Origin of the sequence: Chitinophaga sp. (assembly GCF_035538455.1) — a bacterium.
Classification (GTDB): Bacteria; Bacteroidota; Bacteroidia; order Chitinophagales; family Chitinophagaceae; genus Chitinophaga.
The window spans coordinates 1-43806 of the sequence record NZ_DATLKJ010000103.1; the positions used below are offsets into that span (position 1 = coordinate 1).

General features: G+C 49.3%; 35 protein-coding genes and 1 riboswitch. Of the genes, 19 read left to right on the top strand and 16 right to left on the bottom strand.

The annotated features are described in order from the left end of the window. Positions 1-362 precede the first annotated feature (362 nt). The 4 genes from VM802_RS12820 to VM802_RS12835 form a co-directional block, all read right to left on the bottom strand. Complete coding sequence (locus VM802_RS12820; protein ID WP_325531017.1) at positions 363-1694, bottom strand: vanadium-dependent haloperoxidase; 1332 nt, start codon at positions 1692-1694, stop codon at positions 363-365. Positions 1695-1827: 133 nt separating this feature from the next. After that, positions 1828-2946, bottom strand: a complete 1119-nt coding sequence (locus VM802_RS12825) for an efflux RND transporter periplasmic adaptor subunit (protein WP_325531019.1) — start codon at positions 2944-2946, stop codon at positions 1828-1830. Next, on the bottom strand, positions 2933-6070 hold the full coding sequence (locus tag VM802_RS12830; protein WP_325531021.1) for an efflux RND transporter permease subunit: 3138 nt from the start codon (positions 6068-6070) through the stop codon (positions 2933-2935). Before VM802_RS12830 ends, VM802_RS12825 begins: the two co-directional genes overlap by 14 nt. Before the next feature lie 11 nt (positions 6071-6081). Further along, positions 6082-7461 (bottom strand): TolC family protein, encoded by a 1380-nt coding sequence (locus VM802_RS12835; protein ID WP_325531023.1) that lies wholly within the window; start codon positions 7459-7461, stop codon positions 6082-6084. A 514-nt stretch (positions 7462-7975) separates the two neighbouring features. Here VM802_RS12835 and VM802_RS12840 point away from each other — a divergent pair. The 5 genes from VM802_RS12840 to VM802_RS12860 are packed head-to-tail and all read left to right on the top strand — an operon-like array spanning position 7976 to position 15777. After that, on the top strand, positions 7976-8356 hold the full coding sequence (locus tag VM802_RS12840; RefSeq protein ID WP_325531025.1) for a response regulator transcription factor: 381 nt from the start codon (positions 7976-7978) through the stop codon (positions 8354-8356). Positions 8357-8394: 38 nt separating this feature from the next. Continuing rightward, positions 8395-9540 carry a HEAT repeat domain-containing protein gene (locus VM802_RS12845; RefSeq protein ID WP_325531027.1) on the top strand — a complete coding sequence of 382 codons (1146 nt, stop codon included), beginning with the start codon at positions 8395-8397 and terminating at the stop codon, positions 9538-9540. Continuing rightward, entirely contained in the window at positions 9540-10976 is a 1437-nt protein-coding gene (locus VM802_RS12850; protein ID WP_325531029.1) for a glycosyltransferase family 2 protein, read from the top strand. The genes VM802_RS12845 and VM802_RS12850 overlap by 1 nt, the downstream gene beginning before the upstream one ends. Positions 10977-10998: 22 nt before the next feature. Beyond that, positions 10999-13554, top strand: coding sequence for a YaiO family outer membrane beta-barrel protein (locus VM802_RS12855; RefSeq protein ID WP_325531031.1), 2556 nt, complete (start codon positions 10999-11001; stop codon positions 13552-13554). Positions 13555-13557: 3 nt separating this feature from the next. Continuing rightward, positions 13558-15777 (top strand): glycoside hydrolase family 20 protein, encoded by a 2220-nt coding sequence (locus tag VM802_RS12860; protein WP_325531033.1) that lies wholly within the window; start codon positions 13558-13560, stop codon positions 15775-15777. Positions 15778-15869: 92 nt separating this feature from the next. Here the strand turns inward: VM802_RS12860 and VM802_RS12865 are convergent, their stop codons facing one another. Continuing rightward, positions 15870-16685 carry a siderophore-interacting protein gene (locus tag VM802_RS12865; RefSeq protein WP_325531035.1) on the bottom strand — a complete coding sequence of 272 codons (816 nt, stop codon included), beginning with the start codon at positions 16683-16685 and terminating at the stop codon, positions 15870-15872. 224 nt (positions 16686-16909) lie between these two features. Here VM802_RS12865 and VM802_RS12870 point away from each other — a divergent pair, with 224 nt between their 5' ends. Then, entirely contained in the window at positions 16910-17413 is a 504-nt protein-coding gene (locus tag VM802_RS12870; RefSeq protein WP_325531037.1) for a DinB family protein, read from the top strand. Positions 17414-17495: 82 nt separating this feature from the next. Here VM802_RS12870 and VM802_RS12875 read toward each other — a convergent pair whose 3' ends face one another. Then, a complete protein-coding gene (locus VM802_RS12875; RefSeq protein ID WP_325531039.1) occupies positions 17496-17882 on the bottom strand; it encodes a winged helix-turn-helix transcriptional regulator in 387 nt (128 codons plus the stop codon). 137 nt (positions 17883-18019) lie between these two features. Here VM802_RS12875 and VM802_RS12880 point away from each other — a divergent pair, with 137 nt between their 5' ends. Then, positions 18020-18889: an NAD(P)-dependent oxidoreductase gene (locus tag VM802_RS12880; RefSeq protein WP_325531041.1), complete on the top strand. Its 870-nt coding sequence runs from the start codon at positions 18020-18022 to the stop codon at positions 18887-18889. Positions 18890-18968: 79 nt separating this feature from the next. Further along, a riboswitch (TPP riboswitch) is annotated at positions 18969-19065 on the bottom strand. 36 nt (positions 19066-19101) lie between these two features. On the opposite strand, the gene VM802_RS12885 is transcribed toward VM802_RS12880, so the two are convergent. Next, entirely contained in the window at positions 19102-19269 is a 168-nt protein-coding gene (locus VM802_RS12885) for a hypothetical protein (RefSeq protein WP_325531043.1), read from the bottom strand. 334 nt (positions 19270-19603) lie between these two features. On the opposite strand from VM802_RS12885, the gene VM802_RS12890 reads away from it, so the two are divergent. Then, positions 19604-19810 carry a dodecin family protein gene (locus VM802_RS12890; RefSeq protein WP_325531045.1) on the top strand — a complete coding sequence of 69 codons (207 nt, stop codon included), beginning with the start codon at positions 19604-19606 and terminating at the stop codon, positions 19808-19810. Positions 19811-19986: 176 nt separating this feature from the next. Here VM802_RS12890 and VM802_RS12895 read toward each other — a convergent pair whose 3' ends face one another. The 3 genes from VM802_RS12895 to VM802_RS12905 form a co-directional block, all read right to left on the bottom strand. Further along, positions 19987-21069, bottom strand: a complete 1083-nt coding sequence (locus tag VM802_RS12895) for a metallophosphoesterase (protein WP_325531047.1) — start codon at positions 21067-21069, stop codon at positions 19987-19989. A gap of 23 nt (positions 21070-21092) precedes the next feature. Next, positions 21093-22010 (bottom strand): alpha/beta fold hydrolase, encoded by a 918-nt coding sequence (locus VM802_RS12900; protein WP_325531049.1) that lies wholly within the window; start codon positions 22008-22010, stop codon positions 21093-21095. Between the two features lie 201 nt (positions 22011-22211). Further along, positions 22212-22571, bottom strand: coding sequence for a SnoaL-like domain-containing protein (locus tag VM802_RS12905; protein WP_325531051.1), 360 nt, complete (start codon positions 22569-22571; stop codon positions 22212-22214). 148 nt (positions 22572-22719) lie between these two features. Between VM802_RS12905 and VM802_RS12910 the strand changes: the two genes are divergently transcribed. The 7 genes from VM802_RS12910 (at position 22720) to VM802_RS12940 (ending at position 28026) form a co-directional block, all read left to right on the top strand. Next, positions 22720-23799, top strand: a complete 1080-nt coding sequence (locus VM802_RS12910; protein ID WP_325531053.1) for a 3-oxoacyl-ACP synthase III family protein — start codon at positions 22720-22722, stop codon at positions 23797-23799. Between the two features lie 137 nt (positions 23800-23936). Continuing rightward, on the top strand, positions 23937-24719 hold the full coding sequence (locus VM802_RS12915; RefSeq protein WP_325531055.1) for a PhzF family protein: 783 nt from the start codon (positions 23937-23939) through the stop codon (positions 24717-24719). Between the two features lie 24 nt (positions 24720-24743). Then, complete coding sequence (locus VM802_RS12920; protein ID WP_325531057.1) at positions 24744-25514, top strand: isocitrate lyase/PEP mutase family protein; 771 nt, start codon at positions 24744-24746, stop codon at positions 25512-25514. A gap of 164 nt (positions 25515-25678) precedes the next feature. Continuing rightward, positions 25679-26002, top strand: a complete 324-nt coding sequence (locus VM802_RS12925; RefSeq protein WP_325531059.1) for an ArsR/SmtB family transcription factor — start codon at positions 25679-25681, stop codon at positions 26000-26002. Between the two features lie 5 nt (positions 26003-26007). Beyond that, a complete protein-coding gene (locus VM802_RS12930) occupies positions 26008-26478 on the top strand; it encodes an SRPBCC domain-containing protein (protein ID WP_325531061.1) in 471 nt (156 codons plus the stop codon). A 22-nt stretch (positions 26479-26500) separates the two neighbouring features. After that, complete coding sequence (locus tag VM802_RS12935) at positions 26501-26914, top strand: DoxX family protein (protein WP_325531063.1); 414 nt, start codon at positions 26501-26503, stop codon at positions 26912-26914. A 128-nt stretch (positions 26915-27042) separates the two neighbouring features. Beyond that, positions 27043-28026, top strand: coding sequence for a hypothetical protein (locus VM802_RS12940; protein ID WP_325531065.1), 984 nt, complete (start codon positions 27043-27045; stop codon positions 28024-28026). A 36-nt stretch (positions 28027-28062) separates the two neighbouring features. On the opposite strand, the gene VM802_RS12945 is transcribed toward VM802_RS12940, so the two are convergent. Beyond that, positions 28063-30426, bottom strand: a complete 2364-nt coding sequence (locus VM802_RS12945) for an alpha-L-rhamnosidase-related protein (protein ID WP_325531067.1) — start codon at positions 30424-30426, stop codon at positions 28063-28065. 168 nt (positions 30427-30594) lie between these two features. On the opposite strand from VM802_RS12945, the gene VM802_RS12950 reads away from it, so the two are divergent. After that, a complete protein-coding gene (locus VM802_RS12950) occupies positions 30595-31587 on the top strand; it encodes a sensor histidine kinase (protein WP_325531069.1) in 993 nt (330 codons plus the stop codon). Between the two features lie 161 nt (positions 31588-31748). After that, the gene (locus VM802_RS12955; RefSeq protein WP_325531071.1) at positions 31749-33620 is read left to right on the top strand and encodes a TonB-dependent receptor plug domain-containing protein; all 1872 of its coding nucleotides are present in this window, start codon (positions 31749-31751) and stop codon (positions 33618-33620) included. A 9-nt stretch (positions 33621-33629) separates the two neighbouring features. Here the strand turns inward: VM802_RS12955 and VM802_RS12960 are convergent, their stop codons facing one another. The 5 genes from VM802_RS12960 to VM802_RS12980 form a co-directional block, all read right to left on the bottom strand. Beyond that, positions 33630-34397 (bottom strand): DUF4397 domain-containing protein, encoded by a 768-nt coding sequence (locus VM802_RS12960; RefSeq protein WP_325531073.1) that lies wholly within the window; start codon positions 34395-34397, stop codon positions 33630-33632. Positions 34398-34421: 24 nt separating this feature from the next. Then, positions 34422-36974 (bottom strand): TonB-dependent receptor plug domain-containing protein, encoded by a 2553-nt coding sequence (locus VM802_RS12965; protein WP_325531075.1) that lies wholly within the window; start codon positions 36972-36974, stop codon positions 34422-34424. Continuing rightward, positions 36971-37939 (bottom strand): cytochrome-c peroxidase, encoded by a 969-nt coding sequence (locus VM802_RS12970; protein WP_325531077.1) that lies wholly within the window; start codon positions 37937-37939, stop codon positions 36971-36973. The genes VM802_RS12965 and VM802_RS12970 overlap by 4 nt, the downstream gene beginning before the upstream one ends. A 208-nt stretch (positions 37940-38147) precedes the next feature. Beyond that, complete coding sequence (locus tag VM802_RS12975) at positions 38148-38792, bottom strand: YceI family protein (protein WP_325531079.1); 645 nt, start codon at positions 38790-38792, stop codon at positions 38148-38150. Positions 38793-38871: 79 nt separating this feature from the next. Then, positions 38872-40128 carry a peroxiredoxin family protein gene (locus VM802_RS12980; protein ID WP_325531081.1) on the bottom strand — a complete coding sequence of 419 codons (1257 nt, stop codon included), beginning with the start codon at positions 40126-40128 and terminating at the stop codon, positions 38872-38874. 453 nt (positions 40129-40581) lie between these two features. Between VM802_RS12980 and VM802_RS12985 the strand changes: the two genes are divergently transcribed. Both VM802_RS12985 and VM802_RS12990 read left to right on the top strand, forming a co-directional pair. Next, entirely contained in the window at positions 40582-42783 is a 2202-nt protein-coding gene (locus VM802_RS12985; RefSeq protein ID WP_325531083.1) for a B12-binding domain-containing radical SAM protein, read from the top strand. 186 nt (positions 42784-42969) lie between these two features. Then, positions 42970-43806 (top strand): DUF1565 domain-containing protein (locus VM802_RS12990; RefSeq protein WP_325531085.1); only part of this gene is annotated, 837 nt, incomplete at its 3' end.

A 43806-nucleotide genomic window follows, 5' to 3' on the forward strand; every position in this document is an offset into this window, starting at 1 on the left:
AGCGTATTCGCAAAGGCCAATAACGGAAACCACCCATGATAACTGTACACACCTGTCGGGCTGGCCACATCAGGGCCAGCCCTGATATTGTGTATGCTTTCGCTTGTCATTTGATTATCAAAGGATGCAAAATTTGCGTACTAAGGACGAGACAAAGGCATACCAACGGTATACCAAAGCCCAGTCAACCCCCAGGTAACGCCCTGTTAAAAGCGCACTTGCTATAAATGATCTTATCTAGTAGTGCCAGAACTAAGCTAGACACGCAGCAACAGGAATCCGCCTATACTACGTTTGACCACCATCTAAAAAGGGACGCACAGGCGTCCCTTTTTAGATGGTTCACTGTCATAACATCATGCCTAATATCTCAACGACAGCACATGATCCGCCAGTTCCTTACCGGTCTGCTTACCGTTTTCGCTGTCGAAATCATAGTGGATACCGCCATACACACGGGAGATAGCCGCTTCATCAATCATAGCGTTGAAGTTATCAAAATACCGTGGGGTAAAACCGTCCGGTATTTTCTGCTTGTCGGTGAAAGCAAAGCTATGACCAAAGTAGTCTTCCAGTATGTGACCGACAGCACTCGAGAAAGTAGCATGACCAGATGTATAGGCAGGGAAGGGCGGCGTACCGATCAGACTGTTCCAGCCTGTGTCAATACGGTTACGGATATACGTAACCGGACGTAACACGTTGTACTTGTATTTGTACTTCCAGCAGATGATACCCGCATCGTTCAGGCCTATGCCTACTTTGGCAAGGAGTGATGCCGCCTGCCCGAGACTGAGATGCTGCTCGCTGACCAGTTGTACTGCAATGCCTATCAGGTGGCCCGGAGGGGTGAAAGTGTTGCTGCCATCCGCCCAGTATTTGGCAATCGTATTTTGCTCAGGCGTCAGTGTTTTGGAGATCTTGTACACCCCGTTAGCAGATTGGTAGAAGGCGGAGGTGGTGTCTGTTGAATAGGGTGGCGGCAGAATCCTGGTGAGATCAGGCTGATCCGGTTTTACCAGCAAGCGGTTGTTGCCCCAGTAGGGTAACATGGCGCGCTGAAATCCCGGCGGAGTAGGCACCCATAGCCCCGGACCAACGGGTGGCGTGTAGTCCGTAGGGAAGTTGTTCAGGTAGCCATCTTTACCGCCATCCGCAGCAGACCACTGATAAATAGCTGCTGCTATCTGTTTGCCAAAGGCAGTGGACCGGTCAATATCTGCCTGTGTGTAGCCGTCGCTCAGTGAGGTAAGATCATTGCTTTCCTGCTGATCGATCAACTGTAAATTGGCTGGCGAGGCATTGGGAAACAGGTACCTGATGATGTCCGCCATGGCGCTGTTGGCCGCTATTGCCCAGATATACCTTTTCCCGCTTTCCGGTGTGGGCAGCGTGGTAAGGCCGTCCAGCTGGCCCTTCAGTGTAGGCACGCCGTATATGCCCCATACAACGGCTTCATGCAGCGCAATGCCCGTATAGGCAATTGCCCTGGCGGCAACAGGTGGTGCAAAGCCTGGGCTCTCCTTGATCAGTTTCTGTTCCAGCTTAAACCAGGATACAGGTACCGCGCAGCTGTTGCTGAATGATTCCGTGGTTACTTCAGGTGGAGGAGGCGCAACCTCTTTTTTACAGGCGATCATTCCGGTGATCAGTAATAGATAAACGCAACAGCGTTTAAGTGTGGTGGTTTCCATAATGAAGGGGTTTATCAATTAAAAAATAGGGGTGTATCCTTTGAATTGCATCCAAATGCTAAAATACTTAGTATTTAATGAAAACAGATCGCAGTGTCAGGAGACAAACCGGCAGTTCCCTGACACCCGGTGATCAACTCCTGGCTTTCAGTTTCCAGAAGCCTGTGCTGCCTGGTTTCCGCTCATCCGTTGCCTTCACCAGCAGGGTATCGCCGGCTTTCAGGTTACCGAATACCTCCACCGCACTATCCGTGGTGATGCCTTGCCTTACGTCTGTCCAGGCGGCTTTGCCGTCTTTCACCTGTATCACAAATTTTCTTTCCTGTGTGGTGGCAATGCTGCTGAATGGCACCGTGAAAGAAGGAGCACCTCTTTCGAGCTTCAGTTTTACGTAGGCGAACGCGCCGGCTTTCAGCTGATGTCCGCTGTTGTCTACCCTGAACTCCCACAGCTCTGTACGCGTAGCAGGATCTATCGTCTCTGATTTACGTGCAAGCATTGCTTTGAAATATTGCGTAGGATAGGCATCCACCCGGAAGTCAATTTCTTTGGATACAGCCGCTGCCACATATACTTCGGGAACGGCTACACGCAGACGGAGCACATGGTTGTTCTGTACGGTGAGCAGCTGCGCGCCGGGCCCTGTAATAGCGCCGGGATCTGCTTTACGTGCTGTGATCACTCCATCGAAAGGAGAGATGATATACAGGTAGCCGGATATGGCCTTATAGGATTGCGCTTGTTTCCCTGCAGCTGCATATGCGGCGCTGTCGGCCAGCATCTGGTTGCGGTTCCGCTCCAGGTCTGCCGGCGCAACGATGCCGGGAGTAGGCGCCTGTGAAGCGCGGTATAGCCTTTCGTACTGGTCTTTGCTGGACATCCACTTCGCCCTGGCCGACTGTACGCTCGCTTCTGATTCGGCAAAGCGGCTGTTCACTTCAGGGGCCTCAATAACCGCCAGCACCTGTCCTTTCTTTACGCGGTCACCCAGGTCCACTTTCATCTCCCGGATGAAGCCCTGCACCTTTGCAAAAAGTTCCGCACTCTCATATGGGATCAGCTCCGCCGGCAGCTCTATCGTTTTCTTTACCGTGTCCCCGCGAAGGATAAATACTGGTATCGTATCCGGAACATTGCCGTTGGCGGTGTTGTTCTGTTCCTGCCCGTTTCCGCCGCAGGCGCACAATACAGGCAATAACAGGTATATAGCAATATGACGCATGTGAGGTAGACGACTTTTAATGTTTGTCATAATTTTTACTGTTTGTATCATCAGGATCGAGAGAAACCGGTTGATAGGATTTCCTTCCAGTTGTTTGCTGATAGATATGAGGAAGAATGAATAGTACGGTGACAGCGGACAATAACAGTCCCCCGATAACGGCAATGGCCAGTGGCGCTGTCTGGTCGCTGCCTTCGGCCAAACCGAGCGACATTGGTATCATCCCGGTGATCATAGCAATGCTTGTCATCAGTATGGGACGTAGTCTGCCTTCAGCTGCCTGCATATAGGCATTACCGTTACCCTGTCTGCGCAGCTGCTCTGCATGCGTTATGAAGAGCACCGCATTGGCAATGGCCACACCCACCGCCATGATCGTACCCATGTATGACTGTATGTTCAGTGAGTTCCCCGTCATCAGTAGGAATAACAGGGAACCTGCCACCACGGCAGGTACTACGGATAATATGATAAGCGCAATACGGAATGATTGAAAATATACTGCCATCAGCAGAAAGATAACCACTATGGCAATAAGGAGTCCTGACTGAAGGCTGCTAAGCGTTTGTTGCAGTAGTTCAGGCTGACCGCGTAATAATATTTTGGCGCCGTTAGGTAGCTTGCCCATGCGTTTGATCAGCTGATCCACTTTGCGGAATACACCGCCGGCATCCTCCTCTTCAATATTGGCGGTGATGGTAATATAACGCTGCTGGTTCAACCGGTCATATTCTCCTGCGGTACTGGTCCGTTTCCACGTAGCCACTTCGTTGAGGTAGTGCTCATTGCCCACAGGTATGGCTTCCAGCTGACTGGTACTGTTCATGCGGTATTCCGGGTATTGCACCTGCACCTGGTAAGCGGTGCCGGTGGCCTTATCCAGCCAGTAGCCCGGCGTGGTAAAGCGGCTGGAAGACGTGGCCGCCACAGTTGATCGCGCAATCTGTTCGCTGCTAAGTCCGGCTTGGCCTGCCTTCACGCGATCTATGTCCAGCCGGATAGCCGGGTAATCCAACGGTGTGGCTATCTGTAAGTCGCGCAGCGTGGGGATCTGTGATAGCTGCTGCATCAGCTGTGTAGCTGTTTTGCGGCCTTCTGCGAGGTTCCTGTTAACTACCGCTATTTCTACGGGATTGGTACTGCCCAGGTTAAGTACCTGTTCAACTATATCGCCTGGCTCAAAAGAGATCTTCACTGCAGGTATCTCCTGTCTGACAGCCGCTCTCAGCTTTTCCTGAAAGCGCCTCACTGGAATAGCGCCCTTTTTCAGCCGGATACGGGCCACAGATTCATAAGGTCCGCCTGTCCACAGATGGATATAGTTCACCGGGTAGCTGGATGGCTGTGTGCCTACAAACGCGGAAGTGATGATCGTATTACCATGTCCTGCGATACTGTCTGCCAGCTGCAACAGTTTACGCGTGGCGTCTTCAGTGCGCTCAAAGCGGGTGCCTACGGGCATGCGTAAACGAACCTGTGTTTGTCCGCTGTCTGTATGCGGAAACAGCGCTGTGCCGGCAAACCGGAACAATAACCACAATATTCCTGCTGATACCGCGAGGAAGAGCGCTGTGAACCAGCCGGAGGCTACACGCATGCGGTATCCTGCTGTTGCATAACGTTGCCGGATACGTTGAAAGAAACTTGCTGCACGGCTTTCTCCGGCAGTATTATTGATACGCGCTTTCAGCAGCAGGCTGGCTGCTACCGGTACAAAGGTTTGTGATAACAGAAAGGACGCGATCATAGCGAAGCCTACTGCCAATGATAATGGCATGAACATGGCTCTGGGTATGCCGTTCATGAACAAGGCAGGTACAAACACTGACAGTATGCTCAGTAATATGAGCAGTTTAGGCGCCGCAATCTCCTTGCTGGCATCCGCTACAGCCCTGGATTTGCTTTTACCTGTCTCCATGTGCCGGTGAATATTTTCGATGGTCACCGTCGCTTCATCTACCAGTATCCCAACAGACAACGCGAGCCCGCCCAATGTCATGATGTTGATGGTCTGGCCTGTGAGGTAAAGCAGGATGGAAGAAGTGAGTAATGCCAGCGGAATGGTGAGCACCACAATCAATGCGCTGCGGGAGTCGGCCAGGAACAGCCATACGATCAGGCCCGTAAGAAGGGCGCCCAGCCCACCTTCGAAGAGAAGGCTGCGCAGCGAATTGATCACGTACCCTGACTGATCAAAGGCATAGCTGACCTTAATATCCGGAGGGATAGCGGCCTGCATGTCAGGCAATGCGGCCTTTACACGTTGGACTACATCCCAGGTGGAGGCATCCGCTCTTTTCGTAACAGGAATATAGACGGAACGCTTACCATTGATCAGTGCGTAGCTGGTGGTAACGTCGGCGCCGAGGCTCACAGTGGCTATATCCTTCACATAGACGGAAGGCCCTGTACCCTGTTGCAGTGGCGTATTCTGGAGGTCCTGCAATGTTTCGATCGTGCTGTTCTGCGGCGTGATATAGGTAGTATCACCGATACGGATATTACCTGCCGGTGAGATCGTATTGAACCGGGCAATCGTCTGTACCACCTGGTCTGGTGAAAAATGGTAAGCGCGCAGTTTTTCAGGGTCCAGGGTGATAAGCACCGTTTTCTGGTTGCCACCGAAAGGGGGAGGTGCTGATACGCCCGGGAGCGTAGCAAACATTGGGCGTACACGAAACAAGGCCAGGTCCGATATCTCACTGAGGGATCTGCTCTCTGAACTAAATACCAGTTGTCCTACAGGGACGCTGCCCGCATCAAAACGCGTTACAAAAGGAGGGACTGTACCTGGTGGCATAAAGGCCCTGGCGCGCGTTACATAGCCTGCAACCTCGGCCATTGCCTGGCTCATGTCTGTACCTTCATTGAATACAATCTTGATGATAGCCGCACCCTGTATGCTTCTAGACTCCACATACTTTACGCCGGTGATATACAGGAAATGATATTCATAGTAAGAGGTAACAAAGCCTTCCACCTGCTCGGGCGACAACCCACCGTAGGGCTGCGCCACGTATACCGCCGGCAGCCCCATCTTCGGGAAAATATCTATGCGGGCATTGCGTATGGACAGAAATGAGAAAAGCAATATTGCTATAACGGCAACGAATACACTAACGGGATGCCGCAATGCCTGGATAATCAGTTTCATAAAATATATTGTTATTTCATGTTGTCGGTGAATATTTCTAATCGTCCCTGTGCTACGGCTACTTCCAGCAGCGCGCGCCACAATTGGAGGCTGGCGCGGTAACCGCTTGCTTCTGCTTTCTGCAGATCGTATTGCCCCTGTGTCAGCCTCGTGAAATCGGTAAGGCCGTTTGCGTAGCCCAGCTTCAGCCCATCAAATGCAAAACTTGCTGCCTTCGTCTGTATGGCTGACTGCCGCACAATCTCCAGGTTCTGATGATAATTGAACCATGCCGTTCGTTGTTGCTGCCGGAGGTCCAGCGTTGTCTGTTCGAGCTGTGCTTCATCGGCTTTCAGCAGGAAACGGTATTGCTTCTTTTGTAGGTTGGTACGTGCGAAGCCGAGGATAGGAAAGCTCACCTGGAGGCCCGCGCCATAGTTATTGCGCTGCAGTGACCAGCCGGCTGGCTTGTCTATGCTGCCATCTGCCGCAATGCCTGAACCACGTGCATAGGCATTGGCCCAGAGATCAAGCCGGGGAAGCCAGCTGTGTTGGATCTCTTTCAGGGCAGCAGCACTCACGTCCTTCCTGGCGGTGTAATACCGGAAATGCGGATGGTTGTTAAGCGTATTTGTAGTATCCGGAGATGATGGCAGGCGGCCTAACAGGAGCGTGTCTGAAAGTACCAGCTGGTCCGGGCTGATAGATAGGTTCCCCAACCGTGAAAGCTCCGTGAGCTGCGCATAATACTGTTGTTGCAATACCAACAATTCAGTACGTGCCTGTGCCAGCGCCGCCTGAAATTGTGTGGTGTCGATGCCTGGGCGGAGACCCTGCCGCGCCAGTACAAGCGACTGTTCCTGGCCAGCCTCTGTACGGGAGATATTAGCACGGCTGCTCTGCATCAGTTGCTGCAGATAAAGGGCGTCAAGGTAGGTGGTGATGGTAAGGTATTGCTGCCGGAACAAAGCATCGCTGTAGTAACTCGCTGCCATCTTGTACTGCGCTGCCGCCCTGCGGGCCGCAGCTTCGCGCTGACCAAAGGTAAGCGGGTTCCATCTGATCATCGCCATCAGGGCAGTACCTGGAACCGGATCATAGATATTGCCACTGGATGGCGGCCCGCTGATAGGTAACAACAGTCCGGGATAGCTCATGCCCGTAATGTTGTTATAGGTGGCATAGCCAGCCTGATAGCCTGCCGTCACCTCCGGAACAAGCGTGTTCCGCTCAAGTTGTTCACTGTATTGGGCTGCCTGCGTTTGTAAAGCATACGCTTTCAGTTGCGGCTGACTGGTCTCTACCAACTTCAGGGCTTCCGCAAGACTAAGCGTTTGCTGCTGTGCGCCCGCTGCGACAGCCAATAACAGGAGGCCGCAGCCGACAGATGCCCATTTCCAGTATGTGTTCATTAAATTGTTATGTTTTCCTAATATATGAAAAGGTAACCAATTAAGGATGTATATAATTTAAACTTTACAATATGTTATCCCACTGTTAACCTGGCGCATAATTTTTTCCATCCGGATAATTCGTTGCAAATTCGCACCAACAAACTGCAACAGATAGAAAGTAACCAAAGGTTTTGTATTTATTTTACCTAAAACCCAATTTTTTTTACGCGTCTTCATGTTTTAGCAGTGTCAGTAAAGTGTCGTGCTGACAATTAATCTCCAAATCAAATAAGACCCTTATAATTAATTGGTATCAAAGGAATTGGATAGCTTGATATTTTTGGCATGGTATATGCAAATGTGCGTGTGCTTAGCCAACGAGCTCCATAGTTTTGACCATGTTTCTGTGAGGCACCAGTAATCAGCTGATGTCTTTTTATCCTACCATCTTTATCATCCTGAACTCCCTCCTTTGTCATTCCTGACAGAGAGCGGATTTCTATTAATTAACTGTTCGCAAAAACAACAGATTATGAAGCGTATATTGATTATTGAAGACGACACATTTATGGCACGCGCGGTGAATCTTATTTTAGGTAAACAGGGCTACAATATAACAATCGCCCAGAATGGTAAGGAAGCAATCGGTCACATGGAAGGAGGCGATTTTGATCTGATCATAACAGACCTCATGCTGCCTTTTGCAAGTGGTCTTGAACTTTTAAGCAGGCTTAAACGTAATCAGCTAAAGAAGGGTACACCTGTAATGATACTTTCCGCTATCACCAACGAAAAAACAGTATTGGATGGTTTTGATCTTGGAGCAGATGACTATCTGAAAAAACCATTTGCCCCAAGTGAACTGGTGTCCAGGGTAAACCGTCTGGTACAGCAGGTCCAGAACGTGTATTAATCGTATTTCTATAGTGTCTATTTTTAGTTAAGAGAGTCATGTTTTCATTCTTTAATGGGATAGAGTCGTGGTTTGTGGAAGTGAAGGAAAATTTTTTCTGGCTGCCCACATTCATCAAAGGAGCTATCATCGTTTCCTTACTCGCTATTGCCGGCATCTTTTTAGCTTACCTGAACATGTTGCTGCTGAGGGCTGTGAAGTATTTCCAGGACCGCAGGAATGAACCAGTAGCTGAACAGATAGATGTGCTCATGTTGGAGCATATGGTTCAGCAGGACATCTTTGATGAAAAGCAGCCGCCTGCCCTGAACGAATTCCGTAAGCTTCCCCTGCATCATAAATGGGGCAGGGAATTACTGGTGCAGAAAATACTGCACTACAGGAGGAACTTCAGCGGGCATGTGGCAGATCTGTCGAGGAGCCTTTACATAGACCTGGGGCTGCATCAATATGCACAGCAGAAACTCAGCAGCCCCAATCCTAAAAGGATTGTAGAAGGATTGAGTGAATTGTTCAATATGGAAATTACAGTGGAAGAAAAGGTAGTACTGCCATTGATCAATCACCATAACCGCTATGTGCGCGAAATGGCACGCTGCTATTTCGCCAAATGTTCAGCTGAGCACCCGATGGATTTTCTACAGGAGATCAGCAAACCCTTGCTGGCATGGGAACAGTTTGAACTGTTCCGCCTGGTCACCCAACGTACAGATATACCGGTACCGTCTTTTGCAAGATGGATAGATCCTGCTTATCATCCTTCTGTAATATCCTTCTGTCTTAAACTGGCCGCTCATTTCCAGCAGTTCGATGCCATCCCTGCGGTGATGTCTATGCTGAAATCAGAGAACCTGGAATTACGTGCACTGTCCATCAACAGCCTGGGAAAACTGATGGCACTGGAAGCAGAGCTGGAGCTCGTCAGCATGTATGAAGAGCAACCGTTATCCTGCAGGGAGGAGATACTTAAGGCGCTTGGCCGTATCGGAAGCGGCAGGCAGCTGGACTTCCTGCGTAGCCAGTTCCTCAGCTCAGAAGACTTTGAGATCAAAAAACAAGCGGCAAAATCAATTGTTAATCATAAGGCACTGGCTCAGCTGATGTTGCAGCAACTGCAGGCGCAGAGCGTAGGGCAGCATCATACCATATTGCAGCATTGCCTTAACCCTCTAATAAAATATTGATGCAACATACTATCTGGACAAATATTACTAAGTTTTACGAACATGCTGTCTTCTTTTATTGTGTGTTGTTGTTTGCGTTCTACACCTTCCTGGCGTTCCTGTCTTACTTTGCCATCAGGCGGTACAGCTGGAAAAACAGGATCAGGGAAACGCTGACATTGGTGGAGTCTCCACTTACACCGGGCATTTCTGTTATTGCCCCGGCATATAATGAAGCAGTGACCATCATCCCAAACGTACGCTCATTGCTCACCCTGAACTATCCCCGGTTTGAGGTGATCATTGTGAATGACGGCAGTACGGATGAAACGCTGGAGAAACTGATCAATGAATTTGAACTGTCGGAGATAGATTTTGCTTATAATCAGCAGCTGACCTGTCAGCCTGTAAAACGTTTCTTTAAGTCAGACAATCCTGCTTACGCCAAACTCCTGGTGGTCGACAAAGTGAATGGTAAAAGCAAGGCGGATGCAGTGAATGCCGGTATCAACGCTGCGTCTTTCGCTTACTTCCTCAATACGGACGTAGATTGTATCCTCGACCGGAACACCCTGCTGAAACTGATCCGTCCATTTATGGATGAAGAGACCAGGGTGATCGCTACGGGCGCCACTTTGCGTATGGCTAATTCCTGCGAAGCAGATGCCGGTATGCTTACTTCAATCAAACCTCCGGAAGAGTGGCTGCCCCGTTTCCAGGAAATGGAATACATCCGCTCTTTTGTGCTGGGCAAAATGGGGTGGACTTCCATTAATGCGGTGCCTAACGTTTCCGGCGGACTCGGTCTCTTCGATAAAGAGATTGTCGTCAAAGCCGGCGGCTATGATCCCAAATCGCTGGGAGAAGATATGGATATGATTATCCGTATGTGCAAATACATGTGCGAACAGAAGCTGGAATACGCGGTACGTTACATCCCCGAAACACTTTGCTGGACGGAAAGCCCGTCTACGTTCAAAGTATTTGGCAGGCAGCGTACCCGTTGGGCAAGAGGATTGTTACAGATCTTCAGTACGCACCGGAGCGTGTTGTTCAATCCAAAATACAAGCGCCTGGGCCTGATCGTATTCCCCTACAATTTCATTTTCGAACTGCTGGCGCCACTCATTGAGTTTGTGGGCCTGCTGTATTACATCTATATCGTGGTGTTCAACATCATCAACTGGGATTTCGCCGTCATCCTGCTGTTGTTCATTTATACCTTCTCGGTGTTCATCTCTTCGCTGGCTATCCTCTGGGATCAGCTGACCTTCCGTTATTACCAGAGCTGGAAGGATGTTGCCAAACTGTGCATGATGACATTCCTGGAGCCATTTTTATATCACCCGTTGGTACTGTTCTTTGCCATGAGAGGCTACTTGTATCAGCTTACCGGTAAGAAGCACGGCTGGGGCAATATGCAGCGTAAAGGTTTCAAACAACAGCCTGCGGTATAATTATTCATCAGATCAATTAAGAATGGTTTACTGGAAAAATATAATACAGGTCTTCTTTTTATTCGCATGCCTTTTCTATGCATCAGGCGTAGCGGCACAGCGCAAGGGACTGGTGTCGTCAGACGTCCTCCTGCAAAGAGCGCTGGAAGAGACCAATCAGCGTCACGACTACGAAAAGGCCAAAGCTCTCTGTCTGAAAGCATTGAAGCAGAGCCCTGGTTACACAGATGTTATGCTCTTACTGGGACGCTTATATGTACTTACCGGCGATACGCATGCTGGCAGGATACAATGGCAGCTGGTCCTGAGAAAAGAGCCGAAGAACATGGATGCCCTGCAATATCTCATCAACCTGGAATACAACCAGGGCCGCAGCGGTGAGGCTGTATGCTATGTTGATATGGCATTGGCCGCCGATCCCGACAACAAGGATCTGCTCATGAAGAAGTATGGCATCCTACAGGAAAACAGGCTGAAAACGGAACAGGAAAAAGTACTCGCAAAGCTAAGCACCTTATTTCCCAACGATGAAAAAGTAAAAGGAATTAAGGCAGAATATCTGGCCGCAGGGAAGAAAGAAGAGGCGAACAACACACCGCAGCCGGAAGAAACGCCGGTGCGCAAACCAGACAGCAGGACCATCGAAAAAGACCGCCTGACGAACGCTTATCTCGCTGCCAGGAAACGCGGCGATAAAGCGCAGCAGATAACCCTGAGCCGTCAGCTGCTGGAACTTGAACCGGGTAATAAGTCCGCGTTGAATGCCGTCATCAATACGTACTACAGTATGCAGCATTATAATGATGCGCTGCAGTGGTGCAATGCCGCCCTGATGCAATATCCTTCTGATGCGGATTTTGTGCTGAAGAAAACAGGCATCCTGCAGGATATGCGCCAGTATGATGCTGCCGCGGTATCTGCGGCCTGCCTGCTGAAGGTGCAGCCCAATCAGCGCAACCGCCAGATCTACTATGATATACAACGTCAACGGATAAACGATTTTTCAAAAGCCGGTAACGGCGACAGCGCCCTTTCCGTCATCAACGTATTGTTGCAACAGGCGCCCGGCGATACCACCCTGCTGTTCAAAAAATCAGCTCTGCTGGAAGCCGCAGGTCAATACACGGAAGCGGCCACATTGAGTCGTGCACTGATGACGCAGTATCCCGCCATCACAAAGTATAAACAGGCATACACTGATCAGCTGATGACGGCTGCCCGCCGCGAACTGAGCGGCGCCACACCTGCAAAGGCACAACCGTTGCTACAGGAAGTGGTGCATACGGACCCGCATAACCAGGATGCATGGCTCAGCCTCATCAATCTGCAGAACCGCAACGGCGCTACTACAGCGGCCACTCAGTACTGCGACAGCGCATTGTCGGCGCTCGGTAATAACACGATCATCTTACAAAAGAAATCAGCACTGCTTCAGCAGTCTCATAATTATCCGGCAGCGTATGCTATCTCCGGTCAGCTGCTGCAGCAACATCCGGCAGATACCACCCTGCGCAGCATGTATACAGACCAGTTGATGAGCCATGGCAAACAACTCCGTGACGCCAACGCATGGGATAGTGCACTGACCGTATACCGGATGGCCTATGCATATAATCCTGCTGATACGCTGCTGCTGCAAAGCCTTGCCAATATGCACCTGGCGCTGAAGCAATACGATAGCTCACTGGTATATACCAATAAGGGGTTGCAACTGTATCCGCAGGATAAAGCGCTTCTGATGAAAAAAGCAGAGACGTTGGAAACACTGAAACGATACAGGGAGGCGGCAGCCACCGCAGGCTCACTCAAACACCTGGACCCGGGCAACAGCAATATCCGGAACTATCACGCATGGCTGCAAAGTAAAACATACCGTAACCAGGTGGGTGTTATCCACTTGCAGAGTATATTCGATAATGGCAGCCGTCCCGGCAGTATCACGTCTTTGCAATATCTCCGCTTCCACAACAGGGGAAGCATCGGCGGCAGGATCAACTACGCTGACCGTGCCGGTGGCAACGGTGTGCAGCTGGAAGCAGAAACATATTACACACACAACAAAAGCAACTATTCCTACGGTCTGGTCAGCTGGTCGAATGCAGATGTGTTCCCCCGCTTCCGTGCAGGATATTCGCTCTTCCATAATTTCGGTAAAGAGTGGGAAGGGGAGCTGGGCGCCCGCTATCTGAGGGCCGACAGCGTAGACACCTGGTCTGGCGTATGGTCTGTAGCGAAGTACTGGAACAATTACTGGGTGAACCTTCGGGGTTATGTGATCAATGAACGTGGTAAATGGTTCCAGGCATACACGCTCACCAACCGCTATTATCTCAATGACCAGAAAGACTTTGTAGCGTTAATGTTGTCGCTGGGTACGACACCTGATGACCGCAGCAGGAACTACCAGTTTGCCAAAGCCGTTGACTTCTTCTCCAGCGGCATCGGAGCGGGTTATCAGAAGACTTTCAATTACAGAACCACACTCGGACTGTTCGGCAACTGGACCAATCAACATATCGGCAACGGGCAATCGTACAACCAGTACGATATTTACCTGACGCTGTTGTATAACTTTTAATACATGAAAAGGTGTTTCTATATTCTTTGTCTTATGCTTGCTGTTACGTCGCCGGCCCGCTCCAGTGATCTGGAGCTGGTGTCCGGCGGATCTTCGGCCTACCGCATCAGCATACCGGCGCAACCCTCGCCGGCAGAACAGAAGGCGGCCGGTATCCTGCAACACTACATGCAGGAGGCTACAGGTGTGAAGCTGCCGGTGCAACAGGAAGATAATGCTACCACAAAGACTATACGTATCGCCTATACGAAAGGTATCCCTGCTGAAGGTTATGTTATTGAGGTAAAGGATAATGACCTGCTGATATCAGGAGGGCCGGGAAAAGGCGTTGTGTATGGGGTGTACACCTTTCTCGAGAAACTGCTTCACTGCCGTAAATGGGACGCAGGACCAGCAGACGTTCCATCTACCAATAAGGTAACGGTACCCGGCAACACGCACATCAGCGAAGCGCCGGCTTTTCGCTACCGTGAAGTATACATGCCGGCCGCTGTGAATGACGCAGAATATCTTGACTGGCATAAGCTACAGCGGTTTGAAGATCTCTGGGGTATGTGGGGACATACATTCGGCAAGCTGGTGCCGCCGTCAGACTACTTCAAAACGCATCCGGAATACTATGCACTGGTGAAGGGCGCAAGACAGCCTACCCAGCTGTGTCTCAGCAATGATGGAGTATTTAACATCACCGTAGCCGCGCTGCAAAAACAGATGGAACAACACCCGGATGCATTGTACTGGTCTGTAAGTCCCAATGACGACAATGGCTACTGCGAGTGTGACCTTTGTAAAAAGACAGATAATGTTGAAGGCGGGCCACAGGGTTCGCTTATTCATTTTGTAAATTGCATAGCTGCCCGTTTTCCTGATAAAATATTTACCACGCTGGCATATGGCCATACGGCGCGGCCTACGCTGCACCTGAAGCCTGCAAATAATGTATATATCATGCTTAGCAGCATTGATGCCTACAGAAGCTTGCCCCTGAATAATGAGGCCAGTGCTGCACCTTTCAGGAACTACCTGGATGGATGGGGGACTAAAACATCCCATCTCTTTGTATGGGATTATGTAACGCAGTTCACCAATTACCTGGCGCCGTTTCCGGTACTACATACCTTGCAGCCTAATATGCAGTACTTCCGGCAACACCAGGTGTCTGGCGTATTTGAGCAGGGTAGTGGCGACACCTACAGTGATCTCGCAGAACTGAAAAGTTATCTCCTCGCCAAGCTGCTCTGGAACCCCGATGCAGATGCCCGGCAGCTTACCGCTGAATTTGTGCAGGGCTATTATGGTAAAGCGGCTCCTCACGTGAACGCCTATATGCAGTCATTGCAACAGCATGCCGTAAGTCAGCCTGCCCTGGATATTTACGGTAATCCCGTCAACGAACATGTTACCTTTCTTACACCGGCTTATATTGATCAGTACAGTACTTTGCTGGATAAGGCGGAAGCTGCGGTGGAAGGCGATGCCGGGAGAGCGCCGCGGGTACGCAGGCTGCGGCTTGCGCAGGATTATACATATCTGCAGCAAACGCGTTTCTATGGCATAGAGCAGCATGGTATTTTTGAACAGCGTGATAACGGTAGCTGGAAAGTGAAAGACGGTTTTCAGCAGCGTATACAACGCTTCGCAGACGCTTGCAAACAGGCGGATGTAAAGGAATTGTCGGAAGGCGGACTCACACCGGATGCTTATGCCGCAGAGTGGTCTAAGATACTGGCCGCAGGCGCTCGTCCCAACAAAGCGCTGCATGCACAGGTGGAGCTGCAAACTCCTGCGGCGCCTGAGTTCCCGGCGAAGGGGCCAGCCACGCTGGTAGACGGGAATCCCGGTTATGATGACTTCAGCTATAACTGGCTTTGTTTCTACGGTAAACCGATGCGGGCTACACTCGACCTGGGAAAGGCTGTAGCAGTGAAAGCCGTGGCCATGAATTTCCTGGAAGATCCACGCCATTGGATATTCCGTCCGGCAAGTATTACTGTAGAAGTATCTGCCGACGGGCACACCTTCAGGGAGATAGGTAACCTAAAAAATGAAATGCCTGCAGAGCATTACAACATAGAACGCCCGGCTTATCGCTTCGATAATAAAGACATCATTCCCGTAAGATATATACGGGTGAAAGCCACCAACTGGCCGGAGCTGCCCGCATGGCGTTACCGCGAACGCAGGTTGCCCATGATAGCCTGTGATGAAGTATGGGTGGAGTAACTATTTTTCTAAAATCTGATCTAACCGAAGGGGTAACAGCCGGCAATTACAGGAAGCCGGCTGTTTACATATCAGCTGTATGCTTCCTGGTGTCATTCTATGGAAGATGCATCTTCAGAAGCGCCATATTTCCAGTACGCATAGGCGTCCAGTTCCGTATTGTCCACCTGCAGCTCTTTGCGGAGGTAATGCCTGATCTCCCTGATCGCGGTAGCTTCTGCGGCGGCGTATATAAAGCGGCGATGTGTTTCCTTGTCAGGCAGGGATACATTTCTTACCATGTCTTGCAGGAGAGTGCCGGTGCCAGGGTGTGGGTTGTACAGCCAGGAAATGATCATGTTATGCGCTCTTGTGTTGATCTGTTGTTCTTCGGCAGGGCCAGGTACTTCAATCAGCGCCACTCCTTTGGCGTTCGCAGGCAGGCTTTCGAGTATGACACTGATTACCGGTAGCGCCGTTTGATCTCCGGCAAGCAGATACCAGTCTGCATCCGGGAAAAGCGCTTCTTTTCTGGCTTTCATGGCTACGCCCAGGATATCACCTGGCTCTGCTCTCATTGCCCATGCGGATGCTGGCCCGGTATCGCCATGCACAACAAATTCAAGATGCATTTCTTTTTTCTCCAGGTCAAGCGCACGGAGGGTATAGGTGCGCACGACGGGCTTCTCTGCACCAGGTGGGGAGATCCACTTACCGTTATCAAAAACAGGGTATTGTATAGTGGTGGCCCCTGCAGGCGGGATGTAGATTTTATTGTTAACACCGGTGGTGACATCGCTGAACTTCAGCACATCATCACCCCCCAGCACAACGCGTATCAGGCCTGGCGTAATGTGGTATTTGCGTAATACGGCGAGGGTTTCGCAGATGATGGCTGGTTTGGTTTTGATCTGTCCGGTTGTTTCCATGGTCCTGTTTTTGTGGTCATAAAATCGGGCTTACACAACAAAGGTCGGCGTACCAGGGGGGAATCATTTACGGGATCGGAAAAATCATTTACGGGATCGGGAAAAAGCGCTGGCACATTCTACCCTGTAAATTGACGCATAAGCACCCTGCATTGCATGAATATTGATACTAAGTTTATGTTGTAATACCACGTTGGTTTTTCACAGTGTTAAAACAGATATTTATGGAAACACTTACTTCAAAGAAACCCGCATTAGAGGCTTTTCTTTCGCTGTATGACTATCATTCAAAATTATTCGTCAATTCGCTGGCAGGCGTATCCGAAAAGGATGCTGCCAACAGGCTGGGCACCAAAGCCAATCATATCGGCTGGATAGCAGGAAGTCTCCTGTATCAGCGCTTTTCGCTGGCATCTTTTGTTGGCATAAAGGATGAACCTGAAGGCGCGGAGCTGTTTAAAGACTGGAAAGGCATACAGGATGATGCTACCTATCCTTCACCGCAGGTCTATGTCAGAGACTGGCAGCGGATTTCCCCCATACTCCGCGACGCCTTCGCTGGGCTAAGCGAAGAAGAGTTGAACGGTCCAGATCCGCTTAAAATGCCGGGTGGCAATTATACCCTCTTTGATACCATCATGTTCTGTATCGACCGCGAGTCTTATTGTATCGGGCAGATAGGACTGCTCCGCAGGCAGGTGGGTCTTGATGCAATGAAGTACGATTGATGGTGGAAGCTGGCTTTTTAGCCTTTAGCGGATAAGCATAATGTTAAACAAACTTAAATGGCTATCCGCTAAAGGCTAACAGCTAACTCCCGATTCCCCATTCGCTTATACCTTCAATAGAGGTTTGCCAGTACCTGGAATCGAAATGTGAGCGGTTATCGTTGCCCCACTTCTCCATTGTATAGAGAATAGGCAGAATGCTTTCTCCGAGAGGGGTAAGGTGATACTCTACTTTCAGCGGCAATCCGGGAAATACTGTTTTGCCGATGATACCCATATCTTCCAGGTCCTTCAGCTGCATATTTACCACACGCGGACTTGATAAATAAATAGCCCGATGCAGTTCACTGGGACGTTTAATTCCTGAATGGATACGTTCTATTATCCAGGCTTTCCATTTTCCTCCCAATATCTTGATCGCTATAGCGATGCCACAATCAAGGTTTTCAGGTATTTTCTTCTCGTACATAATCCAGGTTATTTGATCCATAAAGTTAAGGGAATAGGGAGAAATTTTTCCCTCCCTGAATCTTTTCTCCCTTATTGTTTTATGCTGCCCGGCTACTGAACTTTGTTGCATCAGAAAAAGAATAAACGAATAACATTATGGAACAGAAAAAGGAAATTACAGTCATTGGTTTGGGCGATATGGGGGCGATGCTGGTACGTACATTATTAGAGCAGGGTTATAAAGTAACAGGCTGGAACCGTTCAACGGCAAAGGCTTCCGCCCTGGTGGCACAGGGAATGACGCTGGCGTCTTCTGTAGAACAGGCTGTCAGCGCAAGCGAAACTGTCATGGTATGCGTTACCTCCTATGACGTGAGCAGGGAGCTGCTGGGCACTCCTGAAGTGACAACCGCGTTGTCGGGCCGTACTCTGGTGCAGCTGAGCAGTGGCACGCCTAAAGATGCCCGCGATGATGAAGCATGGGCCAATGCCAATAATATTGTCTATCTCGACGGCGCTATACTAGCCGTTCCCAGCCAGATAGGCCGCCAGGATGCGCTCATTTTTGTCTCCGGCTCACCGGCTGCTTACCAGGCCAGTGAGGCGCCGCTCCGTGCGCTGGCGGGCGGACTACAATTCATGGGCGAAGATCCCGGAACGGCTTCCACCTGGGATATGGGCTTCCTGTCTACACTCTTCGGCAGTGTGATAGGCTTCCTGCATGGCGCTAAAGTATTCCAGTCTGAAAATATCCCCGTAGCGGCGCTCGGCAATATGGTTCTGCAGGCTGCCCATAACCTCTGTGAAATGCTCAAAAATCAGGGAGATGTAATACAGTCCGGTAACTACGGAAACTCCGAAAGCTCTCTGGATATCTGCACAAACGGTATGGACCTTTTCCTGAGACAGGCGCAGGAAACAGGCATTAATGCAGACATTCCTGCCTTTATTAAGAGCATATTTAAGAGAGGGCAGGACGCGGGTTACGGTAGTGAGCAGCTGGCAGCGGTGTTTAAAGTACTGTGATAACCGCTCAGCAGGATAATCATATAAATCACAAGTAAATCACAATCAAAAGAGGCTCCGGTTTTGTCCGCCGGAGCCTCTGAATGTTTCTTGGTTTTCCTACGCTGGCATTACCCAGTTCAGGTTCCAGGGTCTGATCTCAGATCTGTTTTACCAGACCACCCCTTTTCAGAAACTTTCATGGTAATAAGTGTAATAACTATGCCAGCATCTTACGGTTCAGGTGTTTCGTCTTCTTGCAATGGCATGGTCTGCGGAACGAAATCGATATTGTCTCTTCCATCGTCATATACCGGGCGGTACACTTCAGGGATCTCACCCGGCCAGTTGCCATGTGGTGGCCGAACGGGCGTAGTCCATTCAAACGGGGGGCTTTCCACGGATTGAGTGATGAAAGTTTGCGCCCCCGGAACATGTTGTAGAAAAAATTAAGAGGGAGAGGAGCTGTACCGCAAATACTGCATTAGCTGTGGTGCTGATTACACGGTTTAGCACCGCATATTGTTTAAAAGCCTCCCGGTTGGAGAAATCATCACAACAGCTGTGGCGGCTTTCAGGCCCTTTTCTTTTCCGGCGCCCGGATTCATACTATTGTTCTGATACATGAGAAGAATGACAGGAAGACAACATTTATCATGCCAGCGGGGTTATAATAAACTGTAGCAACATTATTGTTGCAGCGGGATTATTATTTCACCATAAAAAACAATCACTATGGCTATTGTTAAAGTAATAGAGGTGATCGCCTCTTCTCCAAAAGGTATTGAAGATGCTATTGGCAATGCGGTGACAGAAGTATCAAAAACCATCCATAACATTGACTCCGTTTACGTGAAAGATATAAAGGTGCATGTCAGTGATGGGAAAATATCCTCCTATGGCGTAATATGTAAAGTGGCGTTCAGGGTTGACCAGCATTGATGATCGTTTGATAATGTCTGAACTGTGATTTATTTGATTTGTTTGATTTTCCTGACGAGCGAAGATCTATTGGAATATAATATCCTGGTCAAAAGGCCCTCATAAAAAAGCATCCATAAAAGCCTTCGCTCATCAGGAAAATCAAACAAATCAAATAAATCACAGTCCGGACATTGTTACAGCATATCAAATAAGTAGTATAGCGGCGACTCTTCCAACACCATCCTTGTTACGTTGCCTGTTTTCTTCTCCCATTTCACAAGGCGGATGTAGCCTTCTGCTATTTCAATGCCGGTGATGTCGCCATCGCTGAAGCAGCAGCAGCCGGTGTTGAAGTACGTGGGTGGTACCTTTGTTTTGACAGCGCGCTTGCCTGCGTATTCGGCTTGCCGTCTCAGTAGCTCGTCATTAATCTTTTTTATTTCAGCGTTGCCTCCTTTGGCTGTGGCGCGTTGCAGCTGGCGGTTCAGCCGGTCTATATGATCGAGTGAGGCGAATACCGGCTTATGCGTGTGACCTGCAATCAGTAGTGTATTACTGTATTGTACGCTCCATTCATGCATCATCAGATTGTGCTGATCCACGAGATCGAAGGAGTCCGAGAGGGTATCTGTATGTATATCGAAGAAACGTTGTATGGGAGTCCAGATGGCAGCTACGAACCATTTGCTGAAAGCGTTGCCGTCACTGCGTTGATCACCCTGGTGGCCGTGCGTAAGGAACACCTGGTATTCTTTTTCATTATAGCGGGTGCTGAGGATTAGTCCTTCATATACTTTAAGCTGTTTGCCAAAGATCGGATGGAGGAACTGTTGCTGTGGCAAAGCATATTTCCATTCCAGGTCATGGTTACCGAAGATACGGAAGTAGCGTTCCTGTTGCTGGAACCTGGCTTCTTCCAGTAATGCCAGCCGGTTCTTCTCCATCACTTTTGCAGGTGTGCTTTCCCACAGCTCTTCGCAATCCCCGAGATTTACAAAGGTGAAGTTATTGTTATAATAATAGCTTAACGCACCCAGGTAGTTTTCCTCTGCTGCCATAAAATCATCTGCTGCATCGCGCGCTCCTTTGTGCTGATCGGAGAAGATGATGTAGCGTGTGCTTTCATGGTCGAAGGTAAGTCGTAATCCTCTCTCAGTTTTCCCGTCCAGGATCTCTTGCCGTAATTTTGACAGGGAGTTGAAAACCGCAATCCTATTTGGTTTGGAGGACATGCGATTGGACAACCAGATGATGCAGCGGGCAAAAATCTTTTTCATGTATCAGAATACTGTATAAATTTTTACATCCCTTTCATTACGGTGAAGAGGGTGTCATAGAATGGTTTTCGTTGCTCAAACATAGGAAAGTGTCCTGAAGCCTGTATCCAGTGAAGTTTCGCTACGGGGTGTATGTTCTTCAGCTCATAGGCGTAAAAGGCGAGGGCATCCTGCCGCGCGGCAATTACCTGGAAGGGTCCCTTGTAACGATACAGGGTTTTGCTGAGGTCATAGTTTATTCTGGAGAGATCTTTTATCATCAGTTGTTGCATAGTTGTATTAGACTTCGCCACATCAATTTTTTTCAGGAGGCTGTCGATGATGGTTTTGTCAAACACATACGACATGCGCATGATACGGTTGTATGCCGCAGAATCGGCGGCAGTAGCCTGTCCTGTATTGATCTTTTTCCCAAGACTGTCAAACTGTTCCAGTTCTGATAGGCCCATCCTGGCTTTGAGATTGTTGACATGTGTGGTGAAAAATTCCTGTGAGAATTTGTAGTAACCGGGGCATATAAGCACGAGCCCTTTCACCCGTTGTGGATACGTAGCGGCGAAGTTCATGGCAAGCATAGCGCCCCAGGAATGGCCGTAGAAGAGCGCTTTCTTCAATGAGAGATGATCGAGCAGGCGGTTGAGATCATCCAGCGCAGCCAGCATATTGATAGTAGTGGAATCAAATGGAATGGGGATGGAAATACCGGTGCCTCTTTGTTCGAGCAGGATAACACGGTATTGTCTGCCCAGTTCCTGTGCCACCTCTTCCTGTTGTTGGCAGGAGTTGCCGGGGCCACCGGAAAGCATAATTACTGGCTGTCCCTGACCATAAATATGATAGTAGAGATAACCGTGGGCATATTTGATGGAATCTGTTTTCTGACCTTTACAGAGGTTGGTAACAAGCAGGATGGCAGGGATCAGGTACAATAGCTTTTTCATAAACGAAAGTTACAATAAATGTTGCTCCCCGGATCTGTCAAAAATATTGTTTCAAAACGGGTATGATCGCAGGGAAGGGCATAGTGAAAAAGGAAGTTATTGTATTTTATGCTGCCCGGATGGAGTCATACCGGGCAGCATGAATCATGAAGGAATAATACAGGTTTTATCAGGATGAAATAAAACCGGATCGTGAAGACATTACATGAAGAACTGCTCTGAAATAACTTTACCGTCTTTCACATGGTACACGCAAAGTTCATCCATCTTTGCGCGGTCTTTGCCTTTCATTTTGATGTCCATAGTAAGCACAAAAGCAATAACATTACCCGCAATCTGTGGTGTTGATACAGCCGTGCCGTAGCTGGCTTCAACCATTGAACCAAATTTGCGGCCCTTCTCTATGATGTTGTTCAGCCCTTTGGTTTCCTTTTCAAAATCAGGAGTGGCATAAGGTTCAATGCTGACTATATCATCTGCATATAACTCCTTTTGTGCAGTTTCAAAATCTGCTTTGCGGCAGAGTTCTGCCAGGCGTGCGGCGATTTGTTCTACTGTCATGATTATAAGGTTTTTATTGATAGACAACAAAGCTACGCAATTTAGTATCGTTTTATTGTTTTCATAATTTCCTTTAATTCCCTTACCTTCAGGGTATTCGGCTTTAAGCCATCATCGCCGTTTTTGGCAGGAAAATCAATCGAGTAAATTGAATAACGTAAGGACAATCATCAGCGGTACGGGTAGTTTTATTCCGCCGCAGATCAAAAGTAACCGTGATTTTACATCGAATACTTTTTTCGATGATCATCGGGAGCTTATCCAGACTCCGAATGAGGAGATCGTAAGGAAGTTCCAGCAGATTACAGGGATTGGAGAACGCCGCTATGCTGACCAGAACCAGCTGACTTCAGGTATTGCCACCATTGCTGCCGCTAGGGCTATCGCAGATGCAGGCATTGATCCGGAAACGATTGATCAGATTATTGTAGCACACAACTTCGGTGACATCAGTAAAAACTGTATCCAGACAGATGCAGTACCAGCACTTGCCTGCAGGGTGAAACATTCGCTGGGTATCAGGAATCCGGACTGTGTGGCTTACGATATTCTGTTCGGATGCCCGGGATGGTTGCAGGGCGTTATACAGGCTCACGCCTTTATCAACGCCGGCGTAGCTAAGCGCTGCCTGGTTATCGGTGCTGAAATACTGAGCCGCATTCTTGATCCGCACGACCGTGATAGCATGATCTTCAGCGATGGAGCAGGTGCTGCTATCCTGGAAGCACGTACGGATGCAGATGAAAGCAAAGGTATCCTCTCCGCAGCTGCACAATCATACTCAACAGAAGATCTCAATTACATCAATATGGGGCGTTCCTATTCTCCTGAAGAAGATGACCATATCAAGTATGTGAAGATGCATGGACGCCGGGTGTACGAATTTGCACTCAAGCATGTCCCGGTGGCCATAAAGAAAGTAATCGATGATTCCGGTGTACAAATCACCGATGTGAAAAAGATATTCATCCATCAGGCCAACGAAAAACTGGATGAAGCTATTATCAAAGCGCTATATAAGTTATACGATCTTACGCCTGATCTGCCACACGTAATGCCAATGAATATTCACACTTTAGGAAACAGTTCTGTCGCCACAATACCTACACTGTATGACATGGTTCGTAAGAATGTCTTTCCCGAACACCAGCTCCATAATAATGATACGATCATCTTTGCTTCCGTAGGCGCAGGAATGAATATCAACGCCGTAGCCTACAGGATCTGATCTGTCTGATATCTTTTTTCTGAAGATAATCAGCCGGTTGTGCGGCTGTAATCTGGTATGGTCGGATTTTGAAAATCTGCACCTGTTTTTGTAATTGTATTTGTTGCAATTTTGCTGCGACAAATCCATATTGCAAAATGAAAATCCGTTTCTTTCAGGTAGATGCGTTTACAAATAAGCCTTTCAAAGGTAACCCTGCCGGAGTGTGCCTGCTTGACGCTCCGATGAACGAGCAGGAGATGCTGGCCGTTGCTGCTGAAAATAGTGTTCCGGAAACGGCCTTCCTCTTTAAAGATGGAGATGTGTACCACCTGCGCTGGTTTTCTCCGGCGGTAGAGCGCCCGTTATGTGGCCACGGCACGCTGGCCACTGCGCACGTACTCTGGGAACATCAACTGGCGGCACCTGATGAAACGCTCCGCTTTCAGACTGTCAGCGGTGAACTGACGGCAGCAAAAAGAGGAAGCCGTATTGAACTCAATTTCCCTGCGCGCGCCTGTAACGCAATTGATCTGCCTTCCGAGCTGAAAGAACTTTTCGGCGACAACTATGTGAATGCCGTGTTTTCCCATGACCGCTATATTGTTGAGCTGCATACAGCAGAACAAGTGATCGGCTTTGAGCCGGATCTGCAACTGCTGCGCAATTATGGTTGCGTTATTACCAGCAGGTGGAATGGCGCGCCATATGATTTCGTATCCCGCTATTTTGCACTGCCTGTTGGCGTACAGGAAGATCCTGTAACAGGATCAGCACATTGCAGCCTTGCCACTTACTGGGCGGAACGGCTACATAAGACAGAGTTCCTGGCTTACCAGGCATCAGCACGCGGCGGCGAGCTGCGCGTGATATTGCAGGGCGACCGGGTGTTGCTGCAGGGAGAGGCGGTTACCGTTATTGAAGGCACCATGCATATGTAATTAATAAACCCAAAACATTTCTTTATGTCATCTCATTATGAAAAGTTCAGGAGCCTGCACCATCAGCCAGAGTTATTGTTGCTCGGCAATGCCTGGAATGTGTCCAGCGCTAAGGTGCTGGAAGCCGCAGGCATTAAGGCTATCGGCACTTCCAGCTCGGCCATCGCTGATACGATGGGTTATGAAGACGGTGAGAATATTCCATTTGAAGAACTGTTCCAGATTATATCGCGGATCGTGAAGAATGTGCAGGTACCCGTTTCTGCAGATATAGAAACCGGCTACAGCAGCACACTGGAAGGAATACTTGCGCATATCGATCAATTGATCAGTATTGGCATTGCAGGGATCAACCTGGAAGATTCCACTGCCTCCAGAGACAGGCAGCTGGTGCCGGCTACCGTGTTTGCGGAAAAGATTGCAGCCATCAGGAAATACCTGGCAGCGGGTAATAAGCAGCTCTTTATCAATGCCCGCACTGACGCCTTTCTGCTGAAAGATCCCGCCAGCCTGGAAGAGAGTATTTCACGCGCACGCCTGTACGAAGAAGCCGGAGCAGACGGGCTTTTTGTGCCCTTCATTGAACAGGAAGAAGACATCCGTCAGATAGTAGCCGCTACAAAACTACCTGTGAATGTAATGGCCAGGCCTCAGCTTCCGTCATTGGACAGGCTCAATGCCATCGGTGTGAAAAGAGTCAGCATGGGCGGCAGCCTCTACTGGGCCCAGAAGAAACACCTGCAAAGTAATCTCGACAGTATCCTCACTGAAAAAGTATTCAGCGCCTTGTATTAACAGGCGCTGAATACTTCAGCCTCTACCTATCCGCCTCTCCAAAATATTTTTATTCTCTTATACAAAGATTGTCAACCCTTTAACCCCATCCGGTAGTAAATATTCATAAAAATATTTGTGTAGTTAAATAGCTACATATATATTTGTAGTCAAATAGCTACGCAATGAATTTAAGAAGAGATGTATTCCAGGCCATAGCCGATCCCACGAGGAGAGCTATACTGCTGCTGGTAGCTTCACAAGCCATGACTGCCGGCGCTATAGCTTCCAATTTTGATACAGCAAGACCCACCGTCTCAAAACACCTGCAAATACTCACGGAATGTGAGTTGCTGAAACAGGAACAAAACGGAAGGGAGATCTATTATCACATAAATGCAAAAAAAATGAAAGAGGTAGCCGATTTCATTGAGCCGTTCCGCAAACTATGGGACGACAGGTTCAATAAACTGGAAGAAATCATGAAGAAATACAAAACCAAAAAATAGATTACATGGAGCTAAAAACCAAAGTCAACGCTGAGGATGGTAAACTGGAACTGAAGGTAACGCGGGAGTTTGACCTGCCGGTGGATTTGCTTTTCAAAGCCTATGAAGAACCGGAGATCCTGGAACAATGGATGGGCACCAAAGTACTGAAACTGGAAAATAGAAAGCATGGCAGCTGGCAGTTTGAGACGACCAGTCCTCAAGGTTACAAGTTCGGACTCAGTGGTGTGATCCATGAGTTTATCCCGAATGTGAAGATCATACGCACCTTTGAAATGGAGGGCACTTCTTTCGGGGTTCAGCTTGAGTTCCTGGAATTTGAGGCACTTACAGAAGATACCAGCAGACTGAATATGCATATCATATACAGATCCCTGGAAGACCGCGAACAATATCTGAAGATCGGCATGGCAAGAGGTATGAGCCTGGCGCATAACCAATTGGAGAAAGTAGTAAGCAAATTAAAAAAGCAGTAAGCATTATAAAAAATAACAAACCATGACAAAGAGAAACAAAATCATTTATTGGATTGCCACTATCTGGTTATGCCTGGGTATGACTGCAACCGGATTATCTCAACTGTTCAAAGTGCAGTCGGATGGTGCTGTAGCGCCTCCGGGAGTGTATGGTATCCAGTATCTGGGCTATCCTGTTTATTTCCTTACCATACTGGGTATCTGGAAGATCTTAGGCGTTATAGCACTGCTGGTTCCCAGATTCCCGCTGGTAAAGGAGTGGGCTTATGCTGGCTTTTTCTTCCTCACTTCAGGCGCCATCTTCTCGCATGTGGCAAAAGGAAATCCGGTGGCTGAAATTCTTCCGTCGCTGCTACTGCTGGTGCTTACGGTGGTATCCTGGTATTTCAGACCAGCAAACAGAAAACTGGTGCCGGCTGCTCAGCAGCAAGGATGAATATATGGAGAAAACGATGTTCCACCGCTGCGGCGTCATATCACGTGGTTTATTTTAGATTAATAATTATTTAACAGCTGCTTAATGCAGTGGTCATATTATTGTTGAATCTTCAGTCTAAAACCCACATGAAAAGAAAAACCATCCTCGCAGCGATTGGTGGATTGTTGTTAACCGCCTCCTGTACAAAACAGCAAGACCAGCTAGCTCCATTAGATGCTTCCGCACACAAAGCATCTGCTAATGTCAACCAAAGCCTGGCTATAGTGTCGCTAGGCGCTCCCGTAGCCGAAGCTAAAGTGTACAAGTTACTGCCCGGCTATGATAAAAGCGAGAAATTTGAAGCCAGCGGCGTATACTATCTCAACGGATACTTTTATGTTGTGTGCGACAACAGGTACAAGATTGCAAAGATAAAGAGCACACTTCCCATCAACAGCAGTGACAACACTTTGCTGGGTTCCGGTTCCGGCGACTCACAGTTTGAGGGGATTACCTACAACAGTACTGCGCCCGCTCGTTTTTATGTAGTGGAGGAAACTGTTCAGAATGGCAGCACCTATCAGCCCCGGATCAGGGAGTATGATGCTGCGATGAGTTACCTGAGCAGTAAATGGGCAGATTACTATTTCTCGTCTTCCAACAGCAACAAAGGATTTGAAGGTATTGCCAGTGTATACCGCGGCGGCGTGGAATACATGCTTGGCCTCGTGGAAGGCACGGGCAAGATCCCTGTACTGAAGAAAACATCCACCCAGTGGCAAAAGGTGGCAGAGATCACGTTGCCTGCCTCTGCATCTTTCGGAGACTATTCGGACCTGACGCTTTATGGCAACAAAATAGCTATCACCTCACAGGAAGATTCCCGCCTGTGGATCGGCACACTGAGTGACACCTCCTGGTCTGTAAGCGGGGGCATTACCTACAGCTTCCCCACCGGCAATGATCAGGGGGTGGTAGGCCCTGGCGGAAAAGTGCTGTATGCTAATGTGGAAGGTGTTTCTTTCCTCAGCGCTACCCGGATCGTAGTGGTTTCCGACAAGGCTAAGTCAGACCAGCCGTCTTATCAGACCTACAAAGATCAGTCTGTACATATTTTTGATTTACCATAAAAGAGTTGCCGGTAACAAGCCTCCGGGTGCTAACACCTAGAGGCTTATTGCCGTTTCTCCTTCCTTCAGCGGCGCCTTTTTATTCCCCCAGATAAAGTCACCGGTGAGTCCCTTCGGCAATATAACAGTACCGGTTATACGTTTTTCCTTTCGTTTAAGTGATACTGTTATATTGCCCTGCGGATGCGGCATGGTGCCATTCACTTCCTCCAGCGCGCCGGGGGCAGGCGCTATCTTCACACGGGCAAATCCGGGTTGCGCCGGCATAATACCACAGATGGTGGCCAGGAAATCGTAATTGGGACTGGCGCTCCAGGCATGGCAATCGGAGCGGGTGGGCTCAGGATTTTCAGCAAAGGTGGTCAGCCCGATCTTCAGCATATCACGCCACGGTTGCAGCTGGCTGTAATACAGTTCAGCCATACCTGCCTTTTTCATGGCCTGCGTAAGATAAAAACGATAATAGAAGGTAGCCTGACTTATGGTGCTGTCTGTAATAACCCGCTGTAATACCTGCCGGGACTGACCTGCGGGCACAGCGCCTGTTAATACGGCCATGATGCCTGCATGCTGACTGAAAGATTTTTTCTCTGGCGTATTGGCCATTGCATAATGGGAGGCATCAAAGCACTGACGGTACACAGATGCGGCGAGTTGCTGCGCCAACTGTGCGTAATGCTGCGCTTCCGTGGTTCTGCCGAAGCCGCCAAACAACGCGGCCGCCTGTTGCAGCGTATATACATATTGCAACGTGATCACTGCTGAATGCCCGTTGGTAGCGCCATCGGGTACACCTCCCGGGAATGACGTATTCCAGTCAATAAAGCCCCACCAGGGCATGGCGCCCAGCATCATGCGGGAGCGGTCTATATGATTTTCATACCAGTCGAGCACACCTGTTGCAGCGGTGAGATATTGCCGGAGAAAAGCGTCATCCTTGCGGTGCATCCAGTAATCATATAACATGGTGACCCAATAAAGGGAAAAGGGGGGAATCACCTGCAGGCGGCTGCTCGGATAGCGGCCCTGGGTAAGCCCTTCTGGCACGCGGGAGCAGTAGAAGTCGTGGATGGCTTTACGCATCAGACGGTCGTCGCCGGCTACATAAAGGGAGATCAGTGACTGTATGCGGGTATCGCCTTCATATTGCAGCTGCTCATAGTAGGGGCAGTCGAAATAAGTTTCACCGGCACAGAGCCTGGCGGTGCGCCAGCCGGTTTCCCAGATAGCCGTGAGAGAACGGTCGTTGCTGCTGAAAGATGCCTTTTCTTCAAATGGATAACCAGTGCGCATGCCATACAACCTATTGAGCTGCAGTGGTTCATTGCCAGTGGTAATATCCAGCTGGAGGTAACGGTAAGTGCGGACCCACAGCGGCCGGAACGTGCGCTGGTTGCCGCCATCTGGTTCAAAGATGTCGTAGTTGCCAACGATCTCCCTGCCATCTGCTTCGTCGCGGTTGCCTTTCTGGCCGTTACGGAGGAGCGCTTCTGCGTAGGTGAGACGGATACTGCTGCCATTGCCTTTGCTCACGGTCAGTTGAGGATAAGCGACGGTGTTATGCGCCTGGTCCAATAATATACTCGCGGTGCTGTGTGCCGGTACCTCCAGCGAACGGCGGCCACTGAGCCATTGCGTATCGGCGTCTATGCCCCTGGTGCGACGGATAATGCTGATAGATTCCGGTACTTCCTCCATGAGTGGGATGGTGCGGGGGGTAAGGGTCCAGAGGTTGTCGGAGCCATAACCAGCCGGCACCGGGTGTGTTACCCCGCGGGCTGGTAACCATTGGGAGTCGTTGTAGTCCGCCTGTTCCCAGTTCCAGGGGTAAGCGTTGCCGCGCACCTGGTCGCCGGGGCCTATGACCATATAGCTGTGCAGCCTCGCGCCGTTATCGAGGGAGCAAGGCGTATAGGCTTTATCGTTATATACTTTCCAGCTGCTATTGGTATTCACCATATATTCCGCTTCGGTATCGCCTTGCATGAGCCAGCCGGTCTGGTTGCTCACCTGCGCCACGGGCGCATGTTCGCCCATATTCCAGACCAGGGCCGCAATGATGTTAGGCCCTGTATGAAGGTAAGGGGCAAGATCCACCGTTTCGAAGTTCCAGTTGTAAAGATCGCCGCGTGCAGGGCCGCTGCATACGGCGCGGCCATTGACAAACAACCGGTAACGGTTATCAGCGCTGAGGTGTACGTTGAATGATGCGGGTACTTTGGCCAGTTCTATTGTTTTGCGGAAATGGTAAACGCCGTAGCCCCGTTGTTCTGCCTGTGGACAGGTGATCCAGGATGCAGGCCAGGAACCTGTAAGCAGCCGCTTGTCAACGGGCCCCTGCGCGCGCAGGCTGGTGGTAATGGTTACGATGATCAGTAACGACAGGAAGGTGCGTTTCATAAAGCGTGGAATTTGATCAGAGATTTATTACAAGATACGCTGCTGTTTCCGGATAATCAACCCGGCTGGTGTTAACCGGCATTGATCGATCAAAAATGGCTGTTCGCTGAAAAGAAAATGATAGGGTGCAGGCGGTTACTATTTTTATCACGGGAAAAAGTAACCGTCATGAAACGTCAACGAGCTGTTTTATTTCATTGTTGTTTCTGGCTGCTGACAGCATGTGTGATAGCAGAGCCACTGTTGCGGGCGCACGACTTTACAGGTCTTTTCCGCTGGATCCTGTTGTTCCTGGTTTTCCTGGTGTCTTATTACGTCAATTACCTGTATTTGCTCCCGCAATGGATACAGGCGCGGCGATGGGCATTGCTGTTGTTTGGCTGGTTGTTTCTGCTGTTCACAGATACGGTGATCTACACTGGTATCAATCATTTGTATGGGATCACCTACGCAGCGACTATCCAGGGAAACCTCTGGTACGGCCTGTGGTATAGTACCTGGCTTTTGGTGATGCTGATGGCGTTGGGCATCGCATGGAGGTTTACAGAAGAATGGTCGCGCCGGGAGGGCGTACAGGAACAGATAGAAAACCTGCAACTCAAAACGGAGTTGTCTTTCCTGAAAGCGCAGCTCAATCCGCATTTCTTATTCAATACGCTCAACAGTATTTATGTGCTGGCCTACCGGCAGTCCGCCGCCACGGCGGATGCAGTCATGAAGCTGTCTGACATGATGCATTACATGATGGACGACAGCAGACGCGAACGAGTGCTGTTGTCGCGGGAAGTACAGTACATACAGCAGCTGATAGCATTACAACGGTTACGTGTACACGGAGAAATGTCCTGTAGCTTTATAACAGAAGGGGAGATAGACCGGTACACCATCGCGCCCTTGCTGCTGGCGCCCTTCGTAGAAAATATCTTCAGCCACGCCGTACTCAATGATAAGAACGACCCGGTGTGGATACATCTCAAAATTGAAGATGACATTTTATACTTTAAAACACGGAATGCCATCAATACCACGCTCAGAGAACTGTCTCCGGAAACGGATACAATACATCCCCAAAGACTGGAACTGCTTTACTCCGGGAGGTATACATACAGTGTGGGAGTGGAGAAGGGGCATAGTACGATAACCCTTATCATCAGGTTGTGACGGTGGTTTTTTATGATTTGCGTGATTGCCCTGATGAGCGGAGATTTACGTGAATGTTTGTTTAGAGTGATTTTTTAAACATCTCCACAAATCTTCGCTCAGCAGGATAATCATTATAATCAAAAAAATCACAGTACCTTTGCGGGCAATTTTTTATCGAGATGCGAGGAGCAGATTTACAGAAACACATCCTTATCCTTTTGGGACTGGGTATTGGCGGTAGCGCTATGGCCCAGCAAAAAGACACCCTGAGCGTGCATGATCTCGGGGAAGTAATAGTACAGGAAAACAGGCTGGCAGCGCCTTTGAAGGCCTCTAACCGCAACATAACCATTATCAGCCGCAAGCAGATAGACGCCATGGCGGTATCTTCCATCAATGAAGTGCTGGCCTTTGTGCCTGGTGTTGATGTGCGCCAGCGCGGTCCCTGGGGGATTCAGGCGGATATTGGTATCGATGGTGGCACCTTTGATCAGACGCTGGTTCTCCTGAACGGTATCAAGATCACCGATGCGCAGACCGGCCATAATATGATGAACCTCCCCGTCCTCCTGTCGGACGTGGACCATATAGAGGTGTTGCGAGGCGCCGCAGCACACATATACGGAATCAATGCACTGAACGGCGCCATCAATATCATCACCCGTAAAGCCGCCTCTACCGGCGTTACCATCAACGGAAGCCTGGGCAGCAGCTTCAGGAAAAATGAGAAAGACAATCTCTACGGTTCCTACGGCGGTGGCGTTTCCGGATCACTTGTAACCCGGAACAGCAATCAAACGCTGTCTGCCAGCGCCAATGCGGGCAATGGCTATCGATACAATACTGCTTACGATAACTACAGAGCCTTCTATCAGGGAACCTTTACACAGGATAGCGCCCACCAGTATAATGTATTGGCTGGCTTTGTCAAGAACAGCTATGGCGCCAATGCATTCTATGCGGCACCCGGAGATAAGGAATCGGAAGAAAGCGTAAAGACTTTTCTGGCTGCTGTGAGCAATACGTCCCGCATTACCCGCAAATGGGTGATGACGCCGCGGATCAGCTACCGTTATACAGAAGACGATTATCGCTATATCAAGCAAAACAAATCGAGTAATCTCCACGACAATAACATCCTCAGTGCTGAACTGAATAACAGCTTTGAAACCAGCATCGGTTCATTCGGAGCGGGAGTAGAGGGCCGTTACGAGTATATCAACAGTAATAATCTCGGGAATCATAACCGTACCAACGTTGGTATCTATGGAGAATATAAGTCTAAAGCAGACCGCAGGTTCAACTTCAGCATTGGCGGTTATCTCAACTATAACTCTGCCTATGGCTGGCAGTTCTTCCCGGGCGCTAATGCAGGATTCAATGTAACCCGCGACCTGAAGCTGTTTGCCAATGCAGGTACTTCACAGCGTCTGCCTACCTATACCGATTTGTATTATAAGAATCCGGCTATCATCGGTAATGATCAGCTGGGAGCGGAAAGAGCTTTTTACGGAGAAGCCGGCGTGCGCAAGTACAGCGGGAAGTTTACATTCTCAGGAAGCGCCTTCTTCCGGCAGATCACTGATTTCATTGACTACGTAAAAGACAGCCTGCCGCAACCCTGGCAGCCGCAGAACCTGCAACGTGCCAATACCACAGGCTTTTCACTGAATGCAGGCTATAGCACGGCTTTCAATAGCGGGGTATTCAACAACTTCAGTGCTAATGCTGGCTACAATTATCTTTCACCGGAGTTCAAAGGTGTAAGCTACAAGATCTCGCGTTATGTGATAGAGAGCCTTCGTCACCAGATTACCGCCAATGTACAGACCAGCCTGTTGCAGCATTTCATGGTGTCAGCCTCCGCACGCTACAACATGCGTATCAATTATAAAGACTATACCGTAGTGGATGCGCGTATAGCGTATAGGCTTCCCCGTTATCAGGTGTATGTTGATGCCAATAACCTGCTGGATGTTACCTACATCGAAGCCGGCGCCGTGCCGATGCCTGGCAGATGGCTTACACTGGGCGCCAGCGTCAGGTTGTAGGCACACTTGTCATTGATGCGTGATTACGCTGGCAGTGACAATCCCTTTCTGATCACCCGCACCATGTGCAAATAGTGTATATATCTTACCCGCTTGCAGCGTAATGTCTGTAAGCGGGTATTTTGTGTTACCGGCAGTTATACTGAAAGATGTTACACCGGCATCCACATTAATAAAAGGCCCCAGCTCATAGGCTGATCCTGCCAGGTTGCCGCTGCCGGCGCTTCCGTAAGGCGCCGCATTAAACAAGGGGGTAGTAACGCCATTACGTTCCCATTGCAGCTGCACGTTGCCTGCGCCCGGCGCAAGGTTTACAAAGCGCAGCTTAGCCTTGCCGGAAGCGGGAGCGGAGAGGTCGTCGTAAAAAAGGATCAGCGTATCTTTTGTGTTGTCGTTCCTGCGCGGGGCGGCAAATACCGTATGGTAGAAGCCTGCAATAGGTCCGTTAGGCCCGCCGTTCTCTGTATATGCGGCACTATTGCCAAACTGCCGCGATACCTTATAGCTGGTGCCACCACTTTCGGTGACGTTGATCTGCACATTACCATAAGTAGCTGGCAGATAGGGAGAGGCCTGGTTTACCGGTACTGCCGCTGTAGTCACCTGCTGTGTAAACGTCCAGAAGTTTACCGGCGTTGCTGTTACCCGTGCATTGGCGAAGCTGATGTACGCATACAGTGGTGGTCTTGCTGTACCGTCTACATCCAGGTAATCACTTTTGGAGCAGGAGCTGAAAATCAGTGTGATAACTGCTATGTATATACGAAAATGTTTCATGCTGTATGTATATTGATGATGCGATTAAAAACGCGCATAAACGCGACCAAAAGGTTGTATGCCTGCGCTGCCGTTCTGGATACCAACCACAGTGGGATTACGCAATCCGGAAATGGCTTTTTCGGTATAGTCGCCCACTTCATTGAAAACATTGTTGACACCCACCGTTACCTGTATTGCTTTGCTGATCTGGTATCCGACGGATACATCGGTAAACCATACGGGCCTTAGCTCCTGGAAGTAGTAATCAGGCTTCGGGAAATTGGCATTCTGTGCAGTAGCTGTGGTAACAGCCCCGAAATATACCGTGCGTAGCAGCAACGTGAAAGGCTTCACCTGCCACAAGCCCTGCAGCGTAATCTTCTGCTGCGGAATGTTGGTAGTAACGCGTGCCCGCTCTGCTTCACTGAAGATGATGTTTTTGTATTGCTCCAGTCCTTTGGGGGTATTCACATGCGTCACTTCATTCTTTACAAAGTTACCGCCCGCCAGCAACTGAAGGGAACCCCGTCCCAGCGGTACTTTATAGCTACTGGTAAACTCTATGCCCTGCGTGCGGGTGCTGAAAGCGTTATAGAAGAATTTTGCCTGCGTGGTACCTGTCTGCAACAGCAGTGACCGCACATCTGCGGGAAGATTGGGATCATTGGCGGAGAAGTTGCCGGTGTTGCCTACGCGGTTACTGATCTTTACGTAATAGGCATCTACACTGATCTCCACGTTATGTGCCGGTCGTGATGTAATGCCTGCGGTATAACCGGTGGATCTCTCCGGCGTAAGCGCCGGAATACCCAATGCCCTGGTGGCGGCGCTTTTGTTGGAGGCGGTTACCTGATCAATCGCACGTCCCTGCTGGAAGCTGGTAGAGGTTTCTGTGTAATAGAACTGGGCAAGGTCCGGAGCGCGGAAACCACTGTTGACAGATGCACGTATTCCCAGCCACGGCCCGAAACTATAACGGGTGGCCGCTTTGCCGGTAGTCACATTTCCAAAATCGGAGAAATTCTCTGCGCGCAGTGCAGCAGATACCAGCCAATGTTCTGTAATGTTGGCTTCCACATCTATATATCCGGCCACAATGGCGCGGTTTACATTCACTTCATTAGTGGGCCGGAACCCGGCATGGATCTGTGATCCCGGCGAAAGGCCATTGAGCGCTATCAGTCCTGCCGCCGAAAGATACGGCACGCCTGCGGCACTGGTGTCCACTTTATAGATCGTGCGCAGGTCCCCTTTGATGTAGGAAGCCTCTTCACCTGCAATGATCTGGTATGTTTCCGTGCGGTATTGTGCGCCAAAGGCCAGATTTGCACCGTGTAGTACCCGGGGGAAGTAGCGGCTGACGTCGAGGCTGGCAGTATTCTGGGAGGCATTATACCTCCCGGCATCAAAGGTGGTAGGACTTTTAGCGCCCAGGCTTGCATTCAGTGAATTGCTGATCACATTGCTGAAGTCATTTTTGCCGTATACGTTGGAGAGGTCAAGCTGCCAGGCGCCTGCTGTCCCCTTGATGCCAACGGCAATGGATTTATCGGTGATGCCATTGTCCATTGCGGGAAGGAAACCCTCAGGGTAGAGCGTAGTGTTATTGCGCTCTGTCCAGCCGGGAAGACGGTATACCGCGGTGAATTGGGAATTGCGATGACTGATACCGCCGAATGCATATATTTCCACATGGTCTTTTACGGGTATCGCGGTATTAAAGAAGAGTAACGCATCCTTGGACTTGTTAGAGCCGTTACCGCGCTGGTCAAAGAAGTGGCGGTCTATACCCCGGCTCCTGAGAATGGCATCATCGGTTTCTTTCGTATATACGTTATCGTAATCGCGCGTGTTGGCGCCACCGCCGTAGATAGGTCCGTTATACAATCCTGCGTCATCGCGGCCTGGTTGAAGGGCCACTGCCTGTGTGGCAAATTCGGCGGTAGCGTTGAGATAACCGCCGCGCTGACCTATCCTCGTACCGTAGTTGATACCTGAGCGTGTACTGGCGCCATCTCCACGGCGGCGTGTGGTCACGGTGGTGCCTACGATAATATGTTCCGTTTGTTTTTTCAATACAATATTAATCACACCCGCGATAGCGTCTGATCCGTATTGCGCGGCAGCCCCATCGCGTAGTATTTCAATACGTTCAATAGCGGCTACTGGTATGGCATTGAGGTCGTAGCCGGTAGCGCCGTTGCCCAGGCCGCCCCAGTTGATGTTGGAGCTTTTATGACGGCGTTTCCCATTCACAAGTACCAGCAGCTGGTCTACGCCCAGTCCTCCGAGCTGGGCGAGGTTAAGCGCCGACCCTGCATCACCGGCATTACTGCCATTGACAGAGTGAAAGGAAGGCGACACATACTGCAGCAGCTGGGTGATACTGGTTTGTGGCGCCGATTCCTGTAGGTTTTTCAAATCAATGATGTCCACAGGTACGGGAGAGTTCAGTTTGGTACGGTTTACGCTACGCGAGCCAACGATCTGTATTTCGCCGAGCTGCCGCGTCGTATCCCGCTGCGGGATGTCCTGTGCCTGTAGTACGCCGGCAAGCAACAGGGGAGATATGACAGGGAGTACAATTTTTTTCATAGTCCTGGTTGATGAGTTGATGAATGCCGCTGTTGAAAGCGGTCGTCGGTAAGGGCTACCAGAAAGGCTTCCAGGTCGCTCATCTCCTGATCACTGAGATGCAGTGGTTTGTTGAGCGACAAATCGCGGTTGACGCCATTATGTATCACGGCGTCCGGATCATTGTAATAGGCGATTACTTCACGAAGCGTTCTGAACATGCCGTTGTGCATATACGGTGCCGTGACGGCTACATTTCGCAGGCCGGGTACTTTAAAGAACCCTTTGTGGGCACTGTCTTTCGTGACCTCATACCTGCCGGCGTCAGTGAGCGTGGTCCCGTTGTATAATCCTATGTTCTTGAAACGGTCTGCTGTAAAGTCTTCCCCGGAATGACAGTTATTGCAGTTGGCTTTTCCGATGAATAACATACGTCCACGTATAGCCGATGGCGTTAGTGCATTGTCGTCTCCTGCGATGTACCTGTCATATGGGCTGTTAGCCGTTTCGAGCGTACGTTCATAGGCTGCGATAGCCTGTGCAAGATTGACTTCCGTAGCCGGACTGCTGAACACCTGCTGGAAAAGCCGGCGGTAGTTATCGTCTGCATTGAGGCGCGCCACTGCTTCGGCAATGGGCAGGCCCATTTCGTCCGGGTTGATGATGGGCTGCAGTGCCTGCATTTCCAGGGAGGCAGCGCGCCCGTCCCAGAAGAAATTCGGGCGGCCGGACTGGTTGGTGATACCCGGTGTGTTCCGCCGGGTTGGCGTTTGATGGATACCTTTACTAAAGGCCGCCGTATCTGCGAAACCATATTGAGGCAGGTGACAGGAGGCGCAGCTGATGCTCCGGTCTTTAGACAGCAACGGATCAGAGAACAGCTTTTCTCCCAGCTGCACCTTTGCCGGAGGATCGCTGCTACTGCTGGTTTTGAAACCATACAGGCATAGCGCCCCCGATAAAATGAAGATCATTTTTTTCAGCAAGGGAATATTTTTATGTGGTTATTTGGTTATGTAGTTATTGAATATTTGGTGGTGGACACAAAAAGGAAGAACCCTTGAAGAGTTTCTAAATAACAAAATAGAAAAATAACAAAATAAATGGGGGGTGTCTCTTTGGCATTCCCGGGAGTACAGGCACAATAACCTGTACTCCCCAGGAATTATTAATGGGGTAGCTTACAAGGACTAATTATTTGGCGTTGGCCACCAGTGTTACTTCGAGATCAAAGTCATCGTAGATCGCTTTATCACCGATGCTCGCGAAGAAGCTCTTGGAGCCGTATTTAATGTTGTATTTGGTACGGTCTACCTTGATGTTGGCTTTAGCTGTCAGGTTGTTACCAGCAACAGTAACAGCTGCAGGGAAGCTGATAGGATTGGTAATACCTTTGATAGTCAGTTTACCATCCACATCGTAGCTACCATTACCCTTTGCTTTAACGCTGGTGATAACGAATGTTGCTGCCGGGAATTTCTCTGTAGAGAAAAAGTCTTCGCTTTTCAGGTGACCCACCAGTTTAGCGTTCCCATCAGCATCAGTGATGTCTGTAACAGCGATGCTACGGGTATCCAGGGAGAAGGTGCCGCCTTTCAATGCATTGTTTTCTACTTCCAGTTTGCCATCAGCGACGTTGATAGTACCGCTGTGCTGACCGGTTACTTTTTTACCAACCCAGGACAGTTTGCTTTGTTTAGCGTCTACCTGGAAGGTAGTGGCTTTCTTTACAGTAACAATTTTGGTAGATTTGGTTCCTTTAGTGACAGTCGCAGGAGCGTTGAAAGACATCAGGATTACTGAGCCTCCAATGAATAATAATGACGCTAATCGTTGCATATATGTGTGTTTAGATTTTTGCGCAAATTAAAGGTGTTTGGTGAATAAGCTTTGCGCAATCAGGAAAAAAAAAGTTAAATTATTTTTCTGCGATCAGCGCGTCCAGATCCCGGTTCCACTTCGCTACATAGTCTTTGTAATACTGACCGGTGATTTCACCGGTATAACCGGTATGTATCTGTCTTACTTCACCGTTACGATCGATGATGATGGTTGTGGGGAAGGCCATCATGCGGTTAAGCGCCGGTAATTTCTCTGACGCCACTTTCTTATCAGCAATGCCACCAAAAAGAATATCATATTGTATGTTGTATTTTTCTTTTAACTTACCCAGCGTATAGCGGGCATATTCTAAATCATCTTTCTGTTCAAATCCGATGGCAATGGCTTCCACGCCACGGTCTTTGTTTTTGTTAAACCAGGGGGAGAGGAAGGATGTCTGGTCCGTACAGTTGGGACACCAGGTACCAATGATCTCTACAATCACCACTTTCCCTTTATACTTCTCATCACTCAGCGAAACATTATGCCCGTTAAGATCCGGCAGCGTAAAGTCCAGCTTTTTATAGCCTTCCTTCAGATAAGTGAGCTTATAAGGATCAGGCAGTTCTGCGGCCGCATTTTTCTCGCCATCAAATTTGATATTGTTATAGATGCCGAGGCTTAATTCGCCGGTGAGTGTTTTATCATCATTGATCTTTCCTTTGATATAGATAGGACTGGGGCCTGTGAAGCCCGATAGCTCAAATTCATCGCCATGTACGGTGCCTTCCAGCTCGCGGCTGTCACCCACCACAGAGAGAATCACCCCCGTGAGTTTACTGCCTTCCTGTTTCAGCAGGCCAATACGATTGGGCGTAGGTTCCTTGCTATAGATCTTCAGATCCCATTTGCCGCTAACGTTGAACCTGGGCGTTTCGGTAGTGCCGGGGGCATCAAAGCGATAGCCGACACCATGCTCAGCGGTGAAGGGTAGGGCGTTACCACGGAAATTGGGAACGAGGCTCCGGTATTCCCCGGTGATTCTGCCATCCGATTCTATCTTAGCAACGAGGGCAGCATCATAGGTATTCATCTTTATAAAGAGTGAATCATTGCCGATCCGTTGTACATGAAAATCGTCCCTGCGGGTACCGTTGAGCAGCGTAAACACAGCATGTTCAGGGTCTTTGCCTTTCAGCTCAAAGTTGAATGGTACCTGTGATTCGCTGAGTGTAAATACGCCCCGCCATACGCCTTCCTTTACGAAAGGCTTGCCTGGAGCTGCAAACAGGCTGCTGCTCCATAACGTGGCCGCTATAATACCAGATGAAAAAAAGTGTTTATGTGCTTTCATCGTTTATGTTTTTTGGTTGAAGGAAATATTTCTCACGGGCAGTTTCCTGCTGATCCGCTGAGAACCAGTTATACAGCAAAACAATCCCGGTGCAGATCATTTACTGTGCAGCAAAAAATAGGGTGATAGAAAAAAGTAATCATTTCCCTGGGCATACAGGGAGCGGGGAAGATATTACCAACATCGGCAGTTGAGAAGATGACAATAGTTCATGCTAATTAATTTATAGGCTTCCAGAAAAATAGTTGGTGATATTAAACTAATTAACGGTGACTTAATTAGAAGTGATGAAGCAAAGATAGGAGCGTGATTTTATATTTCCAAATAAAAGTCTATAATTTTTGTGGACTATTGGGGCGGCGCCGCAAGGAGACTAAGAACGTCCTGCGATCTTTGCTCCCTTTGCGGCTTTGCGAGAAAATCACCGTATGTTTGCAGTTTAAATATATTGATTTGAGTCGTTCTGTTTTCTTAATAACGCCGCCATTTACACAGCTGAACACGCCATACCCGGCTACTGCTTATCTGAAGGGATTCCTGAATACTAAAGGCATTTCCTCATTTCAGGCAGACCTGGGTATAGAAGTGACGCTGGCTTTATTTTCAAAACATGGACTGATACGATTGTTTGAATATATTGCTGCTTCCGGCCCGGAGAAGCTGTCGGAGAACACTGCGAGAATCGTCAGCCTGCAGGATGATTATATCCATACCATTGATGCAGTAATATTATTCCTGCAAGGCAAAAACCCGACGCTGGCGCACCTGATCTGTAAACGTGACTTCCTCCCGGAGGCTTCCCGTTTTGGTCAGCTGGACGACCTGGTATGGGCCTTCGGCTCTATGGGAACGCAGGACAGAGCCAAACACCTGGCCACCATGTATCTGGAAGATCTCTCTGATCTCATTCAGGAATGTGTGGATACACACTTTGGTTTCAGCCGCTACGCAGAAAAGCTCAGCCGTTCTGCCAACAGCTTTGATGAGCTGTATGATGCATTGCACCAGGGCTACACCTACATTGATCACATCCTTACCGGTTTGCTGGCAAAACATATGGAGGCCGTGCAGCCTGCTATGGTGGCCATTTCTGTACCATTCCCCGGCAACCTGTACGCCGCGTTCCGCTGTGGCCAATGGATCAGAAAGAATTATCCGTCCGTTAAAATCGCGATGGGCGGCGGATTCCCCAATACCGAACTGCGCTCGCTCTCAGACCCGAGAGTATTTGAATTCGTGGACTTCATCACGCTGGACGATGGCGAAGCGCCGGTAGAACAGCTGATCTCCTTTATTGAAGGCAACAGGACCACAGCTGAATTGAAGCGCACCTTCCTGCTACAGGATGGAACTGTTACTTATGTCAATAACGCGCAGTGCCATGATTATAAACAGTCGCAGGTAGGCACGCCTGATTACGGCGACCTGCTCCTGGACCGGTACATCTCCGCTATTGAGGTTGTGAACCCCATGCACAGCCTGTGGAGCGACGGCCGCTGGAATAAGCTGACCATGGCACATGGTTGCTATTGGGGCAAATGTACTTTCTGTGATATCTCACTCGACTATATTCGTATATACGAACCCGTGGCCGCCGCTTTACTATGCGACCGGATGGAAACCATCATTGCGCAGACGGGGCAGAACGGGTTTCATTTCGTGGATGAGGCCGCGCCACCTGCATTGATGCGGGCGCTGGCACTGGAGATCATCCGCCGTAAACTAACAGTGAGCTGGTGGACAAATATCCGTTTTGAAAAAAGCTTTACCAGGGACCTCTGTCTGCTGCTGAAGGCCTCCGGTTGTATTGCCGTGTCCGGCGGACTGGAAGTGGCTTCGGATCGCTTGCTTGGCCTCATTCAAAAAGGTATTACGGTGGCACAGGTGGCGCGTGTGAACAGGCATTTCACCGAAGCCGGCATCATGGTGCATGCGTACCTTATGTATGGCTTTCCTACTCAGACGGCACAGGAAACGATCGATTCGCTGGAGATGGTACGGCAGATGTTCCAGGCGGGCATCCTGCAATCCGCCTTCTGGCATCAGTTTACCATGACAGCCCACAGCCCGGTAGGACTGGAACCTGCGAAGTTCAATGTACAGAAAGAAACCGAAGAGACAGGCTCTTTTGCCAACAACGATATTATGCATATCGATCCTACCGGTGCAGACCATGAGAGCTTCAGCTATGGGTTGAAGAAATCGCTGCTCAACTATATGCATGGCGCCTGCCTGGATTTCCCTTTATCTAAATGGTTTGAGTTCAAAGTGCCGAAAACCTCGGTAGCGCCGGATTACATCGTAAAAGCACTGCTGGAGGAGGAACCAGGTTCCATCAAGCCTACTTCTAAGGTTGTGTATATGGGTAAACAACCGTCTCTGGAAGTCATTACCAAATCCAAGAAAGGCAGCAGCTGGGAGATGGCCTCGCTCACGTTCCAGAATAAAAAGGAAAAGCTCAGTATAAGCGTGCAGCCTGAGCAAGGTAGATGGCTTGCAGATATATTACTGCAACTTTCCGTTACTAACGTTAAAACCTATACGTTGCAGGAGGTAAGGGCCAGCTACGAAGCCGCTGGATTGGAAGACTTTGAGCTTTTCTGGGACAACAAACCTGTCAATACATTATACAGATCCGGATTACTGGCACTATAGAATAAAACCATAAATGAAGAGAACCTAAATGGTTGTTTAAAAAACAGGTGGTGTGGAGAGGAAAAAAAAGTATAACAGATTGCCATGATAGTGGTAGTTATACGGGTATTTCCGTAATATCTTCGCCGACATACATTGTTTTCTGTGAGGAGTTATACTATACAACATCAATACAAATTATCATTATTGAAGGTCACTTGCTTTATAGCGGTGATGTTACTGTGTGTGTCTGTACAGGCACAGCGTCAGGGGAGGGAGTACCATGTATCGGTTAATGGAAATGATACGGACGACGGAAGCCTGCAACGGCCACTGAAAACTATTTCGGCGGCGGCGGAACTGGCAATGCCTGGAGATGTGATCACCGTTCATGCCGGCATTTATAGAGAACAGATTGTTCCTCCCAGGGGCGGCAATTCAGATGTCGAAAGAATTGTCTATCAGGCTGCAAAGGGAGAAACAGTAGAGATAAAAGGTTCTGAGGTAGTCAAAGGCTGGGAAAAATCAGATAATGATACCTGGGAAGTGAAAATTCCTAACAGCTTTTTTGGCAACTTCAACCCATATAAGGACCTGATCCACGGTGACTGGTTCAACCCAAATCCCAAAAACAGGAAATACCATACGGGGGCAGTGTACCTTAACGGCGACTGGCTCATGGAAGCTGCCAGCCCTGAACAGGTGATGAAACCGGCAGATGAGAAGAATCTGCTTTGGTGGGGAATTGTAGATGCTGACACCACTACTATCCGCGCCCAGTTCAAAGGCGTGGACCCTAACAGGCAGACCGTTGAGATCAATGTCAGACAAACCGTTTTCTACCCAGACAAACCGTTTATTAATTTCATTACTGTACGGGGCTTTACCATGCAGCAGGCTGCTACTAATTGGGCGCCACCCACAGCAGAGCAGATGGGGTTGATCGGCGTGCATTGGAGCCGCGGCTGGATCATAGAATCCAATATCGTTCAATATTCGAAATGTGTAGGTATCTCATTGGGCAAATATGGTGACGACTTCGAT

What these genes read in the sequence shown, in the direction of transcription:
- VM802_RS12830 (WP_325531021.1), bottom strand. Translation starts at nt 6,070, where the DNA reads ATGAAACTGATTATCCAGGCATTGCGGCATCCCGTTAGTGTATTCGTT.
- VM802_RS12980 (WP_325531081.1), bottom strand. Translation starts at nt 40,128, where the DNA reads ATGAAAGCACATAAACACTTTTTTTCATCTGGTATTATAGCGGCCACG.
- VM802_RS12895 (WP_325531047.1), bottom strand. Translation starts at nt 21,069, where the DNA reads ATGAAAAAGATTTTTGCCCGCTGCATCATCTGGTTGTCCAATCGCATG.
- VM802_RS12975 (WP_325531079.1), bottom strand. Translation starts at nt 38,792, where the DNA reads ATGCAACGATTAGCGTCATTATTATTCATTGGAGGCTCAGTAATCCTG.
- VM802_RS12850 (WP_325531029.1), top strand. Translation starts at nt 9,540, where the DNA reads ATGCAACATACTATCTGGACAAATATTACTAAGTTTTACGAACATGCT.
- VM802_RS12905 (WP_325531051.1), bottom strand. Translation starts at nt 22,571, where the DNA reads ATGACAGTAGAACAAATCGCCGCACGCCTGGCAGAACTCTGCCGCAAA.
- VM802_RS12845 (WP_325531027.1), top strand. Translation starts at nt 8,395, where the DNA reads ATGTTTTCATTCTTTAATGGGATAGAGTCGTGGTTTGTGGAAGTGAAG.
- VM802_RS12925 (WP_325531059.1), top strand. Translation starts at nt 25,679, where the DNA reads ATGAATTTAAGAAGAGATGTATTCCAGGCCATAGCCGATCCCACGAGG.
- VM802_RS12955 (WP_325531071.1), top strand. Translation starts at nt 31,749, where the DNA reads ATGCGAGGAGCAGATTTACAGAAACACATCCTTATCCTTTTGGGACTG.
- VM802_RS12965 (WP_325531075.1), bottom strand. Translation starts at nt 36,974, where the DNA reads ATGAAAAAAATTGTACTCCCTGTCATATCTCCCCTGTTGCTTGCCGGC.
- VM802_RS12875 (WP_325531039.1), bottom strand. Translation starts at nt 17,882, where the DNA reads ATGTACGAGAAGAAAATACCTGAAAACCTTGATTGTGGCATCGCTATA.
- VM802_RS12950 (WP_325531069.1), top strand. Translation starts at nt 30,595, where the DNA reads ATGAAACGTCAACGAGCTGTTTTATTTCATTGTTGTTTCTGGCTGCTG.
- VM802_RS12945 (WP_325531067.1), bottom strand. Translation starts at nt 30,426, where the DNA reads ATGAAACGCACCTTCCTGTCGTTACTGATCATCGTAACCATTACCACC.
- VM802_RS12920 (WP_325531057.1), top strand. Translation starts at nt 24,744, where the DNA reads ATGTCATCTCATTATGAAAAGTTCAGGAGCCTGCACCATCAGCCAGAG.
- VM802_RS12865 (WP_325531035.1), bottom strand. Translation starts at nt 16,685, where the DNA reads ATGGAAACAACCGGACAGATCAAAACCAAACCAGCCATCATCTGCGAA.
- VM802_RS12890 (WP_325531045.1), top strand. Translation starts at nt 19,604, where the DNA reads ATGGCTATTGTTAAAGTAATAGAGGTGATCGCCTCTTCTCCAAAAGGT.
- VM802_RS12930 (WP_325531061.1), top strand. Translation starts at nt 26,008, where the DNA reads ATGGAGCTAAAAACCAAAGTCAACGCTGAGGATGGTAAACTGGAACTG.
- VM802_RS12855 (WP_325531031.1), top strand. Translation starts at nt 10,999, where the DNA reads ATGGTTTACTGGAAAAATATAATACAGGTCTTCTTTTTATTCGCATGC.
- VM802_RS12825 (WP_325531019.1), bottom strand. Translation starts at nt 2,946, where the DNA reads ATGACAAACATTAAAAGTCGTCTACCTCACATGCGTCATATTGCTATA.
- VM802_RS12935 (WP_325531063.1), top strand. Translation starts at nt 26,501, where the DNA reads ATGACAAAGAGAAACAAAATCATTTATTGGATTGCCACTATCTGGTTA.
- VM802_RS12915 (WP_325531055.1), top strand. Translation starts at nt 23,937, where the DNA reads ATGAAAATCCGTTTCTTTCAGGTAGATGCGTTTACAAATAAGCCTTTC.
- VM802_RS12840 (WP_325531025.1), top strand. Translation starts at nt 7,976, where the DNA reads ATGAAGCGTATATTGATTATTGAAGACGACACATTTATGGCACGCGCG.
- VM802_RS12960 (WP_325531073.1), bottom strand. Translation starts at nt 34,397, where the DNA reads ATGAAACATTTTCGTATATACATAGCAGTTATCACACTGATTTTCAGC.
- VM802_RS12820 (WP_325531017.1), bottom strand. Translation starts at nt 1,694, where the DNA reads ATGGAAACCACCACACTTAAACGCTGTTGCGTTTATCTATTACTGATC.
- VM802_RS12880 (WP_325531041.1), top strand. Translation starts at nt 18,020, where the DNA reads ATGGAACAGAAAAAGGAAATTACAGTCATTGGTTTGGGCGATATGGGG.
- VM802_RS12835 (WP_325531023.1), bottom strand. Translation starts at nt 7,461, where the DNA reads ATGAACACATACTGGAAATGGGCATCTGTCGGCTGCGGCCTCCTGTTA.
- VM802_RS12870 (WP_325531037.1), top strand. Translation starts at nt 16,910, where the DNA reads ATGGAAACACTTACTTCAAAGAAACCCGCATTAGAGGCTTTTCTTTCG.
- VM802_RS12940 (WP_325531065.1), top strand. Translation starts at nt 27,043, where the DNA reads ATGAAAAGAAAAACCATCCTCGCAGCGATTGGTGGATTGTTGTTAACC.
- VM802_RS12860 (WP_325531033.1), top strand. Translation starts at nt 13,558, where the DNA reads ATGAAAAGGTGTTTCTATATTCTTTGTCTTATGCTTGCTGTTACGTCG.
- VM802_RS12900 (WP_325531049.1), bottom strand. Translation starts at nt 22,010, where the DNA reads ATGAAAAAGCTATTGTACCTGATCCCTGCCATCCTGCTTGTTACCAAC.